Annotated in this window: 60 protein-coding genes and 2 tRNA genes (2 of these 62 running past the window's edge); 26 read left to right on the top strand and 36 right to left on the bottom strand. The window is 65.1% G+C overall.

Translation table 11 applies throughout. The annotated features are described in order from the left end of the window. The 6 genes in view from cyoB to OVY29_RS03075 are tightly spaced (at most 4 nt apart) and all read left to right on the top strand, a layout consistent with a single transcriptional unit that may run on beyond the window. A protein-coding gene (cyoB, locus tag OVY29_RS03050) for a cytochrome o ubiquinol oxidase subunit I (RefSeq protein ID WP_313910861.1) crosses the window boundary here: on the top strand, positions 1–1312 show its 3' portion. 698 nt of this gene lie to the left of the window's left edge; 1312 of the gene's 2010 nt are visible here — the last part of the coding sequence; its start codon lies off the left edge, out of view; it ends in the stop codon at positions 1310–1312. A 4-nt stretch (positions 1313–1316) separates the two neighbouring features. Next, a complete protein-coding gene (gene cyoC / locus OVY29_RS03055) occupies positions 1317–1943 on the top strand; it encodes a cytochrome o ubiquinol oxidase subunit III (protein WP_313910862.1) in 627 nt (208 codons plus the stop codon). Beyond that, positions 1940–2314, top strand: a complete 375-nt coding sequence (gene cyoD / locus OVY29_RS03060; RefSeq protein ID WP_037553520.1) for a cytochrome o ubiquinol oxidase subunit IV — start codon at positions 1940–1942, stop codon at positions 2312–2314. Before cyoC ends, cyoD begins: the two co-directional genes overlap by 4 nt. Next, positions 2311–3012, top strand: coding sequence for an SURF1 family protein (locus OVY29_RS03065; protein ID WP_313910863.1), 702 nt, complete (start codon positions 2311–2313; stop codon positions 3010–3012). The genes cyoD and OVY29_RS03065 overlap by 4 nt, the downstream gene beginning before the upstream one ends. Then, the gene (locus OVY29_RS03070) at positions 3012–4319 is read left to right on the top strand and encodes an ATP-binding protein (protein ID WP_313912037.1); all 1308 of its coding nucleotides are present in this window, start codon (positions 3012–3014) and stop codon (positions 4317–4319) included. Before OVY29_RS03065 ends, OVY29_RS03070 begins: the two co-directional genes overlap by 1 nt. Next, entirely contained in the window at positions 4316–4861 is a 546-nt protein-coding gene (locus OVY29_RS03075; RefSeq protein WP_037553523.1) for a response regulator transcription factor, read from the top strand. The genes OVY29_RS03070 and OVY29_RS03075 overlap by 4 nt, the downstream gene beginning before the upstream one ends. A gap of 124 nt (positions 4862–4985) precedes the next feature. Here the strand turns inward: OVY29_RS03075 and OVY29_RS03080 are convergent, their stop codons facing one another. The 5 genes from OVY29_RS03080 to OVY29_RS03100 form a co-directional block, all read right to left on the bottom strand. Continuing rightward, positions 4986–7100 carry a prolyl oligopeptidase family serine peptidase gene (locus OVY29_RS03080; RefSeq protein WP_313910864.1) on the bottom strand — a complete coding sequence of 705 codons (2115 nt, stop codon included), beginning with the start codon at positions 7098–7100 and terminating at the stop codon, positions 4986–4988. Positions 7101–7174: 74 nt separating this feature from the next. Further along, positions 7175–7597 carry a DUF4112 domain-containing protein gene (locus OVY29_RS03085; RefSeq protein ID WP_313910865.1) on the bottom strand — a complete coding sequence of 141 codons (423 nt, stop codon included), beginning with the start codon at positions 7595–7597 and terminating at the stop codon, positions 7175–7177. A 42-nt stretch (positions 7598–7639) separates the two neighbouring features. Further along, positions 7640–9160: an ABC transporter substrate-binding protein gene (locus OVY29_RS03090; RefSeq protein ID WP_313910866.1), complete on the bottom strand. Its 1521-nt coding sequence runs from the start codon at positions 9158–9160 to the stop codon at positions 7640–7642. 88 nt (positions 9161–9248) lie between these two features. Next, positions 9249–10601 carry an alpha/beta hydrolase gene (locus OVY29_RS03095; RefSeq protein ID WP_313910867.1) on the bottom strand — a complete coding sequence of 451 codons (1353 nt, stop codon included), beginning with the start codon at positions 10599–10601 and terminating at the stop codon, positions 9249–9251. Positions 10602–10621: 20 nt separating this feature from the next. Beyond that, positions 10622–10707 (bottom strand) — tRNA-Leu (locus OVY29_RS03100). 88 nt (positions 10708–10795) lie between these two features. Here OVY29_RS03100 and OVY29_RS03105 point away from each other — a divergent pair. Then, on the top strand, positions 10796–11743 hold the full coding sequence (locus OVY29_RS03105) for an ABC transporter ATP-binding protein (RefSeq protein ID WP_313910868.1): 948 nt from the start codon (positions 10796–10798) through the stop codon (positions 11741–11743). After that, positions 11740–12507: an ABC transporter permease gene (locus tag OVY29_RS03110; RefSeq protein ID WP_313910869.1), complete on the top strand. Its 768-nt coding sequence runs from the start codon at positions 11740–11742 to the stop codon at positions 12505–12507. The genes OVY29_RS03105 and OVY29_RS03110 overlap by 4 nt, the downstream gene beginning before the upstream one ends. Positions 12508–12625: 118 nt before the next feature. Here the strand turns inward: OVY29_RS03110 and OVY29_RS03115 are convergent, their stop codons facing one another. The 4 genes from OVY29_RS03115 to aroA all read right to left on the bottom strand — a co-directional run bounded on the left by OVY29_RS03115 (position 12626) and on the right by aroA (position 17198). Then, positions 12626–12904 carry an integration host factor subunit beta gene (locus OVY29_RS03115; RefSeq protein WP_037553529.1) on the bottom strand — a complete coding sequence of 93 codons (279 nt, stop codon included), beginning with the start codon at positions 12902–12904 and terminating at the stop codon, positions 12626–12628. A gap of 205 nt (positions 12905–13109) precedes the next feature. Next, positions 13110–14822 (bottom strand): 30S ribosomal protein S1, encoded by a 1713-nt coding sequence (gene rpsA / locus OVY29_RS03120; RefSeq protein ID WP_037553530.1) that lies wholly within the window; start codon positions 14820–14822, stop codon positions 13110–13112. A 421-nt stretch (positions 14823–15243) separates the two neighbouring features. Then, entirely contained in the window at positions 15244–15873 is a 630-nt protein-coding gene (locus tag OVY29_RS03125) for a d(CMP) kinase (RefSeq protein WP_313910870.1), read from the bottom strand. Further along, positions 15870–17198 carry a 3-phosphoshikimate 1-carboxyvinyltransferase gene (aroA, locus tag OVY29_RS03130; RefSeq protein ID WP_313910871.1) on the bottom strand — a complete coding sequence of 443 codons (1329 nt, stop codon included), beginning with the start codon at positions 17196–17198 and terminating at the stop codon, positions 15870–15872. Before aroA ends, OVY29_RS03125 begins: the two co-directional genes overlap by 4 nt. A gap of 125 nt (positions 17199–17323) precedes the next feature. Here aroA and OVY29_RS03135 point away from each other — a divergent pair, with 125 nt between their 5' ends. Both OVY29_RS03135 and OVY29_RS03140 read left to right on the top strand, forming a co-directional pair. Further along, positions 17324–17647 (top strand): TIGR02300 family protein, encoded by a 324-nt coding sequence (locus tag OVY29_RS03135; RefSeq protein ID WP_037553534.1) that lies wholly within the window; start codon positions 17324–17326, stop codon positions 17645–17647. A gap of 143 nt (positions 17648–17790) precedes the next feature. After that, positions 17791–17866, top strand: a tRNA-Ala gene (locus OVY29_RS03140). Positions 17867–18152: 286 nt separating this feature from the next. On the opposite strand, the gene OVY29_RS03145 is transcribed toward OVY29_RS03140, so the two are convergent. Further along, positions 18153–18599 carry an RrF2 family transcriptional regulator gene (locus OVY29_RS03145; protein ID WP_037553535.1) on the bottom strand — a complete coding sequence of 149 codons (447 nt, stop codon included), beginning with the start codon at positions 18597–18599 and terminating at the stop codon, positions 18153–18155. Positions 18600–18751: 152 nt separating this feature from the next. On the opposite strand from OVY29_RS03145, the gene OVY29_RS03150 reads away from it, so the two are divergent. After that, a complete protein-coding gene (locus tag OVY29_RS03150) occupies positions 18752–19309 on the top strand; it encodes a hypothetical protein (protein WP_313910872.1) in 558 nt (185 codons plus the stop codon). Further along, entirely contained in the window at positions 19306–20013 is a 708-nt protein-coding gene (locus tag OVY29_RS03155; RefSeq protein ID WP_313910873.1) for a hypothetical protein, read from the top strand. Before OVY29_RS03150 ends, OVY29_RS03155 begins: the two co-directional genes overlap by 4 nt. Positions 20014–20016: 3 nt before the next feature. Here the strand turns inward: OVY29_RS03155 and OVY29_RS03160 are convergent, their stop codons facing one another. After that, positions 20017–20343 (bottom strand): hypothetical protein, encoded by a 327-nt coding sequence (locus OVY29_RS03160; RefSeq protein ID WP_313910874.1) that lies wholly within the window; start codon positions 20341–20343, stop codon positions 20017–20019. 248 nt (positions 20344–20591) lie between these two features. Here OVY29_RS03160 and OVY29_RS03165 point away from each other — a divergent pair, with 248 nt between their 5' ends. Further along, a complete protein-coding gene (locus tag OVY29_RS03165; RefSeq protein WP_313910875.1) occupies positions 20592–21194 on the top strand; it encodes an HD domain-containing protein in 603 nt (200 codons plus the stop codon). Between the two features lie 88 nt (positions 21195–21282). On the opposite strand, the gene OVY29_RS03170 is transcribed toward OVY29_RS03165, so the two are convergent. Beyond that, on the bottom strand, positions 21283–22086 hold the full coding sequence (locus tag OVY29_RS03170; protein WP_313910876.1) for an enoyl-CoA hydratase-related protein: 804 nt from the start codon (positions 22084–22086) through the stop codon (positions 21283–21285). A 191-nt stretch (positions 22087–22277) separates the two neighbouring features. Next, a complete protein-coding gene (locus OVY29_RS03175) occupies positions 22278–22925 on the bottom strand; it encodes a hypothetical protein (protein ID WP_313910877.1) in 648 nt (215 codons plus the stop codon). Between the two features lie 77 nt (positions 22926–23002). Between OVY29_RS03175 and OVY29_RS03180 the strand changes: the two genes are divergently transcribed. Further along, positions 23003–24595 (top strand): peptide chain release factor 3, encoded by a 1593-nt coding sequence (locus OVY29_RS03180; protein ID WP_313910878.1) that lies wholly within the window; start codon positions 23003–23005, stop codon positions 24593–24595. 56 nt (positions 24596–24651) lie between these two features. After that, positions 24652–25110, top strand: coding sequence for a hypothetical protein (locus OVY29_RS03185; protein WP_313910879.1), 459 nt, complete (start codon positions 24652–24654; stop codon positions 25108–25110). Here the strand turns inward: OVY29_RS03185 and dinB are convergent. From dinB to OVY29_RS03210, 5 genes are all read right to left on the bottom strand, one after another. After that, complete coding sequence (gene dinB / locus OVY29_RS03190) at positions 25103–26215, bottom strand: DNA polymerase IV (RefSeq protein WP_313910880.1); 1113 nt, start codon at positions 26213–26215, stop codon at positions 25103–25105. The two genes, OVY29_RS03185 and dinB, sit on opposite strands and share 8 nt — an antisense overlap. A 95-nt stretch (positions 26216–26310) precedes the next feature. Then, entirely contained in the window at positions 26311–26745 is a 435-nt protein-coding gene (locus tag OVY29_RS03195; protein ID WP_313910881.1) for a GFA family protein, read from the bottom strand. Beyond that, positions 26739–27551: an exodeoxyribonuclease III gene (gene xth / locus OVY29_RS03200; protein WP_313910882.1), complete on the bottom strand. Its 813-nt coding sequence runs from the start codon at positions 27549–27551 to the stop codon at positions 26739–26741. Before xth ends, OVY29_RS03195 begins: the two co-directional genes overlap by 7 nt. Beyond that, complete coding sequence (locus OVY29_RS03205) at positions 27548–28108, bottom strand: alpha-ketoglutarate-dependent dioxygenase AlkB (RefSeq protein ID WP_313910883.1); 561 nt, start codon at positions 28106–28108, stop codon at positions 27548–27550. Before OVY29_RS03205 ends, xth begins: the two co-directional genes overlap by 4 nt. Then, positions 28105–28857, bottom strand: coding sequence for a DUF72 domain-containing protein (locus OVY29_RS03210; RefSeq protein WP_313910884.1), 753 nt, complete (start codon positions 28855–28857; stop codon positions 28105–28107). Before OVY29_RS03210 ends, OVY29_RS03205 begins: the two co-directional genes overlap by 4 nt. Positions 28858–29057: 200 nt before the next feature. On the opposite strand from OVY29_RS03210, the gene OVY29_RS03215 reads away from it, so the two are divergent. After that, complete coding sequence (locus tag OVY29_RS03215) at positions 29058–29387, top strand: hypothetical protein (protein ID WP_313910885.1); 330 nt, start codon at positions 29058–29060, stop codon at positions 29385–29387. Positions 29388–29521: 134 nt separating this feature from the next. Here the strand turns inward: OVY29_RS03215 and OVY29_RS03220 are convergent, their stop codons facing one another. The 3 genes from OVY29_RS03220 to OVY29_RS03230 all read right to left on the bottom strand — a co-directional run bounded on the left by OVY29_RS03220 (position 29522) and on the right by OVY29_RS03230 (position 33592). After that, positions 29522–30307: a ZIP family metal transporter gene (locus OVY29_RS03220; protein WP_313910886.1), complete on the bottom strand. Its 786-nt coding sequence runs from the start codon at positions 30305–30307 to the stop codon at positions 29522–29524. Further along, positions 30304–31284: a manganese catalase family protein gene (locus tag OVY29_RS03225; RefSeq protein ID WP_313910887.1), complete on the bottom strand. Its 981-nt coding sequence runs from the start codon at positions 31282–31284 to the stop codon at positions 30304–30306. Before OVY29_RS03225 ends, OVY29_RS03220 begins: the two co-directional genes overlap by 4 nt. A gap of 85 nt (positions 31285–31369) precedes the next feature. Continuing rightward, positions 31370–33592 (bottom strand): hypothetical protein, encoded by a 2223-nt coding sequence (locus tag OVY29_RS03230; protein WP_313910888.1) that lies wholly within the window; start codon positions 33590–33592, stop codon positions 31370–31372. A 217-nt stretch (positions 33593–33809) separates the two neighbouring features. Here OVY29_RS03230 and OVY29_RS03235 point away from each other — a divergent pair, with 217 nt between their 5' ends. Beyond that, a complete protein-coding gene (locus OVY29_RS03235) occupies positions 33810–33989 on the top strand; it encodes a DUF3606 domain-containing protein (protein WP_313910889.1) in 180 nt (59 codons plus the stop codon). Between the two features lie 6 nt (positions 33990–33995). Next, positions 33996–34406, top strand: a complete 411-nt coding sequence (locus OVY29_RS03240; RefSeq protein ID WP_313910890.1) for a low affinity iron permease family protein — start codon at positions 33996–33998, stop codon at positions 34404–34406. On the opposite strand, the gene OVY29_RS03245 is transcribed toward OVY29_RS03240, so the two are convergent. From OVY29_RS03245 to OVY29_RS03265, 5 genes are all read right to left on the bottom strand, one after another. Continuing rightward, positions 34400–35929 carry an FAD-dependent oxidoreductase gene (locus tag OVY29_RS03245; protein ID WP_313910891.1) on the bottom strand — a complete coding sequence of 510 codons (1530 nt, stop codon included), beginning with the start codon at positions 35927–35929 and terminating at the stop codon, positions 34400–34402. The genes OVY29_RS03240 and OVY29_RS03245 overlap by 7 nt on opposite strands. Next, positions 35926–36444: a hypothetical protein gene (locus tag OVY29_RS03250; protein WP_313910892.1), complete on the bottom strand. Its 519-nt coding sequence runs from the start codon at positions 36442–36444 to the stop codon at positions 35926–35928. The genes OVY29_RS03245 and OVY29_RS03250 overlap by 4 nt, the downstream gene beginning before the upstream one ends. 103 nt (positions 36445–36547) lie before the next feature. Beyond that, on the bottom strand, positions 36548–38056 hold the full coding sequence (locus tag OVY29_RS03255; RefSeq protein ID WP_313910893.1) for an MFS transporter: 1509 nt from the start codon (positions 38054–38056) through the stop codon (positions 36548–36550). A gap of 189 nt (positions 38057–38245) precedes the next feature. Continuing rightward, entirely contained in the window at positions 38246–38794 is a 549-nt protein-coding gene (locus OVY29_RS03260; RefSeq protein ID WP_313910894.1) for a DUF892 family protein, read from the bottom strand. A 114-nt stretch (positions 38795–38908) separates the two neighbouring features. Continuing rightward, positions 38909–39313: a DUF6766 family protein gene (locus OVY29_RS03265; protein WP_313910895.1), complete on the bottom strand. Its 405-nt coding sequence runs from the start codon at positions 39311–39313 to the stop codon at positions 38909–38911. A gap of 187 nt (positions 39314–39500) precedes the next feature. On the opposite strand from OVY29_RS03265, the gene OVY29_RS03270 reads away from it, so the two are divergent. After that, on the top strand, positions 39501–40181 hold the full coding sequence (locus OVY29_RS03270) for a Crp/Fnr family transcriptional regulator (RefSeq protein ID WP_313910896.1): 681 nt from the start codon (positions 39501–39503) through the stop codon (positions 40179–40181). 1 nt (position 40182) lies between these two features. Here OVY29_RS03270 and OVY29_RS03275 read toward each other — a convergent pair whose 3' ends face one another. The 8 genes from OVY29_RS03275 to gntA all read right to left on the bottom strand — a co-directional run bounded on the left by OVY29_RS03275 (position 40183) and on the right by gntA (position 48318). Next, on the bottom strand, positions 40183–41007 hold the full coding sequence (locus tag OVY29_RS03275; RefSeq protein WP_313910897.1) for a Crp/Fnr family transcriptional regulator: 825 nt from the start codon (positions 41005–41007) through the stop codon (positions 40183–40185). A gap of 57 nt (positions 41008–41064) precedes the next feature. Next, a complete protein-coding gene (locus OVY29_RS03280) occupies positions 41065–43386 on the bottom strand; it encodes a glycosyltransferase family 4 protein (RefSeq protein WP_313910898.1) in 2322 nt (773 codons plus the stop codon). Between the two features lie 206 nt (positions 43387–43592). Beyond that, entirely contained in the window at positions 43593–43958 is a 366-nt protein-coding gene (locus tag OVY29_RS03285) for a response regulator (RefSeq protein WP_313910899.1), read from the bottom strand. 10 nt (positions 43959–43968) lie between these two features. Then, entirely contained in the window at positions 43969–45015 is a 1047-nt protein-coding gene (locus OVY29_RS03290; RefSeq protein ID WP_313910900.1) for a sensor histidine kinase, read from the bottom strand. A gap of 65 nt (positions 45016–45080) precedes the next feature. Beyond that, entirely contained in the window at positions 45081–45848 is a 768-nt protein-coding gene (locus tag OVY29_RS03295; protein WP_313910901.1) for a Crp/Fnr family transcriptional regulator, read from the bottom strand. Positions 45849–46019: 171 nt separating this feature from the next. Then, positions 46020–47042 (bottom strand): glycosyltransferase family 2 protein, encoded by a 1023-nt coding sequence (locus OVY29_RS03300; protein ID WP_313910902.1) that lies wholly within the window; start codon positions 47040–47042, stop codon positions 46020–46022. Beyond that, positions 47039–47629, bottom strand: coding sequence for an urea carboxylase-associated family protein (locus OVY29_RS03305; protein ID WP_313910903.1), 591 nt, complete (start codon positions 47627–47629; stop codon positions 47039–47041). Before OVY29_RS03305 ends, OVY29_RS03300 begins: the two co-directional genes overlap by 4 nt. Then, positions 47626–48318 (bottom strand): guanitoxin biosynthesis heme-dependent pre-guanitoxin N-hydroxylase GntA, encoded by a 693-nt coding sequence (gene gntA / locus OVY29_RS03310; RefSeq protein WP_313910904.1) that lies wholly within the window; start codon positions 48316–48318, stop codon positions 47626–47628. The genes OVY29_RS03305 and gntA overlap by 4 nt, the downstream gene beginning before the upstream one ends. Before the next feature lie 125 nt (positions 48319–48443). Here gntA and OVY29_RS03315 point away from each other — a divergent pair, with 125 nt between their 5' ends. Then, positions 48444–48731 carry a KTSC domain-containing protein gene (locus OVY29_RS03315; protein WP_235211595.1) on the top strand — a complete coding sequence of 96 codons (288 nt, stop codon included), beginning with the start codon at positions 48444–48446 and terminating at the stop codon, positions 48729–48731. Here OVY29_RS03315 and OVY29_RS03320 read toward each other — a convergent pair. Both OVY29_RS03320 and OVY29_RS03325 read right to left on the bottom strand, forming a co-directional pair. Further along, complete coding sequence (locus OVY29_RS03320) at positions 48715–49596, bottom strand: NAD(P)H-hydrate dehydratase (protein ID WP_313910905.1); 882 nt, start codon at positions 49594–49596, stop codon at positions 48715–48717. The two genes, OVY29_RS03315 and OVY29_RS03320, sit on opposite strands and share 17 nt — an antisense overlap. Beyond that, on the bottom strand, positions 49589–50350 hold the full coding sequence (locus OVY29_RS03325; protein WP_037557125.1) for a histidine phosphatase family protein: 762 nt from the start codon (positions 50348–50350) through the stop codon (positions 49589–49591). Before OVY29_RS03325 ends, OVY29_RS03320 begins: the two co-directional genes overlap by 8 nt. A gap of 307 nt (positions 50351–50657) precedes the next feature. On the opposite strand from OVY29_RS03325, the gene OVY29_RS03330 reads away from it, so the two are divergent. The 6 genes from OVY29_RS03330 to OVY29_RS03355 all read left to right on the top strand — a co-directional run. Then, positions 50658–50918, top strand: a complete 261-nt coding sequence (locus OVY29_RS03330) for a hypothetical protein (protein ID WP_152567681.1) — start codon at positions 50658–50660, stop codon at positions 50916–50918. A gap of 149 nt (positions 50919–51067) precedes the next feature. Beyond that, positions 51068–51826 (top strand): SDR family oxidoreductase, encoded by a 759-nt coding sequence (locus OVY29_RS03335; RefSeq protein ID WP_313910906.1) that lies wholly within the window; start codon positions 51068–51070, stop codon positions 51824–51826. Positions 51827–51968: 142 nt separating this feature from the next. Further along, complete coding sequence (locus tag OVY29_RS03340; RefSeq protein ID WP_052182435.1) at positions 51969–52553, top strand: DUF4142 domain-containing protein; 585 nt, start codon at positions 51969–51971, stop codon at positions 52551–52553. Further along, positions 52543–52911 (top strand): hypothetical protein, encoded by a 369-nt coding sequence (locus OVY29_RS03345; protein ID WP_313910907.1) that lies wholly within the window; start codon positions 52543–52545, stop codon positions 52909–52911. The genes OVY29_RS03340 and OVY29_RS03345 overlap by 11 nt, the downstream gene beginning before the upstream one ends. 174 nt (positions 52912–53085) lie before the next feature. Then, on the top strand, positions 53086–53751 hold the full coding sequence (locus OVY29_RS03350; RefSeq protein ID WP_313910908.1) for an SRPBCC family protein: 666 nt from the start codon (positions 53086–53088) through the stop codon (positions 53749–53751). Between the two features lie 10 nt (positions 53752–53761). Further along, a protein-coding gene (locus OVY29_RS03355; RefSeq protein WP_313910909.1) for a zinc-dependent alcohol dehydrogenase crosses the window boundary here: on the top strand, positions 53762–54020 show its start. Its footprint extends 959 nt past the window's final position; only the first 259 of its 1218 coding nucleotides appear in the window; it begins with the start codon at positions 53762–53764; its stop codon lies beyond the right edge, outside the window.

Here is a 54020-nt window from a genome sequence, read left to right on the forward strand (position 1 = left end):
GCTGATGAAGATGCCCGTCTTCACCTGGACCTCGCTCTGCTCGAACATCCTGATCGTCGCCTCCTTCCCGATCCTGACCGCGACGCTCGTTCTGCTCAGCCTCGATCGCTATGTCGGCACGAACTTCTTCACCAACGATCTCGGCGGGTCGCCGATGATGTATGTGAACCTGATCTGGATCTGGGGGCATCCCGAGGTCTATATCCTCGTGCTGCCGCTGTTCGGCGTCTTCTCCGAAGTCACCTCGACCTTCTCGGGCAAAAGGCTCTTCGGCTATACGTCGATGGTCTATGCGACGGTGTGCATCACGATCCTGTCGTACATCGTGTGGCTGCACCATTTCTTCACCATGGGATCGGGGGCGAGCGTCAACAGCTTCTTCGGCATCACGACGATGGTGATCTCGATCCCGACGGGGGCGAAGCTCTTCAACTGGCTGTTCACCATGTACCGCGGCCGGATCCGTTTCGAACTGCCGATGATGTGGACGGTCGCCTTCATGCTGACCTTCGTCATCGGCGGCATGACCGGCGTGCTGCTCGCGGTGCCGCCCGCCGACTTCGTGCTGCACAACTCGCTGTTCCTGATCGCGCATTTCCACAATGTGATCATCGGCGGCGTCCTGTTCGGCCTGTTCGCGGCGATCAACTACTGGTGGCCCAAAGCCTTCGGCTTCAAGCTCGACGTCTTCTGGGGCAAGATCAGCTTCTGGTGCTGGGTGGTCGGCTTCTGGGTCGCTTTCACGCCGCTCTATGTCCTCGGCCTGATGGGCGTGACGCGGCGCATGCGCGTGTTCGACGACCCGAGCCTGCAGATCTGGTTCGTGATCGCCGGCATCGGTGCGGCGATCATCGCCGCGGGCATCGGCGCGATGCTGGTCCAGTTCGCGGTGAGCATCTGGCGCCGCAAGGAGCTACGCGAGGAAAGCGGCGATCCGTGGGACGGCCGCACGCTCGAATGGGCGACCAGCTCGCCGCCGCCGGACTACAACTTTGCCTTCACGCCGGTGATCCACGACCTCGACGCCTGGTACGACATGAAAAAGCGCGGGCACCAGCGGCCGGTGGACGGCTATCGCGACATCCATATGCCGTCGAACACTGGCGCGGGGATGATCCTGTCGGGTATCTGCCTGGTGATGGGTTTCGCGCTCGTCTGGCATATCTGGTGGCTCGTCGCGGCGAGTTTCGTCGCGGTGATCGCCGCCGCGATCATCCACACTTTCAACTACAAGCGCGATTTCGACATTCCGGCGGCGACGGTCACCGCGGTCGAGGAAGCGCGCACCCGCCAGCTGGCGGCCGGAGCCTGACCCGATGAGCGCCAAGACAATCACCGCGAACGAGCCCGTCGCCTTCTACGACCTCGACGAGCATGCGCATCCCGAGGGGCACAGCACGATGCTGGGCTTCTGGATCTATCTGATGAGCGATTGCCTCATCTTCGCGATCCTCTTCGCCTGCTACGCCGTGCTCGGCGGCAGCTATGCCGCGGGGCCCGCGCCGAAGGATCTGTTCGACCTCAAGCTCATCGCGCTCAACACCGCGATGCTGCTCTTCTCGTCGATCACCTATGGTTTTGCCGTGCTCCAGATGCAGCAGGGCAGGGTGAAGGGCGTCCAGCTCTGGCTCGCGGTCACCGGGCTGTTCGGGCTCGCCTTCCTCGGGATCGAGCTTTACGAATTCCACCATCTGATCGAGATCGGGGCGGGGCCGCAGCGCAGCGCTTTCCTGTCGAGCTTCTTCACGCTCGTCGGCACGCACGGGCTGCATGTCACCTTCGGCATCGTCTGGCTCGTGACGCTGATGGTCCAGCTCTCGAAGCATGGGCTGATCGCCGCGAACAAGCGCCGCGTGATGTGCCTTTCGATGTTCTGGCACTTCCTCGACGTCGTGTGGATCGGCGTCTTCACCTTTGTCTATCTGATGGGAGTGCTGCGATGAGTGCCGATCCCCACGCCCAGCACGGTCATAACGAGATCGAGATGCCGCACGCGTCGATGCGCGACTATGTCATCGGCTTCGTCCTCTCGGTGATCCTGACCGCCATCCCCTTCTGGCTGGTGATGACGATGCCGCTCAGCGCAGGCGCGACCGGCGCGATCATCATGGGCTTCGCGGTGGTGCAGATCGTGGTCCACATGATCTTCTTCCTCCACATGACGCCCAAGGCCGAGGGCGGCTGGTCGCTGACCTCGCTCGTCTTTACCGTCATCGTCGTCGGGATCATGCTCGCGGGGTCGCTGTGGGTGATGCACCACCTCAACACCAACATGATGCCGATGCCGCACGAACCGACGAGTCAGGTGCTTTGACACCGGCCCGCCGCGCGGCCTTTGCCGCGGCGGCGCTGATCGCGGCGATCGGCCTCGCGGCGCTCGGCGTCTGGCAGATCGAAAGGCGCGCTTGGAAGCATGAGCTGATCGCGGCGGTCGATGCGCGCATTCATGCGCCGCCGGTTGCGGCACCGGGGCCGGATGGCTGGAATGCGGTCAACGCCAGGGACGACGCCTATCGGCGCGTCACCGCGACCGGAGTTTTCCAGCACGATCGCGAGACGCTGGTGCAGGCCGTGACCGAACGCGGGGCGGGATATTGGGTGGTCACCCCGCTCGAAACCCCCGATTTTACGCTGCTGATCAATCGCGGCTTCGTTCCCAAGGAGCGGCGCGATGCGAAGACGCGGGCGGCCGGCCATGTCTCGGGCCCGGTGACGGTGACCGGGCTGCTGCGCGTTTCCGAGCCTGGCGGCGGCTTTCTCCGCTCGAACGATCCGGCGACCGGCCGCTGGTTCTCGCGCGATGTCGCGGGAATCGCGAAGGCGAGGAGGCTCGGCAGGACCGCGCCCTATTTCGTCGATGCCGATGCCGCGCCGAACCCCGGCGGCTATCCGGTCGGGGGGCTGACGGTGGTGCGTTTTCGCGACCATCATCTGGTCTATACGCTGACCTGGTTCGCGCTTTGTGCGCTCAGCCTCTTTTTCGCGTGGCGGCTGTGGCGTATTCGCGAATGATGACCGACCCGACGATCCTGCCGGCCGCGCCCGCCCGGGCTCCCGCGGGCCGCCGCAATATGACGCTGCTGATCCAGTTGCGCTGGCTCGCGGTCGGCGGGCAGCTCGCGACGATCGGGGTGGTCAGCGGGCCGATGGGGATTTCGCTGCCGCGTGCGCCTTTGCTCGCCGCGATCCTCGTGCTGATCGCGATCAACTTCGCGAGCGCCGCCTTGCTCCGCCGCGGTCGCGGCGTGACCAATGCCGAACTCACCGCGGCGCTGCTGTTCGACGTCGCGGCGCTCGGCTGGCAGCTTCACCATAGCGGCGGGCTCGCCAATCCCTTCGCCTCGCTCTTCCTGCTCCAGATCGTGATCGGCGCGATCCTGCTCACGCCGCGCTCGTCATGGGCGATCGTTGTCGCGGCATTGGCAGCGCTTGCGGCGCTGCGTGTCGATCCGACGCCGCTCGTCCTGCCGCCCGCCTATGCGGACGATCCGATGGGGCTTTATCTGCAGGGCAGCTTCGTCTGCTTCCTGCTGATCGCGGTGCTGCTCGTCGCCTTCGTCACGCGGATCAGCCGCAACTTGCGCGACAGCGACGCCGCGCTCGCCGCCAGTCGCCAGCGCGCGGCGGAGGAGGATCATATCGTGCGCATGGGCCTGCTCGCGTCGGGCGCGGCGCACGAACTCGGCACGCCGCTGTCGACGCTGTCGGTGCTGATCGGCGACTGGCAGGCGGCGCCGCGGCTGAAAGACGACCGCGAGTTGCAGGAAGACCTCACCGACATGGATGCGGCGGTGCAGCGGTGCAAGGCGATCGTCAGCGGCATATTGATGTCGGCGGGCGAGGCGCGCGGCGAAGCGCCGCAGCTGACCACGATGCGCGCCGCATTTAACGAGATCGTCGCGCACACGCGTGCGGTGCGTCGCCCCGGCACGGTCGAATTCAACGACCGCTTCGGCGCCGACGTCGCGATCGTGTCGGATCCCGCGTTGCGGCAGGTGATCGGCAACGTTCTCGACAACGCAGCCGAAGTGTCGCCCGACTGGACCAGCTTCACCACGTCGCGCGACGGCGACATGCTGGTGATCGAGATCGCCGATCGCGGGCCCGGCTTCAGTGCCGAGATGCTCGAGAATTTCGGCCAGCCCTACCGATCGACCAAGGGGCGCCCCGGCGGCGGGCTCGGCCTGTTCCTGCTGGTCAATGTGCTGCGCAAGCTCGGCGGCGGCGCCAGCGTCGCCAATCGCGATGCGGGCGGCGCGCTGGTGCGGATGTTCCTGCCGATTTCGGCGCTCGCCCCGCCCGGTGGAGAGAAGGCATGACCCACACCCCAGGCGGCCCGCGCCAATTGCTGATCGTCGAGGATGACGACGCCTTCGCCCGCACGCTGAAACGCTCGTTCGAGCGGCGCGGCTATGCGGTAGAGGCCGCGCACAGCCCCGAGGAGATGGACGCGCTGCTCGCGACGTTCCGGCCGGGCTATGCGGTGGTCGACCTCAAGCTCGGCGGCGCGTCGGGGCTTGCGTGCGTGCAGACGCTGCGTGCGCTCGATCCGACGATGAAGATCGTCGTGCTCACCGGCTTTGCGAGCATCGCGACCGCGGTCGAGGCGATCAAGCTCGGCGCCTCCTATTATCTCGCCAAGCCGTCGAACACCGACGATATCGAAGCGGCATTTGAACGATCGGAGGGCAATGCCGAAACGCCGCTCAATGCGCGTCCCTCGTCGATCAAGACGGTCGAGTGGGAGCATATCCACCAGACGCTGGTCGAGACCGATTTCAACATTTCGGAAACCGCGCGCCGGCTGGGGATGCACCGGCGCACCTTGGCGCGAAAGCTGGAGAAAAGGCAGATTCGCTAGGCCAGGGCAATGCCAACCTCATCCGTCATCCCGGCGAAGGCCGGGATCTCACCGTATCGGCCTGACGCGAGGGCGAGATCCCGGCCTTCGCCGGGATGACGGATGAGAGGGGATGGTCTTGCGCCTACTTCTTCTCCACCAGTTCGCGCTGCAGGAAGCCGTGGAGCATCGCGGCGCGCACCGCATCCTCGGCATGGTCGGCGCCGACCGAATGGCCGCCCTCGATATATTCGTGATAATAGACGCGGCTGCCGTTCTCCATCAGCCGCGCGGCGAATTTGCGCGCGTGGCCGGGGTGGACGCGGTCGTCCTTGGTCGACAGGTAGAGGAAGATCGGCGGGTATTTCATGCCCTTGCGGATGTTGTGATAGGGCGAATATTTCGACAGGTACGCCCAATCCTCGGGCACGTCGGGATCGCCATATTCAGCGACCCACGAGGCGCCGGCCAGCATCTTGTCGTAACGCCACATATCCTTGATCGGTGAGCCCGAGATCACCGCGCCATAAAGGTCGGGGCGCTGCGTCATCGCCGCGCCGACGAGCACGCCGCCGTTCGAGCGGCCCGAGATCGCGATCTTGCCTTTGGCGCTGACGCCGGTCTTGACCAAATCCTCGGCGACCGCGTGCAGGTCGTCGAAGCTGTCCTGGCGTTTTTCGCGCAGCGCCGCCTGATGCCAGGCGGGGCCATATTCGCCGCCGCCGCGAATATTGGCGAGGATATAGGCATTGCCGTCCTCGACCCAGAACAGTCCAAGCGGACCGGCGCGATAGGGCTGGCCGGTGAGATAGCCCGGCGTCTGCGCGGCGCGAAAGCCGCCATAGGCGTGAATGAGCGCGGGGACCGGCGTTTCGCCGTCCGATTTCCTGCGGACGAGGAAATAGGGGATTTGGGTACCGTCTTTCGAGGTCGCGAACCGCTTTTCGACCAGCATGTCCTTGGCGTCGAAGGTCGCGGGCAAGCTCTGCACCGCTTGCGGCTCGCCGGTTTCGGCGGCGGCGTAGAGCGTCGGCGGCATCAGCATCGTCTCGGCGGTCGCGAGCACGATGTCGCGCTTGCCGATCGTCCCGGCGATCGTCACGGTCGCCTTGTCGGCGAGCGGAACCTCCTTCTGGCTCCATTTACCGGTCGCGGGGTCGCGGCGCAGCGCGAAGAGCTTGCCCTCGACATCGTCGAGCGCCTTGACCCACAGGATATTGTCGGTCGCCGCGACATTTTCGATTGCCTGTGCTTTCGTCGGGGTCATCGCGGTGACGATCGGCACCTTGCGGTCGGCCGACATGTCCTCGATCGAGAGCGAAACGAGCGAGCCTGCCGGGATGTTCGCCCAGTCCCGGTTGAGGAAGATGATCAGCTGTCCGTCGACGATGTCGCGGACGCTCGCGGTATCGGGGATAATCGTCGAGATATAGCGCGAGGCGTCGATGTTCGGCAGTTTGATGTCGGCGGTATAGAAGGTCTTGCCGCGGCTGATCATCGGCCAGCGCTTGTCGCCGTCGACGAGCGCGAAGACGTTCATCCCGACATCCTCATGCTCGCCCTCGGCCAACGTTTCGGCGGCCGAAAGCGGGGTGCCGCGTTTCCAGCGCTTGACGATGCGCGGATAGCCCGACGTGGTCATGCTGCCCTCGCCATAGTCGGTCGCGACGAGCAGCGTGTCGACGTTCTCCCACGTCACGCTGCTCTTCGCCTGCGGCAGGTTGAAGCCGCCGTCGACGAAGCTTTTTGTCGTGCGGTCCCATTCGCGGACGATGTCGGCGTCGGTGCCGCCGGGGCTCAGCGACACGAGGCAGCGCTTATATTCGGGGGCAAGGCAGTCGGCGCCATGCCAGACCCAGCTCTGCTTCTCGGCCTTGCCGAGCGCGTCGACGTCGATCAGCGTCGTCCAGACGGGTTTCCCGGCAAGATAGGCGTCGAGCGGGCTCTGCCGCCACAGCCCGCGCGGATTGCTCTCGTCGCGCCAGAAATTAGTGATCGTCTGGCCCATCACCTCGCCCGGCATCGCGATCTGGCGATCGTCATCGAGGATGGCGCGCGCGCGCTTGCGATCGGCCTCGAAGCCGGGGCGTGTGACGATCAGCTTGTCGGTTGCCGCATTTTCCTTTTTGACCCAGTCCAGCGCCTTCGCGCCCTCGATATTCTCGAGCCACAGGTAAGGGTCGTCGTCCTGCGGCGCGGCCGCTGCGACGGCGGCGAGGGAACAGCTGAGGGCAAGCGCGGCAAGGCTGGCGCGGATCATTCGATTATCTCCCCTGGGGCATGGTGCCGCTGTGCTAGCAGCATTACACACCCCGAGGGAAGATGGCGAAGCGGCTATTGGTCAATGATGATCGTGCCCGGATGATGCTTGTCGAGATGCTTCTTGATGATCTTGAGGTTCCGCGTGTTCGAGCGGAAGAAGAAGTCGAAAACGTCGCCGACGAGCGGCACCGCGCCGAGCGCGGTATCGACGCCGAGATTGCCGATCATCCGCCAGATTTTCCATTTCGGCATGCCGAGGTTGCGCGCTTCCCAGATGAGGTAGGCGCCCATCGTCGCCGCGATGACGTCGCCGACGACGGGGACGAGGCCGACGATCGCGTCGAGCCCGACGGGGCGGTTGATGCCGGGGATGACGAAGCTGCGTTCGAGCAGAATTTCGAGCGTCTCGACGCGCTTGCGCAGCGCGGCCGGGTCGGTCCGGTTCGCGATCAGCGCGTCGAAGATCGCGTCGGGGTTGGGGGGCGAAGGGGCCATCGGGGTCCTTTCAAAAGCGCCCGAACTTGAAGCGCCACTGTATTAGTTAGGTAAGTCGATCAGATGATTCAATGGGTGCTGCGCGCGGCCGTTGGCGCGCAGCCCGGTCAGGCGCTGCGACGCGACCGACCAGCGCAGCGGCGTCGCGATCGGAATGAAGGGCGCGTAACGCGCGAGCACCTTCTCGGCGTCGCTGATCTGCTGGCGGCGCTGGCCGATGTCGATGTTGGCGGTCGCCAGCGCGATCAGGTCCTGCGCCTCGCGATTGCACAGCGTGTCGCGCCGGCACGACAGGCGGCGCAGCGCCCAGATCGGATCGTCGTTCGGCGCAACCTCGTCGATCAGGCGCAGGTCGGCTTTCGACGCCATCGCGACGCGGCGGCTCGGCACGCCGATCGCGTTGAAGTCGGCGGCGACATAGGCGAACAATATGCGCCCGCCCGGGGTGTCGGGAACCGCGATGCGCAGCGGTTCGATCTCGCGTCCCGCGGCGCGCCACGCATCGACCACGCGCTTCGCTTGGGCAAGGCGCGAGGCTTCGTCGAATTCGGCCCAGGCGGGAACCAGCGGCACCGGGCCGCCATCGCGCGCGTAGAGCGCGGGGCGCAGCGTGACCTGCTGCTGCCACTCGGCGAGACCAAAGGCTTCGATCAGCCGCTCGCGTCGCACCGCGCGGACGAGCGCGTCGCGGTTGACGTCGGTCGCGAGGAAGCCCTCGGCGCGCACGAAAGACAGACCGAACAGCCCGGGCACGGGATCGACGACGAGGCGCGAGCGGCCGATGTTCGACGCCACAAAATAGGGCAGGGTCGAAAAGCGGCCGCCGATCACCCCGTCGGCATAGCCATTTTTGAACCGCGCGACCGCGCCCTCGGGCGAGGTGCCGACGAGTTCGATCGCGGCGGCGGGGTCGTTCGCCGCCGCCTCGGCGGCCTCCGGATCTTCGGCGAGCGGGTCGGGAACGGGCGAGAGTCGCACCGCATTTCCGATCTTGCGCGCGCGCATCGGGCCCCAGCCCATGCCCTTGTTGACGATCGCCATCGACGGCTGGGCGAGCAGTTCGAGGAGCGCGGGTTGCGGCACCGAGAGGCGGATTTCGATCACAGCGTCGGTCATCGCCTTGATCGTCTCGACCTCCGGAAAATCGTCCTTTAGGATGTGGCGGCTGGAGGGCGCGAGGTGGGAGCGCAGGATCTCGGCGACATCCTCGGCCGTCACCTTGCGCCCGTTGGTCCATTTGGCTTCGCGGAGGCGGAAAATATAGCTGCGCCCGTCGGTGGTGACGGTCCAGCGATCGGCGAGGCCGGTGTCGATCTGACCCTCGCCGTCATAGCTGACGAGCCCCTGCGAGGTCGCGTCGAGCAGCGCGGCGTTGGCAGCCGACAATTCGCCGGAAAGCGGCGTCGCGGCGAGGTTGAGCGTCCCGATCGCGGCGATCTTGACGGGGCCGCGCTCGCCGAACAGGTCGCAACCGGCGAGGCTCAAGGCGATCAGGATGGTGAGGCCGATATCGTGGCCGTGGCGCGTCTTTCTCCTGGCCGGGTGATCGTCTTGGTGCGGCATGGCAGGCATCATAATGATAAGCGGTAAAACCGGAAGCGGTCATCCGGACCGCAGCATAAGTTGCTGGAAAAGTTCGAGCCTCCAGGTGTCATTTCGTCGTTGCCGGGCGCATTATTTCGGCATCGCCATATGCGGACGCGAGCTGCACCCCCTTGGCATAGTCGATCAGCAACCGGAAATAGCCCGGCGTGAAGCGGGTCGACACGCGCGATCCATCGGGCGCGGTTTCGAATTCGGTCATGCCATGTTCGGCCTTGGGGAAGACAGCGAGGGTGATCGGCTGGCCTGCGGCGATCAGCCCTTTGATCCGCCGGGCGGTTTCACCCGCCGGCGCGTCAATATCCTGCCCGCCGAGCGCCCAGAGCTGCGGCACGTCGACCGCGCGGAGCGTCGGCATCGGGTCGTAGTGGATCGGCGTGCCGAACCGATAGACCTGCCCCTTGGTCCTGATCTCTTCGGCGGCCATGCCAAGGATGAGGTGGGTGTAGTTGCCGTAGACATCCTTGTACCACGGGGCATTGCGATAGCGCGCCCGGACCGCGTCGAGCTCCTCGATCCCGTCGCTCATGCCGCTTGCGAAGATGCGGGTTGTCGCGGCGCCGATTTCCTGCGCCTTGGCGATCACGTCGGGGCCATAGCCCTTGAGCCCCATCTGAAACGCGATGGCTTCGCGATCCTCGTCGGCGACCGACACCGCGAGGCCGAAGCTGACGATCAGGAAGTCGACCTGCGTGCGCGTCGCCGCGAGTGGTGCGATCCAGCCGCCTTGGCTCGGCCCCTGAAAACCGAAGCGCGTCCCGCGCGCACCCGCCATCCGCCGCGTCTCGGCGAGCGCGGCGACGGCGTCGTCGGCGAGCAGCGAGAAGACCTGCGTATATTTGTCGCCCGACGCGCCGGTGCCGCGCTTGTCATAGACGAAGGCGCCGACACCCGCGGCGGGAAGCATGCGCTGCAGCGAATTGGTATCGCGCGCCGATGCGAATTCCGCGCCGTGGAGCAGCACGACGATCGGGACGGGGCCGTTGCCGGGCGGCATCACCAGCCGTCCGACGAGGCGGGTGCCGTGGCTGGTGAAGCTGGTCTCGCGCGTTTCGAGCGCGATCCGCTGCCCGCTGCGCTCGCCGAACTGCATCGTTTCCGCCGCGCAGTCGAAACGGACCGTCAGCCCGTCGGGGCGCCCCGTCCAGCCGGTGGTGCCCGCCCAGTGATCGCCATCGCGTTTCAACTCGCCGCTCGCCCCGTCGAGACCGCGCCAGCGCAGCGCGCCTTCGCTCGCCGCGGCGACGTCGATGATGGCGCCGCCGGACAGGCGATATGCACCCTGTGCGCAGTCGGTTTCCGCCGCGATGGCCGGGGCTGCGACGAGCAAGGCGGCGATCAGGGCAGCCAGATGCCGTGAAATGGCGTCGTTGCCGCGAAGCGTGGATTTGGCTGTCAGCATGAGGCCTCGTGCGTGAAACATGGTGCGGACGGCGGGACTTGAACCCGCATGACACTAGGCCGGCAGATTTTAAGTCTGCTGCGTCTACCGATTTCGCCACGTCCGCGCCGGGGCTTGGTCAAGCCGATGGGCCGGGTGAGGTCAAGCGATGTTTGGCGCTTCACGCGATGCGGCGGCTGGGCTAAACGCATGGCATGACAGTGGTTCTCCAGATTTCCGGCCTCGGAAAAACATATAAGAGTGGTCATAAAGCGCTGAGCGATGTCGACCTTTCGATCAACAAAGGCGAGATTTTCGCGCTGCTCGGGCCGAACGGCGCGGGCAAGACGACTATGATCAGCATCGTCTGCGGCATCGTCACGCCCAGCGCGGGGACGATCACCGTCGGCGGACATGATCACGCCCGCGACTATCGCGCCGCGCGCGCGATGATCGGGCTGGTGCCGCAGGAGCTCCATACCGATGCGTTCGAAAGCGTGATGGCGACGGTCAGCTTCTCGCGCGGATTGTTCGGTAGGCCCAAGGACACGGCGTTCGTCGAGCAACTGCTCAAGGATCTGTCGCTGTGGGACAAGCGCGATTCCAAGATTATGGAATTGTCGGGTGGGATGAAGCGCCGCGTGATGATCGCCAAGGCGCTCTCCCACGAACCCGAAATCCTGTTTCTCGACGAACCCACCGCGGGCGTCGATGTCGAGCTGCGCCGCGACATGTGGAACATGGTGCGCGGTTTGCGCGAGCGCGGGGTCACGATCATCCTCACCACCCACTATATCGAGGAGGCCGAGGAAATGGCCGACCGCGTCGGGGTGATCACCGGCGGGCGGCTGATTCTGGTCGAGCAGAAGGACGAGTTGATCAAGAAGCTCGGGCGCAAGACGCTGACGCTCAACCTCGCCGAACCGCTCGCGGCGATTCCCGACGAGCTGGCGCAATGGAAGCTCGAACTTGCGGGCGAGGGCAATGAGTTGGTCTATGAGTTCGACAGCCGCGCCGAGGCCACCGGGGTGCCGTCGCTGCTGCGGCGGATGACCGACATCGGCGTAGCGTTCAAGGATCTGCACACAAGGCAAAGCTCGCTCGAGGATATTTTCGTCGGGCTGGTTCACGAATCGAACGGTACGAAGGGAGAAGCCGCATGACCGCGAACTGGCGCGGCGTGCGCGCGATCTACGCTTTCGAAATGGCCCGATTCGGGCGCACCTTCTGGACCAGCCTGATGCTGCCGGTGATCACCACGGCGCTCTATTTCGTCGTCTTCGGATCGGCGATCGGCAGCCGGATGGCCGAGGTCAGCGACGTGCCCTATGGTGCCTTCATCGTCCCCGGACTGATGATGCTGACGATGTTCACCGAAAGTATCAGCAACGCGTCGTTCGGCATCTATATGCCCAAATGGACGGGCACGATCTACGAGATGCTGTCGGCGCCGCTGTCGCCTCTGGAAACGGTGATCGCCTATGTCGGTGCCGCCGCGACCAAGTCGGTCGTGATCGGGTCGATCATTTTCGCGACCGCGCACCTGTTCGTCGACGTGCAGGTCGCGCACCCGCTGCTGATGGCCGCCTTCATGATCCTGATGGCGGTGACATTCTGCCTGTTCGGCTTCATCATCGGCATCTGGGCGCAGAGCTTCGAACAGCTTCAGGTCATCCCGATGCTGGTCGTCTATCCGCTGACCTTTCTGGGCGGCGCCTTCTATTCGCTCGACATGCTGCCCGCGGCGTGGCGGACGGTGACTTTGTTCAATCCCGTCGTCTATCTGATCAGCGGGTTCCGCTGGACCTTCTTCGGCAAGGGTGACGTCGGGATCGAGGTGAGCATGGGCGCGGTGGCGCTGTTCCTGGCGCTGTGCCTCGGCGTGATTTTCTGGATGTTCCGCACCGGATACCGGCTCAAGAACTGAGGCAATGCCGACCACAAGCAGCGTGTCATTCCGGCGAAGGCCGGAATCTCGACGTGGCGTCCCGGGGTTGCGGTGAGATCCCGGCCTTCGCCGGGATGACGAGAAAAAGGTCGGTTGCTCAGCTGTTCAAACGCTCGCGCATTTCCTTGCCGGGTTTGAAATAGGGCACGTTTTTCGCCTTTACATCGACGGCGGCTCCGGTGCGGGGATTGCGACCGGTGCGCGATTCGCGCGCGCGCGTCGAGAAGGCGCCGAAGCCGCGGAGTTCGACGCGGCCGCCCGCCGCGAGCTGATCGACAATGGAATCGAAAAAGGCATCGACGATACGCTCGACTTCCTCGAGCCGCAAATCGCTGTTTTCGTTCGCGATCTTTTGAACCAGTTCTGACCGGATCATGTGCTTCCCCTAATATATACAGCCACGCATTTCCCGCCGAGGCGGGTTCCGGTCGTTGCCGGCCCCTAGTGCGTGAGACCCCTCCCAACGCACTGCGAAGGTATCACGAATCACTGTCCGGTCAACAAAAATATATCACGACAAGAAAAAGGCCCGCAGAGGGACACTCTGCGGGCCTTTGCTGTGCCTGACGGCGGAAGGAGGATCAGTCCTTCTTGCCGGCCTTCAGCGCTTCGCCGAGGATGTCGCCGAGCGACGCACCCGAGTCCGACGAGCCGTACTGCGCGACGGCTTCCTTCTCTTCGGCGATCTGCATCGCCTTGACCGAGAAGTTCGGCTTTTTCGAACGGTCGAAACCGATGACCATCGCGTCGAACTTCTGACCGACCTGATAGCGTTCGGCGCGCTGTTCGTCGCGGTCGCGGCCAAGGTCGGCGCGCTTGATGAAGCCGGTGGCGCCATCTTCGCCGGCCTGCACTTCGAGGCCGTTGTCGCGGACTTCGAGGACCGAGACAGTGACGATGTCGTTTTTCTTCAGCGAACCCGCTGCGGCAACGCCGCCGCCAACGGCCGGGGCGCCCTTTTCAAGCTGCTTGATGCCGAGGCTGATGCGTTCCTTCTCGACATCGACGTCGAGAACGACGACCTGCACGGCCTCGCCCTTGCGGTGGAGGTGCAGCGCTTCTTCGCCCGAGATGCCCCACGCGATGTCCGACATGTGGACCATGCCGTCGACGTCGCCCGGCAGGCCGACGAACAGACCGAATTCGGTCGCGTTCTTGACTTCGCCTTCGACGACCGAGCCGACCGGGTGGGCTTCCGCAAAGGCGCCCCACGGATTCGACTGGGCCTGCTTGAGGCCGAGCGAGATGCGGCGCTTGTCGCTGTCGACTTCGAGGACGATGACGTCGACTTCCTGGCTCGTCGAAACGATTTTGCCGGGGTGGACGTTCTTCTTGACCCACGACATTTCGCTGACGTGGACCAGGCCTTCGATGCCGGCTTCGAGTTCGACGAACGCGCCGTAATCGGTGATGTTCGTGACCGTGCCGGTGAGCTTGGCGCCGACCGGATATTTGGCGGCGACGCCTTCCCACGGATCGCTTTCGAGCTGCTTCATGCCGAGGCTGATGCGCTGCGTGTCGCGGTTGATGCGGATGATCTGGACGCGGACGGTGTCACCGATGTTGATGACTTCGCTCGGGTGGTTGACGCGCTTGTAGCTCATGTCGGTGACATGGAGCAGGCCGTCGATGCCGCCGAGGTCGACGAACGCACCATAATCGGTGATGTTCTTGACCGCGCCTTCGATGATCTGGCCCTCTTCGAGGTTCTGGATCAGGCCCGAACGCTGTTCGGCGCGCGTTTCCTCGAGGATGGCGCGGCGCGACACGACGATATTGCCGCGGCGGCGATCCATCTTGAGGATCTGGAAGGGCTGCGGCAGGTCCATGAGCGGGCCGACGTCGCGCACGGGGCGGATGTCGACTTGCGAACCCGGAAGGAACGCCACGGCGCCGCCGAGGTCGACGGTGAAGCCGCCCTTGACGCGGCCGAAGATGACGCCTTCGACGCGGGCTTCCTTGTTGAATTCTTCTTCGAGGCGGTCCCACGCGGCTTCGCGGCGAGCACGGTCGCGCGACAGCATGGTTTCGCCATTGGCGTTTTCGACGCGGTCGACATAGACTTCGACTTCGTCGCCGACGTTGAGATCGGCCTTCTGGCCCGGCATCGCGAATTCGCGAAGCGGCACGCGGCCTTCGCTCTTCAGGCCGATGTCGATCACTGCCAGGTCGTTCTCGATCGCGGTCACGGTGCCCTTGACGACGCGGCCTTCAAAGCCGCCATCAGCACCACCCAGCGATTCGTCGAGCATCGCGGCGAAATCGTCGCGCGACGGAAAAGCCGTAGAGGCCATAGAGTGTTTTCCTTACTTCATTTGTTCCGGCCAAGCGGTTGGTTCCGCTGGTCTTGTGGCCGATCCGTCCTGCCCGCCGGATGCGGAGCATGACATCCTTCGAACCTTTCGCAGGGCAAGGCAGGGGCAAAGCAAAAGGGGCGCGATGGGTGAGCCCCGTCGCGCCCGACGCTCGAGTCTGGAGCGGCGGTTTGTCCGTGCCTCGACCGGCAAATAGCCCGTCGGACGGCGCGCATATAGTCCGCAGCCCTTGCAAAAGCAAGGCGGAAAGCCGGTTCTAGGCTGTATCGACATTCAGCCATGGCGGTCTGCAAATGGCGGCCTTCCGCGCTTCCGGTGCTCACGTGCAGAAAGCACGCTGCGCTCCGGGTCACGGAAAACCACCATTTTCGACTCGCCATCTTTTGAATGTCGATACAGCCTAGCCCCGTGCCTTGCGGCGCTCCTCGACGAAGGCGATCGCGGCGGCGATCGCGGCGTCGCGGTCCATCTCGCTATTGTCGAGCAGCATCGCGTCCTCGGCGCGAAGCAGCGGCGCGTCGGCGCGGCCGGTGTCGCGCGCGTCGCGCGCATGGACGTCGGCGAGCACCGCGTCGAAACTGACCTCGACGCCGCGCGCGGCCATCTCGGCATGGCGGCGGCGCGCGCGTTCCTCGGGCGAGGCGGTGACGAACAATTTGGCGTCGGCGTGCGGGGCGATCACCGTGCCGATGTCGCGCCCGTCGAGCACCGCGCCGCCCGGCTGGTTCGCGAAATCGACCTGGCGCTGGAGCAGCGCGGCGCGCACCGCGGGATGGACCGACGCGCGGCTGGCGAGGCTGCCCGTGCTTTCGAAACGCAGCGCCGGATCGTCCAACAGGCGGTTCGGAAAATCGCACGCGGCGAGCGCGTCGGCGGCATTGTCGGGATCGCCGTGGTTGAGCTGGGTCTGATAACCGACCGCGCGATAGAGGAGGCCCGTGTCGAGCACGGGGAGACCGAAATGCGCCGCGAGCGCCCGGGCGATCGTGCCCTTGCCCGACGCGGTGGGACCGTCGACCGCGATAATCATTGCTGCAAGCCCGCCAGCAGCGTTTCGAAATTGGGGAAGCTGGTCGCGACCGGCGCGATGTCGTCGATCGTCACCGGCGCTTTGCTGACAAGGCCCGCGACCGCGAAGCTCATGCAGATGCGGTGGTCGAGATGGCCGGCGATGGTCGCTCCGCCGGGCAGCGGGTCGCCGCCGGTGCCGTCGATGACGAGGCCGTCTTCGCTTTCCTCGACGCGCGCGCCGATCGCTTTCAGGCCGGCCGCCATCACGGCGAGGCGGTCGCTTTCCTTGACGCGGAGCTCGTCGAGCCCGGTCGTCACCGTGCGGCCCTCGGCGAGCGCGGCGGCGACGAACAGGATCGGGAATTCGTCGATCATGCTCGGCGCGACGGCGGGATCGACCGCGATGCCCTTGAGGTTGCTGTGGCGGACGCGCAGGTCGGCGACGGGCTCGCCGCCGACTTCGCGCGCATCGAGGAGGGTGATGTTGCCGCCCATCGCCTGCAGCACCTCGACAAGGCCCGCACGCGTCGGGTTCAGGCCGACATTGGCGATGGTGACGTCCGATCCGGGCACGACCAGCGCCGCGACGATGAAGAAGGCTGCGGACGAGGGGTCGCCGGGGACGACGATCGTCTGCGGTCGCAATTCGGCTTCGCCGCGAATGCGGATATGTCGCGTGCCGTCGCCATCGGTCTCGACGGTCAGCTCGGCGCCGAAACCGCGCAGCATGCGCTCGCTATGGTCGCGCGTTGGCACCGGCTCGATCACCTCGGTAATGCCGGGCGTGTTGAGCCCCGCAAGCAGCACCGCGCTCTTCACCTGCGCCGACGCCATCGGCAGGCGATAGGAAAGGGGGATGGCGGGAGCGAGGCCGCGGACCATCAGCGGCAGGAGGCCTCCCGGCGAGGCGCTGATGTCGGCGCCCATCTGCGCCAGCGGATCGATGACGCGGCCCATCGGGCGCCCCGACAGGCTGGCGTCGCCGACGAAGGTCGCGGTGATCGGGTGGCTCGCGACGAGGCCCATCAGCAGGCGGGTCGAGGTGCCGCTGTTGCCCATGTCGAGCGCTTCGCGCGGCTGGAGCAGTCCGCCGACCCCGACGCCGTGGATGCGCCATTCGCCGTCGTCCCGCCGTTCGATCGTCGCGCCCATCGCGCGCATCGCGGCTGCCGTCGCGAGGATATCATGCCCCTCAAGCAGACCGGCGACGCGGCTTTCGCCGACCGCAAGCGCCGACAGCATCAGCGAGCGGTGCGAGATGCTCTTGTCCCCCGGGATCGCGATCCTGCCTTTGAGCGGAACGGAAGCGGAAAAGCTGCGCGGCGTGGCGGTTTGATCGGTCATGGCGTGCGGCTTTTGACAGCGGCCTTGCAATCTGGCAAGGCGCACGCCGATTTGACGGATAGCTATTCAGGTGCCGTCGCTTTTCCGATATTTCTATCCTGTTTCCAAAGGATTATGAGGCGTTTATGATTAAGGCTGAATGGGGCACGAAGCGCAGCTGCCCGAAATGCGCCACCCGATTCTATGATTTGACCAAAGATGATCCGATCAGCTGCATCAATTGCGGCTATAGCTGGATCCCGGAATCGGTCCTGAAATCGAAGCAGCCGATGCCGTTCGAGGAAGCCGAGAAGCCCGGCAAGGTCGCGAAGGAAGAAAGCACCGACGAGGATCTGGATCTGGACGTCGATGTCGACGAGGACAGCGATTCGCCGGACAATGACGTCGATCTGGGCGGTGACGACGATCTGGGCGTGGCCACCGGCGACGACGAGGACGACGAAAGCTGATAATTCCCGGGTTTTGATTTCGGGGGGCTAAAAAAGCTTCGAAAGATGATTTGGCCCCTTGCATCACGCGGCGGCGCTGCTAAAGGCGGCGTCCCGGTCGCAGCAGCCAGCGATATTGGCGAGGGCGACACGCGAAATGGCACGGGGCCTTAGCTCAGCTGGGAGAGCGCCTGCATGGCATGCAGGAGGTCAGCGGTTCGATCCCGCTAGGCTCCACCATTACAAAAAGGCCCGCGAAAGCGGGCCTTTTTTGTGGTCTGCGGTCTGCCGTCGAACTGGATGGCGAGGTCTGCTTTGGGCTGGGGAGCTGCCCTAAGCTCCTCCCTGTCGCGCAGCGATGGGGAGGTTGCAGCAGCGGCGGAGCCGCTGACGGAGGGGCGTTAGCGCGACTTCGCGGCCCCTCCGCCACCGCTTCGCGGTGGTCCCCCTCCCCACGGCTTCGCCGCAGGGAGGATTTAACGTCCGCTCCTGGTCGCTACCGCCATTCCGCTGCATCGCGATACGGCTATTCGGCCGCTTCTTCCTTGTCGAACAGCGGTGCCAGTTCGATCGAGTCGGCGAGCGTGATGCGGTCGAGGATCGCCGCGGTGTCGTCGCGAACCCGGAGCATCAGGCTGCGCATCCGGCAATCCCGTTCGGGCAGGCAATTCTTGCAATGCTCATGCGCATTTCGGCTTGCGCAGGGGACGAGCGCGAGCGAACCGCGCGTCAGCCGGACGAGGTCGCCATAGCTGATGTCGATCGGCGGTAGGGCGAGCTGATAGCCGCCGTCGCGCCCGCGCTGCGAGATGAGCAGGCCTTCGCGCGCCATTTCGGACAGGATAACGGTCAGGAATTTGGGCGGGATGTTCTGGGCGTCCGCGATATCCGCAAGCTGCACCTGCCCTTTGCCCCAATGGTCGGCAAGGTGCTGGAACGCGCGGATCGTATAGCGGGTCTTCTGCGAGAGCATGGCGGCGTTACTGTGACATAATCGACCTTAATTCAACCTGTCTGGATGACAAATGTTGCACGGTTGATGAAAATCACAGCGGGTGGCATGAACCCGTCTATAAATGGTCGCATGGTGGCCCGGAACCGGGCGCGACAAGGGTGGATGAGATGATGCGGAAATTATTGGCGACTCCCGCCGTGCTGGCGGCCTGCCTGCTCGCGGTGGCGCCCGCGCAGGCGCAGTTCGGCAGCCTGCTTCGCAAGGTGACGACCCCGGCGCCCAAGCCGAGCGAAGACGACAATGGCGGCTGCCCCAAGGGCAAGAAGGGCAGCGGCATCGGCCGCAACATATTGGGCAATGTCATCAACGACGCGGTCGGCGACGTGGCGAGCAAGGCCGGCGTCTACTCCTATGTGCCGATCGCGGAGGTGAGCGGGACGCTCACCGACGCGATCGCCTGCCGCCTCGACCCCGCCGAGCAGGTGCAGGCAGCGGCTGCGACCGAGGAGGCGACGCGCGGCGAAGAGGTGGGCGCGACCGCCAACTGGACGAGCGAGACGCGCGCGAACGTCAGCGGGTCGTCGACCGTGGCTTCGATCAACGTCGAAAGCGGCGGGCGGCGCTGTATGAACGTCACCGACTTCATCATCGTTGAGGGCGAAGAAACGCGCGTGACCAAGCGGATGTGCAAGGAACCGGGACAAGCGCGATATGTGGTCGCGGCATGAAGCGGCTGGCCCGCCTTTCGATTGCTACCGCCGCGCTCCTCGCGCTCGGCGCCAAGCCGGCGATGGACCCGGTCAACCCGACCTGTCCGCTCGATCCGGGCTGGTCGACCAACCCGCAGATGCAATTCACCTATTTCGAAAAGGACGGATGGAAGATCATTAAGGGCGAGGGGCGTATCGACAAGGATGTCGTGCCCCGGCTCAAGGCCGTGCTCGCCAAGCATCCGGGGCTCGATGAAATATGGCTCAGTTCGCCCGGAGGCGATGCGCGCGCTGGCAATGAAGCGGGCCGCCTGATCCGCGACACGCTGGACGTCATCACGCGGATTCCTTCGGGTTGGGCCTGTTACAGCGCCTGTAACTTCATGTTCATGGGCGGGCGATCGCGCACGATCGATCCCGGCGGTCAGTTCATCGTCCATATGTTCACGCGGACCGGCGATCGCAGCACGATCGACTATAGCGTCGCCATGGGAACCGACGCGACCACCGAGCTGATCGGCGAAATCGAGCAGGATGCGGCGCAGCTTGCGAGCGAAGATAATGACTTTATGATCCGCATGTTCCTATCCCGCGAACTGCTCACCGATATCATGTACAAGCAGAAAGCGGTGAAAGGCAGCGGTGCCGACAAGTCGACCCGCCGCTGCCTTACCATGGATGAAGCGCTCAAATATGGCGTCGTGAACGCCACATTTGATTAGGTATTAACCTTCGCCCACATTGGGTGGGGTTTCGAAGCCTCCACCGCCTTCCATCCAATACCGTTCTAGCAGCTCCGCAACGTAATCCGATAGGGAGGTAACCTCTAGAGAATTGAAGTCGTCGTAGATCGTGATACTTCCGTCATCGACCCAGCTGACTTGGCCGGTCGTATCGGGGCCGATCTGGCCGATCTCTTCATATCTAGGATTTACACTTCCGTCCTCGTTTTTAGTTTTGGCGAGCACGATGAAAGCGGTGTATTCTTCACCGTTAATCATCTGAGGAAATGGCGAAAGTATGATTGTTTCGATGATAACCTCTTGCGTCATTTATTTCTCTTTCATTATTAAGAATTTACATGGCGAAGGGGGTAGGGCATTCGATAGCTCACGCATATCTCTCAGCTCATCAAATCGTCTCGCCCCCCCCCCCGTAAGAGAACATATATAGAACAAAAGGTTCATAATGTCAATAATAATAACCATATAGGTGAGTTTCTTTTTTGCGTTTGTTGTTGACGCTGGTGTTGCGCCCGGCGACCGAATCCATCAAACTGCGAGATAAGGGAGAGGCTGCCATGAACGACATGACGCACGATCACGCCACATTCCGCTCGATGATCGACGGGACGCAGGAGGATTGGGACATTATCGCGCGCGAGCAGAAGGAGTTCGCGCCAAACAATGGCAAGCGCATCCTCGAACATCTGAAGCTGCTCGGCGGCGATTATGGCGGCTTTCCGGTCGACCGGCTCGAACATTGCCTGCAGACCGCGACGCGCGCGCACCGGGATGGCCGCGACGAGGAATATGTCGTGATGGCTTTGCTCCACGACATCGGCGACACCCTCGGCGCGTTCAACCATCCCGACGTCGCGGCGGCGATCCTCAAACCCTTTCTGTCAGAAGAAAATCTCTGGATCGTCCAGCATCACGGCATCTTCCAGGGCCATTATTTCTTCCACTATCTCGGGCTCGACCGCGACATGCGCGACCAGTTCCGCGATCATCCCTATTATGCCGCGTGCGCCGAATTCTGCGAGAAGTACGACGCGCCGGCCTTCGATCCCGATTATGCTAGCGAGTCCCTCGAATTTTTCGAGCCGATGGTGATGCGGCTTTGCTCCTATCCGCGCACGAGCATCTACAAGAAGGTGATGGTCGAGGAAGCGGCGGAGTAGATCTGCCGTCGCTCCCGCGAAGGCGGGGTCCGCTATCGGTAGGCGCGAGGCGGCCAGCGGCCCCCGCCTTCGCGGGGGCGACGCTTACTTATCGACCCTTGAACGCGGTCTTGCGCTTCTGCTGGAATGCCATGATGCCTTCCATCGCGTCGGCGCTGTTGCCCGCGATATACTGTCCCTTGGCTTCGGCATCGAGCGTTTCCGAATAGCTTTGCGACAATCCTTCGCGCAGCACACGGCGCATCGTGCCGAGCGACACCGTCGGGCCGTTCGCGAGCCGCGCCGCGAGCGCCTTCGCCTCGGCCATCAGCTCGGCGTCCTCGACGCATTTATAGATCAGGCCCCAGTCGGCGGCCTGTTCGGCGCCGATCTTTTCGCCCAGCATCATCATCTGCGTCGCGCGCGGCAGGCCGATCAGGCGCGGCAGCAACCACGACGAACCGCCGTCGGGAACCAGCCCGATGTTGACGAACGCCTGCAGGAAATAGGCGCTCTTGCCCGCGATCGTGAAATCGCCCGACAGGCCGAAGCTGCACCCGACCCCCGCCGCAGGACCGTTGACCGCGACGACCACCGGAACCTCGACATTGGCGAGCGCCAGCAGCATCGGGTTATAATGGTTGCGCAGCGCCTTGCGGCTGTTGGCGCCGCCGCCGACCGCTGACCCGCTGCGGTCGCCCGCAAGGTCCGCACCCGAACAGAAACCGCGTCCCTCGCCGGTGATCAGCAGCGCGCGCGCGCGTAGAATGGGTAGGTAATCGAGCGCCGTGCGAATGTCGTCGGCCATCGCGGGCGGCATCGAATTGAGCCGGTCGGGGCGATTGAGGGTGATCGTCGCGACATGGTCGGCGACGTCGAACTTGATCGTGTCGAAGCTGGGAACATCGGTCATGGGGAAGAATCCTCTCGCGGGTACTTTACCTTTACGTTCACGTAAAGATGTGACGTATTTGGAAGGGGAGTGCAAGGGGGAAGGGGGATGATGGGTTTCGACCGGTTGCTGCCATTGAGAGAAGAAGGCCCCTCCCCTTCAGGGGAGGGGCTAAATTGCCGCAACGGCAGCTCCCCACCCAAAAGCCGATCTCATTCTCCGCCCAGCCGCGCGAACCGCATATCGCCCTCAGCGCGGTGGAGCGTCAGGCCGCGCTCGGTCTTCTCCGCGCACGCGCCGTCGAAATCGACCACACCGATATCATTGGGCACGATGATCACGTGCAGCTTGCCGCCGTCGGCTTCGGTGAGCTCGTAGCGCGGCGCGGTGATGCCATAGATCGGCTCGCGCAGCTCGACCCAGCGCGGTATGCGCTTGTCGTCGTCGGGCATCGTCCAGCCATAATATTGGGTATAATCCTCGGTAGGATCGCCGCTGTCGAAGCCGATCGTGAAATCGACTCCGGGTACGCCTTCGCCGTCCGGCCAGGTGACGAGCAGCGTGGGGACGGCGCCCTCGACCTCGATCAGCTGACCCTTCTCCATCGCCGGCGGCACCGGCTTGGGATCGGTGGTGAGGCAGATGGCCTCGCCGCGGATCTCCCACCGGCCCTCGGCGCGTTCGTCGAGCGCGCCCGCAGCGAGCATATATTGAAAGCGACCGTCGTTCCGGATGAGGAGGCCGCCGCCGACATCGGGCCCTTCGGCGAGGCCATACTCGCCTACCCATGGCGATTCCTGTGCGGCGGCGGGAATGGCGGGCGCAGCGAGCAGGGCGGCGGCGAGGAGCAGGGTTCGCATGGCGCGATCATGCGTCCGCCGCGAGCCCGGCGCCAGCCCCTTTCCACATCTCGCGCCACCTGCTAGGCGCCCGCGCCATGTCCAAGCACCCCGATCGCCGTACCTTCGCCATCATCTCGCATCCCGACGCGGGCAAGACGACGCTGACCGAGAAATTGCTCGTCGCGGGCGGCGCGATTCATATCGCGGGCGAGGTCAAGGCGCGCGGCGCCGCCCGGCGCGCCCGCTCCGACTGGATGAAGATCGAGCAGCAGCGCGGGATTTCGGTGACCTCGTCGGTGATGACCTTCGAACATGCGGGGCTGATCTTCAACCTGCTCGACACCCCGGGGCACGAGGATTTCAGCGAAGACACCTATCGCACGCTCACGGCGGTCGACAGCGCGGTGATGGTGATCGACGCCGCGAAGGGCATCGAACCCCAGACGCTGAAGCTGTTCGAGGTATGCCGCCTGCGTTCGGTGCCGATCATTACCTTTATCAATAAGGTCGACCGTGAGGGGCAGACGCCGTTCGAGCTGCTCGACGAGGTTGCCGACCGGCTCGCGCTCGATGTCTGCCCGATGAACTGGCCGGCGGGCATGGGCGGGCAGTTCGAGGGTATTTACGACCTCGTCGACCCGGCGCTGATGGTGCCCGGCGGCGACGCGTCGCGCATGTATGAGGGCGACCGGATCGTGGTCGAGGGTCTCGAAGACCCGCGACTTGCCGCGAAGCTCAGCGCGCCGGCGCTCGCCTTGCTCAAGGAAGAGACCGAGCTGGCATCGGCCTGCTACGCGCCCTTCGACGGTGCGGCCTACCGCAATGGCGACCTGACCCCGGTCTTTTTCGGTTCGGCGCTCAAGGAATTCGGCGTCGTCGACCTGCTCGCGGGGCTTGCGAGCCACGCGCCCGGGCCGCAGCCGCAGCCCGCCGAACCCGCGCCGGTCCGGCCCGATGACGATGCCGTCACCGGCTTCGTATTCAAGGTGCAGGCCAATATGAACCCCGCGCACCGCGACCGCATCGCCTTCATGCGCCTCTGCTCGGGCAAGTTCGAGCGCGGGATGCGGCTGATGCAGGGCGGCACGGGCAAGGCGATCGCGATCAGCCGCCCGATGCTTTTCCTCGCGCAGGATCGCGAGATGGCCGAAGAGGCCTTCCCCGGCGACATCATTGGCATTCCGAACCACGGCACGCTGCGCGTCGGCGACACGCTGTCCGAACGCAGCGACATCATGATCACCGGGCTGCCGAATTTCGCGCCCGAAATCCTGCGCCGCGTCGCGCTGGTCGATCCGACCAAGACCAAGCAGCTGAGGAAAGCGCTCGACGACATGGCCGAGGAGGGGATCATCCAGGTCTTCTATCCCGAAATCGGCGCGAACATGATCGTCGGTGTCGTCGGGCAGCTGCAATTGGACGTGCTGATCAGCCGATTGGAGGCCGAATATAAGGTCGAGGCGAAGCTCGAGCAGTCGCCGTGGGACACCGCGCGCTGGATCGCGAGCGACGATGCCGCGGCGCTGAAGGCGTTCCAGGCCGACAATCGCGGCGCCGCGGCGACCGACCGCGACGGCGCGCCGGTGTTCATGGCGAAGGACGCGTGGGAGGTCGGCTATGTGACCCAGCGCAACCCGTCGATCCGCTTTACAGCGACGAAGGAGCGCGTGTTCGCCGACGCGGGTTGATCGAACCGCGCATCTGCTTCACCATGGCTGCCGGCTCGATGATTGTGGGGGTATCGATGCGCACATGGATTTTGGCGCTTGCGGCGATGGCGAGCAGCGTACCGGCGGCAGCACAGACGATTGCGATGCCGATCGACAGCGGCTTCTGGACGAACGACACCGAGAAATGCGCGACCGTTCATCACGGTTACGTCTTTGACGGCAAACGCTGGGGCGCCCTCTATTATTACGGGCCGGGCGGCAATATGGGACCGGCCGCCGAACTCGAGCCGATCACGCAAACGCGCGCGGTCGATGACGGCTTTACCCAGATGCAGTTCGGCGGCTACGACGGCGCGGGTTATTTCCGGGTGAAATCGGCGGGGACCGACCGCGCCCTCTACCGCGTCGGCGCGCCGTTCCGCGAAGAGATGCAGGTCTCCGACGAGCCGCTGATCCGCTGCGATTTCAAGACGCTGTCGCCGAAAATGCAGGCGGCGCTGCGGCGTCATGCGCCGGGGCTGGCGGTTAGATAAGGCTGAGCAGGTCGGCGGGCGGCGCGGCGCCCTCTTCGTCTTCATCCTCTTCGCCTTCGAACTTGCTCAGCGTCACGCCGAGCAAGCGGATGCCCTGTTCGGTAGGAAGCAGGGGGGCCAGGATCGCCTCGCCCACGGCGAGCAGCGAATTGCCGTCGAGGATGGGTGCGGTGACCGATCTGGCGCGCGTGATCGTGCGGAAATCGGCGTAGCGGAGCTTGAGCGTCACCGTACGCCCGCGCGCGCCCTTCTTCGCGGCGCGGTCCCAGACGACGGTGCAGACATGCGCGAGCGCCTCGCGGATTTCGGTGTCGGTGATCAGGTCGTTGAAGAAGGTGCGCTCGCCGCCCAAGGACTTCAGCGGCCGGTTCGACTTGACGCGGCGATGGTCGATTCCGCGCGCTAGATTATAGAGCCATTCGGCGCTATTGCCGAAATTCTCGGCGAGCCACATCGGATCTTTGGCGGCGAGATCGGCGCCCGAGAAGATGCCGAGCCCTTCCATCTTCGCCGCGGTCACCGGACCGATGCCGTGAAAGCGGCGGATCGACAGCGTCTGGACGAAGGCGGCGCCCTTGCCCGGAGGGATGATGGTGAGGCCATCGGGCTTGTTTTGGTCCGACGCGAGCTTGGCGATAAACTTGTTATAGGAAACGCCGGCGGAAGCCGTGAGGCCGGTTTCGGCGCGAATGCGCTGACGGATCAACTTCGCCGCCGCGGTCGCGCTGCCCAGCCCCGCCTTGTCAGCGCTGACGTCGAGATAGGCCTCGTCGAGCGACAGCGGCTCGACCTCGTCGGCGTAGTCGCGGAAGATCGCGCGGATCTGGTGCGAAATGTCGCGATAGACCTCGAAGCGCGGCGGCACGAAGATAAGGGCGGGACACTGGCGCTTCGCGGTGACGCTCGGCATCGCCGAGCGGACGCCGAACTTGCGCGCCTCATAGCTTGCTGCTGCGACCACCCCGCGCCGCGATGAGCCGCCGACCGCGACGGGTTTTCCACGCAAGCCCGGGTCGTCGCGCTGTTCGACCGAAGCGTAGAAGGCATCCATGTCGACATGGATGATCTTGCGGCCCACCGGCGTCGTATCGGGATCCACGGACAATCGCTTACCTCTGGGTCGAGATTAGCCGAGGATCGCGCGCAGCGCCAGCGAGAAGAAGAACAAACGGAGAATTTGCGTCGCTGCAAAATCGCCGCTCAAGCCTCGGTCTGGCCGGGCGCGAGACCGCGAGTTGTCGGACGCAGCGCAGCATATCGGGGCAGTCCGTCGATCGGAATCGCCCATTTGGGGGCCAAGTCCGCGTAAAGGTGAAAAGCCGGGGCGATCGCGTCAGGATCGTCGAGCGAGGCCGCGGCGATGTCGATTTCGCCGGGCTGATGCCGGACATGGATGGTGAGCGGCGAGCCGCAGTCGCGGCAATAGCCGCGTTCGCCGAACGGCGTCGATGCGAATTTCCCCAGACGCTCCTCGCCCTGTTCGATATGGAAGTGACGGAGTGCCGCCGTGGTGAACACCATGCCGCCCGATCCCGACACCCGCTGGCAGATCCGGCAATGGCACCAGCCGGTGTCATAGGGTTCGGCGTCGATCCGGTAGCGGATCGTCCCGCATGCACAACTGCCCGTCAACATCGTCGCGTCCTTTCGGTTTTGCCCTTCGGCCTTTCGTCCGCCAGTTCGATCCATGCGGGCGCATGGTCGCTACTCTTTTCCCAGCCGCGCGGCCGCGTGTCGACTCCCGCCGCCTTCAGGCGTTTGGCGGCGGCCTTGTTGAGCAGCAGATGGTCGATGCGGATGCCCGCGTTGCGCTCATACGAGCGGCGCCAATAATCCCAGAAGCTGTAGATGCGCTCATCGGGATGGAGATGGCGGATCGCGTCGGTCCAGCCTTGGTCGAGGATGCCCTGAAAGGCGGCGCGGGCCTCGGGCGAAAACAGCGCGTCATCCTTCCAATTTTCGGGCTTGTAGACATCGAGGTCGGTCGGGATGACGTTATAATCGCCGCACGCCACGACGGGCGCTTTCAGGTCGAACAGCGTTTCGAGATGCGTGTCGAGACGCGCCATCCATTGGAGCTTGTAATCATATTTGGGGCCCGGCCACGGGTTGCCATTGGGCAGATAGAGACCGGCGACGAGGATGCCGCCGACCGCCGCCTCGATATAGCGGCTTTGTTCGTCGCGCGGATCGCCGGGAAGGCCGCGGCGCGTTTCGTGGAGTTCGCCGATGCGGCTGAGCATCGCGACGCCGTTCCAGCGGCTCTGGCCGTGCCAGATGACGTCGTAGCCCGCGTCGCGGATCGGGGTTTCCGGAAATTTCTCTTGCGGCGCCTTGAGTTCCTGGAGGCAGACGATGTCGGGCTGCGCGAGCGCGAGCCATTTGAGCAGCACAGGCAAGCGGCCGTTGATGCCGTTCACATTATAAGTCGCGATCTTCACCGCAGGCTCCGGAAGGTGATCGACCAGCGCGCGGTTTCCATCGGCGCGATGCTATGCTCCCATTCGTGCCGGACTTCGCCCGTAAGATGATAGATCGAACGCGGCGCGAGTGGGAGCGCCGCGCGCTCGAACTTGGGGCCGGCGCGGCGGCGCAGGCGCAGCGTTGCGGGTGCGCCGAGCGACAGGCCGATCACATGGTCGAAGACCGGACGGTCGCGGTGCCAGCCGATCCCGGCGCCCGGCGCATAGGCGATGAGGAGCGCCTGGACGAGCTGTTCGCCCGCGATGCCGGCGAACTGTGCGGCCCGCTCGCGGCACCCGGTCAGCCACGCGGGGATGGGATCGGCCGGGGCGAAGCGGCCGGTGGTGAAATCATAGGTCCAGCCGAAGGAGCGCGTCCGGCGCTTGCCCGTCCACTGCTGGAAGCGGAAGGGCGCGAGGTCGGTTTGGCCGATATGGTGGATTAGGCGTTCTTCTTCCCCAAGCCCGATCGCGTCCTCGGCATAGGCAAGCCCCGGCGGAAGCAAGGGGCCGAATAGGTTCGGCTGCCCGGTCAATGCGCGACCCCCGGCAGAATCTGGCGGATCATCGCCTTCAACGTCAGTGCGTCGTCGATCGCGGCCGCCTCGGTATCGTTGTTGAAATAGGCCCAGACCGACCGTCCTGCGCGGGCTTGCTCCGCGATCCAGCCGGTCCAGTCCTGCAGCCGCTTTTCGGAATAGCGGCCGACATATTTGCCGGTGCCGCCGTGGAAGCGGATATAGACGATGCCGCCCGAAACCCAGCGGGGCGAAGCTTTTTTGGGGAAATCATGCGTGACGAAGCCGGCGCCGAAACGGTCGAGCAGGTCGAGCGTCGCGTCGATATACCAGCTGGTGTCGCGAAATTCGAAGACGTGCAACAGGTCATCGGGCAACAGCTTCAGAAAGGCTTCGAGCCGGTCGAGGTTCAGGTGCAGAGATGGAGGCAATTGATAGAGGATCGGCCCGAGCACCGGTCGCAGGTGGCGGGTCGGCGCGATCATGCGCGCGAGCGGCTCTTCACAATCCTTGAGCTTCTTCGCCTGCGTGATGAAGCGGTTGGCCTTGACAGCATAGCAGAAACCGGCGCGCGCCTGCTCGCGCCACGCGTCGAAGGTTTCGGGCTTGGGCAGGCGATAGAAGCTGTTGTTGATCTCCACCGTGTCGAATTGTTCGGCATAAAAGGCGAACCAACGTTTCGCCGGCAGGTCTTCGGGATAGAAGGCGCCGCGCCAGTCGCGATAGTTCCAGCCGGAACAGCCGATATGGACGCGGGAGAGGGACATATTTTTGGTCATGGGATCATGCAGAGCAACGCGCGGGCCGGGTCTTTGCTGCATAATCATTCCCGTCGTGGCCTCGGTATCCTTTGCCGGGGCGCCGATTTCCTATCCTGCGTCAATTTTCAGGCCATTCCATCAAACGCCGGTGGAACATCCGGACCTGTCTGGCGTCAGCTGGGGACAGTCCATGATGGAGATGTCCCATGTCGCGTCTTTCCTTGCCGATATTTCCCGCCGTCTTTCTGCTGGCCGCCTGTAGCTCGCCAAACGACGGGACGAGCCAGTCCGAAAGCGCCACCGTGCCTGCCGACGATGGCGCGATGACAGCGCCCGACATGTCGTCGAACACCGACAACAACAATTCCGGCGCTATGACCGGACCGGCTGCCGACGTCAGCATGACGGGCCCGACCGATGGCTCGCCCCCAACCGGCTCCGACGGCACGACCGATCCGCAACGCGGCAGCGGTCCCGACACCATGAGCTCGACCACCGGCGAACAGACCGGCACCACCCCACCCCCGGGCCAATAGAGTGTCGAGCGGCTGCGTCCAGGCCGCCCCTCGCACCCACGCCTGCACCAGCCCTCCCCTGAAAGCAGGCGAGGAACGCCCCGGGCCGCAGTCTTCTGGCAAGCCCGCCGCCCCGGGGCGTTCCGTCCTGTGCCTCAGCCGAGCGTCGTGTCGAGGAAGAGCATCGCGACGAGGCCGACCATCAGCCCCGTCGTCGCCTTGCGGCCATCGACCCGGCTGTGCGTATCGGGAATGATTTCCGACGCGACGACCCAGATCATCGCGCCCGCGGCGAAGCCGAGGCCCCAAGGCAGGAGCGGCAACGCTATCGAAACGACCGCAGCGCCGAACAGCCCCGCAACCGGTTCGACCATGCCCGAGGCGAGCGCCGCGCCGATCGCGGTGCGCCGCGAATAGCCGAGGCTGGCGAGCGAGCCCGCGACCGCGAGTCCTTCGGGCATATTCTGCAACCCGATGCCGAGCGCAGTCGCGGTGCCGGCGGCCATGTCGCCGCCGCCGAAGCTGACGCCGACGGCCAGCCCCTCGGGGAAGTTGTGCAAGGTGATCGCGGCGACGAACAGCCAGATGCGCCGCAAGCGCACGTCAGCGATCGCTTCGGGACCAAGGCCGAGACGGTCGAGCGGCGGGACGATGGCGTTGAGCTGCGCGAGGAACGCCCCGCCGATCAATATGGCGACGACGACGGTCGCCGATGCGACCCAGCGGCTGGCGCCCTGCGCCTCGGCCTGCTCGATGCCGGGGATGATCAGCGAGAAGAAGGAAGCGGCGAGCATGACGCCCGCCGCGAAACCGAGCATCAGATTCTGCTGCGCTTCGGTCGGACGCCCGATCGACAGGATCGGCAGCGCGCCGACGACGGTCGCCAAGCCCGCGAGGAGGCTGGCGACGAAGCCGGTGAGGACGATCGAGTCGGCGATCATCCGGGGGTTTTGGTGGCGACGATCGCTTCGGCCTGGGCCCTGCCCATGGCCTTAGCTTCCGCCATGTCGGCGGCGCCGCCCATATCTTCGTCGCTCGTCCTGCCGGCGCCCGGCCCGGCGCCCAGATCGGCGCCCGTCGTCGGGTTCACGTCGGGGCGCGACTGAAGCCGCGCCATCATCGTTTCATAGGCTTTCATCTGCGCGCCACTGATTTCGACGGTGGGCGTACCGTCGCCGCCATCAAGGGGAAGGTTGGCGGCGACATCATCGAGCCGCTCCCATTGCTCGCCTTCGTTCCACGGGCCGGTCGCGTCCCCTTCGCCCTGCGACGTGTTGACATACATGTCGGCATAGGCCGCGAGCCCCGGCAGCTTGCCCGAGGGGAAATTGTCGGTGATCGAATAGAGCGCCTTTTCGAAGCTCTTCTGGTGTGCGACTTCGCGCGTCATCAGAAAGCCGAGCGCATCCTTGATCCCCGGATCGTCGGTAATGTTGATCAACCGTTCATAGATGATCTTGGCGCGGCTTTCGGCGGCGATATTCGAGCGGAGGTCGCAGGTCGGGTCGCCGCGGCTGTCGATATAGGCGGCGGACCAGGGCACGCCCGAGCTGTTGGTCAGCGACGGCCCGCCGCCATAGAGCAAGGACTGAGTGTGGCTGTTGCCGCCGGCGTTGAGCGACATGTAGAGATCGGCCTCTTCGAGCGCGGCTTCGGAGAGTTCGGACTTCACGCCCTTGTTGAGCATCGCGACGATCGAGCCGATCACCTCGAGATGGCTGAGTTCCTCGGTCGCGATGTCGAGCAGCATATCCTTGCGGCCGGGATCGTCCTCGGCGAGCCCCTGGGTGAAATAGCGCATCGCCGCGGCAAGCTCGCCGTCGGGGCCGCCGAACTGTTCGAGGAGGAGCGATGCCAGCGCCGGATTGGGCTCGGCCACGCGGACGGTATATTGCAGGCGTTTGTTGTGCATGAACATGATGGGGTCTCCTTTGGAACAGAAGGAGAGCGCCCGACACCATGGCCATGTTCCTGCGCTTGCCTCAGGTTAAGGAAAGCGCCGGTCAGTCCCAGTTGAGGATGACGCGGTCGTTCGCAGGGACATGATAGTCGATCCGGTCGGGGCTTTCGGCGCGCGGCCGGATGCCGTCGCCGTCGATCGCCATCGCGCGCGTCGCCGTCAGCTTGCGCCGTTTCCGCCGGACAAGGCTGAGCAGCGCGGTACAGGCTTCGCCGCCGCCCAGCGTGACGACGAGCATGCGCGCGTCGGTCAGCTCGATCGCGCGGATGAAATGGTCGCAGTAAAGCAGGAAGGGCGCATCCTCGACCTCGTGAAAGGCGCGCGTCGCGAAGATGAAGGCGGCGCCGGCGCCATAGATTTCCTGTCCGACCTGTCCTGCCGGCTGGCCGTCGGGGTAGAGATCCTCGAGCGGGAAAGAGAGCTTGCGGTCGACATGGCCGTTATTCTCGCGCTGCTCGTCGGCGATCGCCTCGGGCGGCAGTTCGTCGGGATAATAATGGATCGCGCGATGCAGCGTATATTTGCAATATTCGGAGATCAGCATCCGCGCCGCCGGTTCGAGGTCGGGGCCGCTGTCGCCCAGATAATGTTCGAATGCCGAAAAGCTGTCGAAACATTCGTAGATCGCCATGTAGGGCGCATCCTGCAGGCAGGTTGCGCCCATGAAATTATGATAGTGCACCGCGTGGCCGAGGCGGCTTTCCCATATCTCGCAATTGTGGAAGAAGCTCGCGAGATAGACGTAGCTTTGTTCGAGATAGACGTCGCGGTCGGTGATCCGCCACAGCCGCATGCACGCCGCGGCGCCCCAAGCGGTCAGGTTCGCCTGATAGTTGATCGCGAAGCCGAGCCCGATCGCGGCGTCGATCGCGGCGCGCGCTTCGTCTAGGAAACGCTTGTTGTCGGTAAGCTCGAACGCTTGCAGCATCACCCAGGCATAGACGCCGCCGACATCGGTCTGTCCGCGCCCGTCGGCCTCCGCGGTTTCAGTGATCACCGAGAAGTCGGTGACGTCATATTGGACGGGCCATTTATACTCGAAATGATGCGCCGCGCGGATGCCGTAATCGATCGATTTCAGGAACAGCTGCTTCGCCCGGCCGTTTCCGGCGAGCGCGAGCTTTCCAAGGTTGAGCAGCGGGTGATAGAGATACCAGCTGTCGACCGCGTCGGCATTTTTGTCGTCGCCGACATTGGGGAGATAGCGGCGAAGCGTCTTCAGCTTGGGGTCGTAGAAGCGTCCCATTCCCGCGAGGAATTCGGCTTCGAGCGGATGGGCCGCACCCTGCCAGACGCCCCAGTCGTGCAGCGCCGCGACGATCGACATCTGGACCATCGCATCGGGATATTCGGCGGCGGTATAGGGGTGGATATAGCGATGCCCATAATGGCGGATCGTCGCTTCGGGCGCCTTGTCCAGATCGCGGAGCGTCCGCTTGGCGCGCGCCATCCAGTCGCGATATTCGACCGGCGGCAGGTCGAGCGTCTGATAGGCGGCGCCGAGCATCTGAAGGAAATGGCGCGCGCTGTCGCGCTCGTCGCTCGGAAGGTCGGGACGCAGTACGAGGATCGCATCCGACAGGATGACCTCCTCGCCGGCCGCGAGCGGCTTCGGATCGGGCCGCCCGCGCTGCGACGGAGTCGGCAGCAGGAAACCGATTTCGGGCCATATCCCGCCGACGACCGCGTCGGGCTTGGTGTCGGTCGCGCGGAAATAGTCGCCGAGCGCGGTCAGATTCTGGAGATAGAAGATGTTGCCGAAGGCGGGCCGCTCGATCTGGAAATAGAGCAGGCCGGCGTTGAGCCTGCGCTGCGACGCCTCGATCTTTCCCTCGGCGCGGAGCGGATCGTCGCCGGGGCCGAGTGGGTAGAGGTCGCGCGGAACGAAAGACAGCGCGGTCGCGGCGGAGGGGGTGAAACTCGTCAGGATGCGAATCGAGGTCAGCGCGATGGTGCGGCCTTGCAAAATGACGCTATGCGCGCCAAGCGCACTCACCGCCTTGATCCGTGCGGTCTCCCCCGGTTCGGCGGTGAGCCGGTCGGTGCGCGCGTCTCCGGCAATCGTCGCCGCGCGTATCGCGAGACCGCCTTTGCCCGCTCGCCGGATCACCGCCCAAAGCGCGTCGCTTCCGGTCCTCAATTCGATCGAGAGATCGCCGGTTTCGAAGAGGTCGAGACGCTTTCCGTTGGAGCCGAGCGCTTCGCCGAGCGCGAGAAGCGTCGGCGTGACGGGCGGGTCCTGATTGCAATCGGACTTCGTTGCCATGAGGTGCCTTTCGAAAGGGTCGCAAGCGGCGGTCTTTTGACGACGCCTGCGGCGAGCGCTCGTTCCCTTGGCCCACTCGCGCGACGCGCCCCGGGCGCGGGGCGTTGACACAGGTTAACGAAACAAATCGGGCGTGCTTGCGCCGGGCCGCAACCATGGCTTCGGACTTTCGTTGAATTGCTCGACCGGGTCGAAGGACGCTCCGAGGAGAATGACGATGGCAGATGACAAGAAGCATGTCGGCGCACCGGATCGGGACCGCATAAGCCTCAGCGAAGATTATGAAATCCGCGACTGGACCGAGGCGCTGGGCGTCAGCGAGGCGCAACTTCGCGAGGCGGTCGATGCCGTCGGCAATTCGGCCGGGAAGGTGCGCGAATATCTGAAGCTCGGCTGACCGCCCGTGGACAAATTTTTCACAAGGGTCGCGTCGAAAAGCGCGCGCGTCCTGGGCCGGCCGCTGGCCTTCATCATCTCGGTCCTGTTCGTCGTCCTCTGGGCGGCGAGCGGGCCACTGTTGTCCTATTCCGATACCTGGCAACTGATCGTCAACACCGCCACCACCGTGATGACCTTTCTTGCGGTCTTCCTGATCCAGAACAGCCAAAATCGCGACGGCGCCGCAATGCAGGCGAAGCTCGACGAAATACTCCGTGCGCTCGACAATGCGCGCGAGGAATTCGTCGGAATCGAACATCTGACCGACGATCAGATCGAAGCGATCCGCGAAGCGCTCGAAAATGATATCCAGAACGGAGGCGGCAAGGCGAGCACCGTGACGCCGACAGTCGAGCGGCTGCTCGACCGCTATTGATCGGCCGCCGCCAGCGGGCACACCGCGGGACCGTTGAGCACTTCGCCCTCGGCGCCGAACTGCGACCCGTGGCATGGGCAGTCCCAGCATAGTTCGAGCGGGTTCCAGTGGACGATGCAGCCCGCGTGGGTGCAGACCGCCGACCGGCGCGACACGGCGCCGTCGGCGCGGCGATAGACGGCGAGCTTGCGCGCGCCGTCGCGCAGGATCGCGCCGCATCCGGGCTCCAGCTCTTCTTCGGAAGCGATTTCGCCGGGGGTCGCATATTCGGCGAAATTTTTGACCGCACCGACCTGCCCCTCGATGAAATTGGCGAGTGACGGGCGCGCGGTGAAGGGCTTGCGGCCAGGATCGAACAGTTCGGCATAACGCGTCGGCATATCGGCGATGAGCGGCGCGATGGTCAGCGCGCCGGCGACGCCGTTGGTGATGCCTTGTCCGGAATCGCCGCTGTGGATGAAGATGCGCCGGTTGCCGGGATTGCGGCCGCTGAACGGCATGAAGTCCATCGGTTCGAGCACCTGTCCGGACCAGCGATAGGTCGGCTTGGCAAAGGCGGGAAAACGTTCGCACGTCCAGTCGACCAGCGCGGCGATGCGCGCTTCCATGTTCTTCGCCGTGCCGCTCCGATGGTCCTCGCCGCCGACGATCAGCAGGTCTGCTTCCTCGTCGAGCGGCTGGAGCCGGACATAATGATAGGCTTCGAGGCTGTCCCAGAGCAGCGCATCGGGAACCGAGCGGGCGGGGACTGGGCCCGCGATCGCATAGGTGCGCATCGGAAGCTGCTTGGTGTGGATGGCGATGCGGTCGTTGACCGGCGAATTGGTGGCGAAGACCGCCGCCTTGGCGCGGATGACATGCCCGGTGCCGGTCTCGATCTCGACTCCCTCGACATTTTCGCGGTCGGCGACATAGGCGGTGTCGCGGTGGATGCGCCCGCCGGCGCGGCGCACCGCGCGGGCGAGGCCGGCGAGATAGCGCATCGGGTGGACGCGGCCCTGACCCGCGAAGCGCAGCGCGCGGCCGGTGTCGCGGCCCGTGATCGGCGCGCGGTCGGCCCATTCGGCGGCGATGCCGAGCGTGCAGCACATGTCGTGCTCGGCCTCGATATCGGCGACATCCTCGGGGCGCGCCGCGAAAAGATAGCCGTCGACGCGGGCGAAATCGGCGTCGGCGACGTCGGCCTGGCAGATCGCTTCGATCCGGTCGATGGCGCCGACCTGGCTTTCGTAATAGCGGCGCGCCGCGTCTTCGCCGTGGATGGCGGCGAGTTCGGAATAATAATCGTCGAGCGCCGAGGCGAGGTGCGCGGTGGTGCGCGCGGTCATCCCGCCGCCGATCGCGCCGCGGTCGATCAGCAGGACCTGCTGCCCCAGCCCCGCCAGTTCATAGGCGGTCGACAGGCCCGCGATGCCGGTTCCGACGATCACCACATCGGCCGTCGCATCGCCGGTGAGCGGCCCATCATCGTCGATTGTCACGTCCATCCAGCACGACCGGCTTCGTTCGTCGCGTGCGTTCATTGATCGTCTCCTGTCGATGGAAGCTGATCCGGTGCATCGGCGACCGGGCCGTCGCGAAATACGGTGCGGCGGGCGGTGACCAGTTCGCGGTAGCTGGCGGCGGTGACCGCGCCCCACACGAGATGCGCCGTGATCATCAGCGCGTTGCGCGCGGGCGGATGGCGGTGCGCGGGGCTGAGCAGGCCCATCGCCGGGATCCAGCCGAAATAGCTTGCTGCCCACACGGCGACGCCCGCGCCGCTGCCCAAGCGCGCGGTCATCGCGGGCTGCGCGGCGGCGAGCAGCGCGCCCGTGACAGCGCCATAGCCATGGTGCGCGGCGGTGGCGGCGTCCTTGATGTCGTCGTCGTCCTCGATCCCAACGATGCGCTTGGTGATCTCGCGCGGCGGCAGCGGATATTGGTCGGATCGGGGCAGGCGGGGATGCAGCCGGTTCATCGCGGCGGTCATCGCGACCGTCCCCGCGACCCCGGCGATCGCGCCGAGCAGCAGACGGGTGGTGAGGCGGGTGGTCATGGAACGGATATGTCCTTGCCGGATGGGTGATGCGTGCCGAGTTTCAAAGGGATCGCGACTTGGACCCGTTCCTCCGGCGCGCGCTAATATTGACGCAGGTTAGTCATTTCGCCGCCGTCGCGGCGTTCGTCCGCATCCGGAAGAAGCGTTGCCGGACGCGGATTTCGCGCGCCAGCCCGGCGGGGAAGTCGGTCAGCGCCTTGAGCCCGGTCACCGTCGACAAATTATGGATCGATCCGCGCGTTTCCTTGGCCAGATGGCGCAGCGCCTCCTCGCGGCTCACTTCGCCGGTTTCGTGGACATGGCCAAGACGGTGGAGCGCATAGACGCCGAGCAGCGCCGACAGCAGGAAATAGAAGCCCCAATTGCTGAGGTTGAGCGATAGATAGGTGAAGACGCCATCGGGGCTCATCCAGCGCCCGACGAGTTCGAGCTGGCGGACCGCGAAAAAATCGGCGAGCGCGCCGCCGAGGATCGGCGCGCTTCCCGCCGCGACGGCGGTCACCACCGCACTCGCCGCGAGATAGGAGGCCGCCTCGCCGCGCGGCGACAGCTTGAGCGCGATGTTCGCCGTCGCGAGCGTCACGCCCGCCACCGCCGCGCCCATCAAGATATGCAGCGCGCCGAGCCAGGCGAGGCGAAAGTCTGTGTGGTCGATCTGCGACGCGCCCGCCATCGCGGCGATGCAGAGGATATAGGCGGGCGCCGCCACCAGCAGCACCGACTTGTTGGCGAAGCGGTCGGCGAGCGCCCCCCAGCTTTGAAGCGCGAGCGCATTGGCCAATTGGCTGGCGATCGACAACCCCATGACGATCGTCATGTCATAGCCCAGTTGGCGCACCAGATAGACAGTGAAGAAGGGTGTCGCGAAATTGACCGCGAATTGCCAGGTGCCGAGAAAGACGATCAGCCGCGCGAAATTGTGGTCGCGAAAGGGCGAGCGCAATCGCTCGATCAGGCCGATCGCCTTGGCGGGCGGGGCGGGAAGCTGTGGCTCGGGGAGCCGCGCGACGATCCAGGCGCTGATCAGCCCGGCGATGCAGCCGACCGCGTAAAGCGCCGCGAAGCTCCAGTCGCGCGCGCCGCCGCCCTCGGGCGTCGCTTCGAGCGCGACCGCCGCGGCGATGCCGGCAACGAGCGTCGTGACCGTCGCATAGACGGTTCGCCGCGCGAAAATGCGGCCCATCCGGTCTTCGGGCGCGAGGTCGCGAATCCAGCTGTTCCACGCGCAGCCGCCGATCGCGCCCATCGCGCAGAGGATGATCGTCGCGACGATCATGATCGGCAGTCCCAGCGCCCCCGCGAAGGGCGCGAGCGCCATCACGCCGAGCATCGTCCGTCCGAAGGCGCTCGAAAGCACTGCGATGCGCTTTCGCTCGCGGACCCGCTCGACCAATGCGATGGCGGGTATCTGCGCGAGCTGGGTGAGGAAGGGGATGGCGGCGAGCAGGCCGATCGTCGCATTGTTGGCGCCGAGGTGCAGCGCGAAGGCGGTCAGAACGACGCCCGTGGTCAGCGCGGCGGTGGTGTTGGAGAATAAGGCTTCGACGACGAGGCGCTTGAGCCCGGTTTCGAGCTCTGCGGGCTCGATCGTCGCCTGTGGGGATAACATCTGTACGGTTTCTCCTGCGGACCTTCAAAAGTCGGCGCATCGACGCATATGAAGGCGCAGGCGTTCCGGCTTTTCGCGGCCGCGCCCGGCCTCGACCACCTGAAAAGGTGGGGATCGCCCCCGAGGGGGGAAGAGGGACGATCCCCGAGGAGGAGAGGCGTGGGCCCCTTACTCAAACCGCCGCCCGGCTCAGGCGACCGTGGGCGCCTGCGGACGGTTGGGTTCGGCCATGGCGCCGTTCTCGCTGGTGCCGCTCGTCTCGCGGGCGAGATATTGCGCGGTCAGCGACGGCAGCATCGCCTCGAGATCGTCCGCAAAGCGTTCGTTCTCATCGGCCATCGCGCCGCAGAGCCGCTCGGTCTCGGTCTGACCTTCCTCGCCGGCACCGGCTGCGAGAACCCGGCCCGAACTGGCGAGCATGCGGGCGAAGGTCGTGGTCGCGAGCGCCGCCTTGACGACCTCGTCGCTGACGACGAGCCCGCTGAGGCTCTGGCCCCATGCGGTTGCCTGGCCGGTCGCATCCTTGACGAGCGAGGTGCTCGATCCGCGATCGGCGAGGCATTGGTCGATCGCGCGGGCGTGATTGTCGCAAAGCCCGGCCTGTTCGTTGAGGCGGCGGCTGAATTCGGGATAGTCGTCGTTGCGGCTGGCGGTGCCGCGCATCATCGTCGCGGCCTGCGCTTCGGCCGCATGCGCATCGCGCAGCCATTCGTCGATCCGCTGAGTCGTCGTGTCCATGATTTTGCTCCTTCGTGATTTACCTGAAGGAAGGCGCATGGCGTCCCATCGTTCCGGCGATCACTCGGTCTTTGACGCAGGTTAAAGCTTTCATGTCCGAAGGCGCGGCGATCATCATTCGTAACCGAGATTCTCATGCCCGTGCGGCTTCGCATGGCCCGCCTTGCGCAGATAGCGACGGTCGATCTCCTCGATCAGCGCGTCTGCGCGATCGCTGCCCGTGATGCGGATGAGTTCGTCGACCTTGGCCTCGAGCCGGTCGTCATTTTCCTTCGACGAAGGCGAGCCGACGTAGAGAAAATAGGCGAGGCCGACGACCTGCCACAACAGCTGGAGGAATTCCGATTGCCAGTTTTCGAGCGTATCGCGGCCCATCTCGATCAGATAGGAAGTGACCTCGGGCGTGCTTCCGTGCTGCTGCGTCTCGTCCACATAGGCAAACCGGCCGAAAATCCAGTGGCCGACGATTGAAACGAAAAAGAAGAGGCCCGTGATCCAGGCATAGGCATAACGTTTCATGGGAAGTCTCCTCAAGGTGCAGCGGGACAACGCGCGGGAGACAGAAATGCCGAAACCCTTTTACTGATCGAAATCAAGTTCGGGGTAAAATAGCGCTGCCATTATGATTATTATGCAAACCTGGTATAGTGCGCCGGGGGCTTCAGCCTGCCATCAACGAACATCTGGGGGGACGAAGGATCACCCAATGTCCGCCGATGCCGACCTGTTGCAATCGCTTTCCGATCTCATCGCCCGCGATGGCGAACCCGTCCGCCTCCGGCGCAGTCAATATATCGTTCGCCGCGGCGAGCGGCCGCATTCGCTGTTTTTGATCCATGAGGGCTGGGCGGCGCGCTACCGGATCTTGCGCGACGGACGTCGGCATATTTCGCAATTCTACACCCCCGGCGACGTGTGCGATAGCAGCTGGCTTCTGTCGGGCGAGGCGGGGCATTCGGTGCTGGCGCTCACCCCGCTGCGCGCGGTGGCGCTGGACCGCGAGGCCGCCGAGTTGCGCTTCGGCCGCGATGCCGAATTTTCGCGCCGCGTCGCGAGCGAGTCGCTGTCACGGCTCGAGGCGCAGGCCGAATGGATGGTGACGCTCGGCTGCAAGTCGGCGCGCGAGCGATTGGGGCAGCTGATCCTCGAACTTTACCTCCGCCTCGACCGCGCCGGCCGCGCCGCCGATTGGCGCTGCGAATTTCCCCTGTCGCAGCAGCACCTCGCCGATTTTACCGGGATGACGGCGGTCCATGTCTGCCGGACGCTGCGCGGCCTCAGACGCGAGCAACTCGCCCACGTTCACGGCCGCAAGCTGTCGATCCTCGACTTTCCGGCGCTCGCCCGCGCCTCGTCGTTCGAAAGCGGTTATCTGGCCTGCGCCTGAATCAGCGCGCGAGGCGGCTGCCGATCGCTCGGAGGCGGCGGTTCGGCGCACCGAGCGGCAGGGAGCGGGCAGGGGCGGTCACCTTCTTGTCGAAAAGCGCCGACGCCCGCGCGAGAAGCTGTTCGGCTTCACCGCCGTGCAGATAGCGCGCGTCGAAGGCGGCGACCCGCGCCAGCGCCTCGAAATCGGGAACGAACAGTCGCCGGTTGGCGATCTCGACGCATTGGCCGCGGCGCAGCTCGTGGAGCATCCGGTTGACATGCACGGGCGTCAGGCCGACCGCTTCGGCGATCTGCGCTTGCGTAGGCGGAAAGTCGCATTTTTGTCCCCGAACCCGGCCGCGCAGGCGTTCGCGTTCGAAAATCTCGCACAAAAGATGCGCCACCCGCTCGATCGCGACGCGCTGGCCGAGGCTCAGGACCCACTCATGCTGCCGCGATTTGGCGATGATTTCGCCGAGGCAGAGTATTTGGGCGAGATGGGGACAATCGACCAGGAGCCGTTCGATCTCGTCCCGGTCGATTTCGGCGACGGTCACCGTGCGAACGGCTCCGATCGAATGATCGGTGCGCAGCAGCGTGAAGAGATCGAGGTTGCAGACTTCGCCGGGCAGGATGAAGCCGAGAATTTGCCGCCGCCCGTCTTCAAGCTGCTTGTAGCGCTGCGCCCAGCCGGCCAGCACGACATGCAGCTTTTCCGGAACGGCGCCCTCGCGGACGAGATCGTCGTTTCGCGCATAATCGCGCGCATGGCGGACGAGGCTGGCTTCCCACCGCATGCGCTCGGCGGGCGGCGCCAGCCCGTTCAGCAGCTCGAAAAAAGGCATGGGCCTCTCCTCCGCGCGAAGCGGGTCCGCATGGCGTCCCGGGCCGTGATGTTTGCCTCAAACGGCAAGGGCCGGAGCTTTCGCTGTTCGAAGAAGCGGTGCCGTGCCGGCGACCCAAAAGGTTTCGGTCATCGCCTGATGGGCCAGATGAAAGGCAAGGATCGACTCGGCGCCGCAGTTGAGGTTGACGCCGCGCGGCGTAAGGCCGTCGAGGCAGCGTCCGCTCCGGACATCGCCGAGCGCGAGGCCGCGATCATTGTCGCCGAGAAACCAGCGCCACGCGATCTCGGCGCGCGCGCGCCAGACGGACAGACCGCTGAAGGCAAAGGCCGTCGCGCATGCGGCGACCGTCGCCCACGCCTCGATCGGTTGCTGATCGAAAGGCAGATATTCGCCCTGGCGCCCGAAACCTTCCGATCCCATCGGCCGGAAATGCCCGGCGGCCGCGGTCTGCTTGGCGCACAGCCAGTCGAGCGCGGCGAGCCCCGCCTCTTCGTGCGGAAGCGAGGGGAGGCGGCGGCCGGCGCGGATCAATGCTTCGGCCAGCCGGGCATTGTCATAGGCGAGCCCGGTCTCGAACCAGTCCCAGTCGGCGCGGCGGGCACTTTTCCAGAGTGCGGAAAGGAAGGCAGCGCCGCGCTCGACGATCGCGCGCGCCGCGGCGTTCCCGGGATCGCTTTCGAGCAGATGATCGGCGCCCAGCAGTGCGAAGGCGATGGCGCGCGGGCTCTTGAATTTCTGCGCCATCGGGGCGGCGCGCTCGAACCATCCGGCGGCCCAGCGGCGGAAATTGGCGTCGTGCGCCTTGGCCGCGCTGTGCCCGAGCGCCCACAGCGTGCGCCCGTTGCTGTCCTCTGAGCCCGCCTCTTCGAGCCAGCGGCGGTCATAACCCATGAAATTGCGAAAGCAGCCGTGCTCGGGGTTCCACGCATGCTGAACGAAGCTCGCAAAGGTCAGCATCCGCTGCTCGGCTTCGCCGCCGCCGACGCGCAGACCGTGCACGAACATCAGCGCGCGGGCATTATCGTCGATGCAATAGCCGTGATTGCGGTCGGGCACGATCTCGATGCCGTGCTGGAGGATGCCGACGTCGTCGCACATCGCCCACAGTCCGGCGAGCGCCGGTCCGCGGCGCGTCGCCGGGACGGCCGAAGTCCGAGCGATCGTCTCTGAAATGAGCGCGGCGAAGCGGTCGGCGACGACGCTCCAAGTGGTCTGCCGGCCCCGCGCATAGGCCCGCTGTTGCAGCGCACGTCGTTCCTCGGGGACGGCGAGAAGCAGCAGCACCGCTTCGGCGATCGCGTTGCTGTCGCAGCCGGGCAGGAGGATGCCGACATCGCTCTGGAGAAGTTCGCGGGCGTGGACGAACGGCGTCGAAACGACCGCGCGGCCGAGCGCAACCGCATAAGCCAGCGTGCCCGAGGTGATCTGCTGAAGATTGGGATAGGGCGCGAGGTAGATGTCGCAAAGCTCGATCTGGTCGAGCAGGTCGCCGCTGCCGAGGAAACGGTTGTCCCATGCGATATTTCCGGTAACGCCAAGCTCCTCGGCCAGCGCTTTCAGGCTGTCGCGATACGCTTCGCCCTCGGCGGCGATCAGATTGGGATGCGTCGCGCCGACGATGCGGTAGAGGATGTCGGGATATTGGGCGGCGATCGCGGGCAGCGCGCGGATGGCGGTTTCCAGTCCCTTGCCTGGCCCGATCAGCCCGAACGTCGACAATATCGGCCGGTCGCCGATCTTCAGCGTATCGCGTAGCGGCGACCGCGGGACGAACGGACGATCGGGCGTGCCATGCTCGATGACTTCGATCTGGGCGGCCTCGGCGCCATAAATGTCCATCAGCGCTCCGCGCCCGAATTCGCTCATCACGACCAGCTTCGACGCGCGAGCGACTAGCCGCGCCATCACGGCCCGCTGGTCGGCGCCGGGTTCTTCCAGCACCGTGTGAAGCGTGACGATCAGCGGCGCCGCGATCCGTTCGACGAGCTCGAGGATCATGTCGCCGGCCGGGCCGCCGAAAATGCCGAACTCGTGCTGCAACCAGACCGCGTCCGCTCCGCTTTCGTTGATGGCCTCGGCGGCGGCGCGATAGTTGGCGGCGTCCTGCTCGTCGATCGCCAGCCGCACATCGGGGTCGTCGGCGTCGCCGGCGCGGCCGCGCATCGCATAAATGTCGATGGCAAGGCCGGGCGTAGCGGTGCGAAGATGATCGAAGCTGTCGGCGGTGAACGTCGCGATGCCGCATTGGCGAGGGCGGAAGCAGCCGATCAGCGCCAGACGCCGCGCTTGAGGGGGCGTCTGGGTTTCGGCGGGAGGGGGAGGGATATCTTCTTCGGAAAGCTGGAAGAAAAACCGGTCTTCGCTGTCGTGCTTCATCGTCGATCCTTTAGTTACGTGCACGTCCGCTTGCTCGCACGGGTGCCCCGCGCGACCGGTTGGAGCCGAAAATCTGATCTTCACTTAGTCTTGCCAACGCGGACCGATGGCGCGAGTTGCCCGCCGCGCGTGTCCAGCAGCTCAAAATTCATCCAGGGTTAACCTAGGTTGCGAAATCGGCGCTCGCGCTTATTATTCAATCGAAGCTAGTCTACGACGAGCTGCCCGATTTCCCGCAGAACGGCGCCGGTGCTGAACGGTTTCGTCAGCCGAGGTACCGAACGAAAGCGTTCGGGCAGCGTGGCGCGATCGTAGCCGGTGAGGAAGAGGAAGGGCACGGCCCGATCCTTGAGCAGCTCGGCAACGGAATAGCAGTGTTCGCCGTTGAGATTGACGTCGAGCAGGGCGAGGTCGATGTGGTTTTCGCGCGCGGCTTTCATCGCCAGGACCAGATCGCAGAACGGACCCAATATCGTCGCACCCTCGGCTTCGAGCGCGCGGGCGAGATCGGCCGCGATGAAATATTCGTCCTCGACGATCAGAATATATTGTCCGACTAGCGAGCGCCCCATTGAACGACTTTCATCCCGCTGACGCCGCTCCGTCCTGCTCCCGTAGCGGTAAGGAAACAGAACAGCGCATCCCGCCGCCCAGAAATTCGACCTGGGTCTCTGCCCCTAGTCGATAGGGCAGCGCATCCATGATCAATTCCATTCCGAACCCGCGATAGGCGGGCCGAACGGGAACGGCGGGAACGCCCCGTTCGGTCCATGTAAGGTCGAGCAGGCGATCGCCGCTATAACCTATGTTGGTGGTCCAGCTTATGTTCAAATGGCCGCCCTGAACGCGAAGCGCCCCAAATTTGAGGGAATTCGTCGTGAGCTCGTGAAAGGCGAGCGCGAGCAATTCCGCCTGGACCGGGGTGAGCCCCACATCGGGGCCCTCGATCGAAAGCAGCGGGCCGTCCTGCACGCCGGCGCTGAGCAATTCGTCGCGGATCAGATTCTGCAGGTCGATCGACCCCGCGGAATGCTGCGTTAGGATCACCTGCGCGCGCGCCAGCGAGTCGAGCCGTCCGCGGAAATGTTCGGCGATTTCCTCGATCGGGCGCTCGCCTTCGACGGTTCGGGAGAAGACCGACCGTACCACCGTCAATATATTGCGCGCGCGGTGCTTCAGTTCGCCCACGAGCGTCCGCAATTGCGCCTCGCTTTCGCGTAGCGCTTGCTCGGCCTTCTTCCGCACCTCGATGTCCATGCTCATGCCGGTCCAGTTGCGGATGCTTCCATCCGCGGCGTGGAGCGGCACGGCGTACAGACGGCTCCAACGATATTCGCCTCCGTCGACCTGGAGACGCGCTTCGATGTCGATGCTGGATCCGCGCGCTACGGCGGCGCGCCACTGGCGCCGGACATCGCGGCGCTGGTCGGGATGGATCGCCCCGACCCACCCATGCTCCAGAAATTCCGCCAGCGATTGACCGGTGTGGCGGCGCCAGGCGGGGCTGTCGGAAACGACGATGCCGCGCGCATCGGTCTCCCACACGGCCCGCGCGATCCCGTCGACCAGCGCCTTCGCGGCGGCGGCCGATTTGCAAGCCATGTCGCGATCGAAAGCATGTTCGGTCATGATCGCATAACCCGTTTCCAGAATAATATCGCGAACACCATGGGAGCGGGCTTTGTCGGTCGCGGCTAGGCGCCTGTCCTTGCGCCGCGATCGTGCATTACGGCATCCTGAGAGTGAAGATAGAGGTCGCTGAAGTCGGCGAGATCGCGAAGACGGTCGAGATTGCCGATGCGAATGCGCCGCCCCGACCGTGCGACGGCCCCCGCGCGCTCCAATTCCTTCAGCGTTCGGTTGATATGCACGGGGGTGAGGCCGAGCAGGTCGGCGAGTTGTTCCTGCGTGACCGGAAGGTCGCTTTCGACCAGATTCGTGGCGCTGATCGCAAGGCGGTAATGGATTTCGCAGATGAGGTGGGCGAGCCGGGCGAGCGCGTTGCGCCGTCCGATGTTGAGCAACCATTCGCGGCCGATCGACGCTTCGACCAATATGTCGGTGACGATCGCCCGCGAGAGCGACGGACGCACCACGATCAACCGCTCGATCTCCCGGTTGGGAACGACCGCCAGTTCGACCGGGTTGAGCGCCTGAACCGTGTGGTCGGCCTGGGTGAGAAAAAGCGACTGGAAATCTAGCGGGTCGCCCGGAAGCTTGAGCGCGACGATCTGCCGGCCGCCGTCGCCGGTCATCTTGTGCCGATAGGCGAAACCCGACAGGAGGATCGGGCAAATGTCGCATCGCTCGCCTTCGCGAATGATGAAGCCGCCCGCGTCAAAACGGCGCAGCGTGAAGGGAAGCGCGGCGATCGCATTCTGATCGTCGGTCGACAGAAGGCTGTGGCTTAAAAGCTTCCTCAGCAGGAGGTCGAGGGCGCGGGGGGCAAGTTCGGGCGGCATCACAGAATCCCGGCTCGCAGGCCGGAGGGGTTGCTTAAGGCTTCGCTGCCCGATCGATGGCTTCTCATGATGTGTCCTTCGCGCGTTACAGCCAAAGGACGCACGCGCTCGCGCGAGAGTTGCGGTGGACAGACGGGGGCGGCCGACTTTTTCGGCCGCGCTTATCCCAGATCATATTCCAGCGGCTTTCGCAGCAGACCCGGCCGCCATGATCGCCGCGACCTTCTTTCGCAGCGCTCGTTCGGATGTCGCTGCGCTCCACAGGCGGCCATTCCGGTAGCGCACTCCGCCCCGCAGGAGCCGCTGCCCGAGCGCGATCCACGCCGTGACGGCGCGCTCCGCAACCCAGAGCGGCGCCCAGAGCGAAGCGCCGGGGGCGAAATATTTTCGGCCGCCACTCCTTCGCCGACCGATTTCAGCGGCCACGATCGCCGCAGCGGCCAGCGCGAATGCCAGCGGAATGCCGCAGATGACCAGCGCTGGCGCGATGGCGAGCTGCGCTGCGAAGCGCCGAGCGCGCGCCCATTCGTCATAGGCCTGACGAACGCGCTGCGAAAGAAAATGGCGGGCGTCTGGCGGACGGCGCGTGATGAACAGGCCGAGCGGCACCGCCTCTTGACCCTCCGCGGCCCTCACAGTGCGCACCAGTTCGAGATTTTCGAAAAGCACATCGCCCGAATAGCCGCCCGCGCTTCGCAGGACCGAGCGCCGGACGCCGAGCGTGCCCGGCCAGTCCCCCCCGGCGACGCGGCTGAGCAGGCTGCGCGCTGTGTCCCACTGCGCGTGCCAGGGCAGGGGACGGAAGTAGTTTTGCGGGCGCACGACGGCATGATCGTCGAGGAGGTCGAGCATCTGCTTCAGCTCAGCGCGGCGGTAGCGGACATCGTCGTCGGCAATGATGACCCGTTCGTGGGCCGCTTCATCGACGCCCGTCATCACGCCGCCGACCTTTCCGTTCGGCGTTCGCGCGGCGGGCGGGATGTGGCGGACGAAATCGCCCCATGCGCGGGCATGATCGGCAAAGACCTGCGGCGGCGAGCCGTCGACGACGATGACCTCATCGATCGTGCGTGACATGCGGGCGAGATAGCCGGCAAGAGCGCGCGCCTGCGACGTCTCGGCGGCGATCGGCAGAACATAACTGCCCGGTAGACCGGCGTCGCGAAGCGCGAAGGCGCGCGCAGCCGCGCTCATGGTTCAGCAGCCTCGATGGCGTAGTGGATCGGCTTGAACGTCCCGCCGCAACTGTCATAGGCCGAGCAGGCGGTGAGGCCGACGATCAGATCGGCGAGCGCGCGCAGCCGAATGAAATCCCCCGGCGCCGTCGTCGGCGGGTCCACCTTGATCCGGCCGTCGGCGCCGACGGGCACATTCATGAAGATATTGAACGCGGTCGGGATCGCGTCGGGCGCGATGCCATGCGGCATCAAGGCTTCGACCAGATTGCCGTGGCAGCCCCGATGAACGGGCTTTTCGGGATAGAAGTGGCGAAAGGTCGCCTCGCTGCACGGCGTCAGCAGGAAGTCGTGTACGCCCACGCTGTCCTCCACGATTTCGAGCATCGGACGCGAGCGGTTCGACCAGAGGCGATGGCCCGCGGTCAGCCGGATCGTCTCCTCATAATCGAAGGTCCGGCCGTTCGACAGCGCCTCGCGCGGGTCGGCGGCCATGAAGGCGACCATGTCGCTGACCTGGCCGCCTTTGGGGTCGATGACCTTCAGAATGTCGCCGTGGCGCATGGTCAGCGCGGCACCGCTGCGCGGAGGAATTTCGACCGTCATGGCTCGGCCCTTGGATCGCGGAACGGGCATGTCCAGCCCTCTTCGACCATGCGGCCGCTATATTGCGCGGCTTCGCTCGCCTCGCCATGACGCGCGAGCATCGGATTGATGCTGCCCGCCAGTTCGAGGTCGCGGGCAAGGATGCGCTCCCGCATCCGTTCATACCGTCCTTCGGCCCGCAGCTTCTCGAACTGGTTGTGCAGATTGAAGACGAGCGCCGGCCTGTCGAAGCGGCGGGCGGGTCGCGACGCCCGCGGGTGGAGGCCGATGACGAAAAAGGCCTCGCCACCGAAACTCAGCGAAAAATGGGCGTTGTCAGGCTCCGCGCAAACGCGCGAGTCATAGGGCATCCCCTTCCAGGCATCCTTGTCCGCCAGACTCTGAATCCGGGCCCATAGCGCCTCCTCGAAGGCCAGTTCGTCGAGGCGGCCGGGTTCGCGAAAGACGACCACGAGGCTTCGCAGCCCCGTGGGGTCGGCCTTGTAGGCGCGAGCCCAGCCCAGCAGCTCGCGGTGGATCTCCAGATCATCCCATCCGCTCGTAAGATCGCGAGCCTCCACCACCCGCAACATGTCGTTCGCGAGCGCCGACTTCGCGCCCACGCAGGGGAAACCGCGATCGCCAATGAATCGCTGAAGCTGGTCGCGGAGGGAGATAGAAGATCCGGTTTCGGGTAGCGTACTGACCATAGGCGAGCGAACGCGCGCGCTTTCACAATCGCTCCGTGGCGATTTCGCGGAAACTCATGTGCATCAATATTTCGGAATGTTTTCCGCTCTCCTGGTCGTCGATGGGGCGCTCGGGGATGCGGTCGATGGTCGGAACTTCCGAAGGCGCGGGGCGCTTGTCGCACATGCAGGTCTGCCGTTTCGACACCTCCTCGATCATCGACCGCGCCGGCTATGACGATGAGACGCGTCTTTTGTGCCTGCGCTTCCTCGATACCGGCTGCTATTTCTATTTCGAAGTTCCGCGCAGCCTGTTCGACGCGCTGTGCGCGGCGGACTCGGCCGGGCAGTTTTTCAACGAACATATCAAGGGGCGCTTCCGCTTCGAACGCGACCCGGACCAAAAGCGCTTCGGCCCTAGACGCCGCGCATGAGCCCAGGCACGAGCGGAGGAAGCTCGCGCGCGAGAAAGCCGATCGGGCCCATCATCTCCGACAGGCGGCGACCCGCTTCGCCGTGCAGCCAGATGCCCCAGGCGGCGGCTTGAAGCGGCGGCAGGCCCTGCGCGCCGAGCGAGGCGATCAGCCCTGCGAGAATATCGCCCGAGCCGCTAACCGCGAGGCCGAGACCGCCCCCGGCATAGCCGAGGCGCGTATCGCCCGCCATCAGATGGCTGGTCGCGCCCTTGACCATCACCGTGCAGCCGAAGCGCTCCACGGCGACCGCAAGGGCGCTCGCGGGGTCGCGGGCGACCTCCTCGCGGTCGAGGCCGAGGAGCCCCGCCAGTTCGCCTTCGTGCGGGGTGAGCACGACATGATCGCCGCGCGCGCGAATCGCCTCGGCATGATCAGCGGCGGCGCGTAGCGCAAAGGCGTCGAGCAGCAGAAACATCTCCGGGGGCAGAGACGGTAGCATCGCCGCGAGCAACTCGCGGACGATTTGCTGGTCGATCATTGCGGGACCGAAGAGGATCGCGTCGTGGTCCGCCATTTCATCAAGGATCAACTCGGCGCTCGCGGGCGAAATCTCGCCGCCCGGCGTTTCGGGAAGCGCAAGGACCGCGCAGGCCGGAAAGGCGACGCCGATCGGAATCGCGGCGGACTCGATCGTTGCGATGGTCACCTTGCCCGCGCCGGCGCGGAACGCGGCTTCGGCGGTCAGCAACATGCCGCCGGGCACGCGCCGGCATCCGCCGATAACCAGCACGCGGCCGCGGCCATTCTTGTCGACATGGTCGTGATGACCGGGTAGCGGGTTCGCCTTCAGCCAGGCGCTGTCGAGCGGAACGGTTTCAGCCACGCGCGGCGACCATCGCATCGGGCTCGCGCGTTACCGGAACGTCGTCCTTCATCGGCGCGGTGACGTTATAGCGCGAGAGGACGAGATTGCCGTCGCGGCCCGCCTCGGGATCGAAACGATATTCGGTGATCGCGCAGTTGGCGACGTCGGCTTCGCGGTCGATCGCCAATATTTCGGATTCGTCCAGATTCTCGATGATCGTGCGCAGACACAGGACGACAACCTGATGCGCGACGATCATCACGCGCCGTCCGCCATAGTGAAGTGAAACGGTGTCGAGCAGCGAACGCAGGCGGAGGATCACGTCGCACCAGCTCTCGCCGCCCGGCGGGCGGTGGTAGAATTTGCCGAGCAGCTTGCGGAACTCGGCCTGTTCGGGATGCGCGGCCTCGATGCCGAAACGGGTCAGGCCGTCGAGGATGCCGAACTCCTTTTCGCGAAGCCGCTCGTCGATGCAGATGCGCTCATCGGCGTCGCAGCCGCCCGCGGCCCGAAAGATTCTGGCGGTCTCCACCGCGCGAACATAGGGCGAAGCGAGCATGATCTGGGGGCGACCATGCTCTTGCCCCTCTGCAAACCATTCGCCGAGCGCGCGCGCCTGTTCGCGGCCAAGATTTGACAGCGGGACATCGACGTCGCGGTGGTCGAGCGCGATGCGAAGGTCGCGCGCGGCGTCGGCCGCATCGCGGGCGACGTTGCCGGCGCTTTGTCCATGGCGGACGATCCAGAGCGTCGAGGGCCAGCGCGGGGTCATGATCCGCTAACGCAACGGGGGCGCGGCGGGTTGCTTCGACCGTGCGGGCCCGGTGCAATCGGTGCAAATATATAGGACGACATAATCAGTGACTTGCCCGCCGCCGCGGACTTTCCTTCGCGATTCATGACCTAGGTTAGGGCATTGTTCCGGAGACCATATATGATGACAATCGACATCTGCGGTTCCACCCAGATCGGCTTTCCTGGCTCCGGCACTAGCCGCAGTTTCCCGTTGTTACGGCCGGCCGATCGATGACATGCCGAGAGCCGGGTCGCACCTGCTCCCGACAATGAGGAGCAGAGCCATGCGTCCTTTTCATATGATTTTGCAGGATGCGGGCGGTGCCGAACTGCGGCGGATCGATTTCAACGCCGAGGGCCCCGATCACGCCTTCCAAATCGCCCGCAACGAGGGTGAGGGCGTTCATGTCGAACTGTGGCAGGGGGCGACCCTGCTGGCGCGGATGACCAAATCGGGCGCCAATATCTGGAAGCTGTTGCCGACCGTGGACGTGCTCGTCGGAAACGACCGGGCCGCGCCTCCGGGCGCACGCGTGGGCCTGTGAGGCGGGGACGTTTCCTAACCTGCATCAGATAATCGCGAAAAAGCCCGGCGCCGCTCGATCGGCGGGGAACTTCGCATCATTCCGGACGTCGCCGATGAGGGGGGCATAACCCCGCGTGGCGTGTGCCGGCGGGCAATAGGGAGCCCGAAATGATCGACGAACAGGATGCCCATACCGAACGGCCGAACCTCGACGGCCGCAAAGCGATCGTCACCGGCGGCACGACGGGCATCGGGCGCGCGATCGCAGTGCTTCTGGCAAGCTATGGCGTCCGCGTCTTCGTCTGCGGCCGGACGCCCGAACATCTGGACGATGCGCTCAAGCGCATCGACGAGGTCGGCGAGGGCGACGGCATCAATGTCGACCTGTCACTCGCCGAGGATGTCGACCGCTTTTTCGAAGCCGCGAGGGCCTATCTCGGCGAGATCGACATCGCGATCATCAACGCCGCGATTCCGGCCTCGGCCTTAGCCGACAGCGGCGAGAGCGAGGCGCGCTACCAGCTCGACACCGACCTCACCGCCTATCTGATCTGCGCGCAGGAAGCCGCGCGCTGCATGTCGGCCGGAAGCGACATCATCTTCATTGGATCGATGTCGGCGGTATCGAAAGGGCCGGGCAGCTCGATCTATGTCGCGGCTAAATCGGGCATCCAAGGGTTCGTGCCGTCCTTTCGCAAGGAACTCGCCGAGCAGGACATCAAGGTCGGGCTGATCGAACCCGGATTTACCGGCGCCGATTTCCAGTATCCCGAATTTCCACCCGAAAAGCAGCGCGAACTGATCAACGCGCACAAGATGCTGCGCGCCGAGGACATCGCGGTCGCCACGCATTTCATGCTCACCCAGCCGCGCCGCACGGCGGTGTCGCTGATGCGCGTCGAGACGCGGCTGGAGCATCCGGAATGATGCGCATGGCCCCGACCGGCGCAAATACTGATCTATGTTTGCTTCCCGATAAATCCGCGCCGGGGCTGCGCCGAGCCGCGGAACTTTGGATAGGGGACCTCGTTGCTTGGTCGAGCGGGCGGGCAGGATTGGGAGACGTTCGTTGAAAAAAATCATTCTTCTGGCCGCCACCGCCATGCTTTCGGCTTGCGGCACCGGCGACACCGAGGCGCCCCCGGCCGATACCACCACGACCGACACCACGATGGCAACCCCCGCACCCGCGGTTGCGGCCGCAACGCCGACCGACGCGGCCGGCTATGTCGCCAAGGCGGGTGCGGGCGATATGTGGGAGATCGAATCCTCGAAGGCGTTGCGCGCCAAATCGCAGCGCGACGATGTGAAGGCCTTTGCGCAGATGATGATTGACAATCATGGCGAGTCGACGGCCAAGGTGAAGGCGGCGGCGGATGCCGCCTCGATCACCGTGCCGCCTCCCGCGCTCGATCCCGAACAGCAAAGGATGCTCGACGAGATCAAGGCGGCCGATGCGGCGAGTATCGATGCCGTCTATATTCGTAACCAGCAGGCGGCGCATGACGCGGCCCTCGCGCTGCATCGCGCCTATGCCACCGGCGGCGACACGCCCGGCCTGAAGGCGGCGGCCGGCGAGATCGTGCCGGTGATCGAAAAGCATATCGCCGAGCTGCAGAAGCTGGCGCAAGCGGAGCCGGACGATGCCGGGTGACGCGACCCCGCGTGGCCCGCTCGGTGATGCGCGCCCGGATGCTCAGGAGCGCCCGGCCGCGCCAACGCCGGGGTCGCTGAAACCCGAGAAGGTCGAAGACCGCGACAATGTCGGCATGGTCAGCCCCGAGGATTATCCCGAGGATCAGCGCGCCAAGCTCGATGAAGGCCAAGCGAACCGCGGCCATCGGCCGGGCAAGGGAAGCGGGCCCGTCACCGGAAGCGGTGCGGGTGCGGGCGGAAAGGGCAATCCCGAGGATTTCGATGCCGACCCGCAGGGCGGCGGCGGCCACGCGCCGATCCGCACCGACCGCGGTCCGAAGGAGGGCGCGGATGCGCCCATCGGCGGCAGTCGGTAGCGGCGTTTCGTCTCGCGCTTGGCTCGCCCTGTGCGGCCAGCGCGGAACGATCGAAGTTCGGGCACGTCGGTGACGCAATAGGGTCGGCATGATTGACGCGCCCGATTCCTAAGCGAGCGGCCCGATATGAGCGGCCATCAACGACGTCCGGCGCTCGCCGGGCGGGAGGAAGTCATGACTTATTTCAATGATCGATCGAACCCGGACCCGTTTCTGCTCGCCGCGGCGGGCGTCGGGCTGGCAGCGGCCGGAATCGGCCTCGCGCTTTGGCAGCGGCACCGGAATGCGGAAAAGTCCGCCTTTCCGACCGACGCGCCGCACTGGACGAAGGAGCGAAAGTCCGACCGCGCGCTTTTCGGCAAATCTTTGCTCGTCAACCGCCCGCGCGAAGAGCTGTTCGCCGCGTGGAATGTGAGGCGCTTCCCCGAGTTCATGGAGAATGTCGTCGCGGTCGAAGAAGCGGGCGACGGCGTTTCCAGATGGACGATCAAGGGACCCGCGGGACGCGAAGTCACGCTCGTTAACCGGATTACCGAGAAGGTGCCGGGCGAATCGATCTACTGGCAAAGCACTCCCGATTCCGACATCGCCAACAGCGGCGAGGTGCGCTTTGCCGACGCCGCCAACGGGCGGGGGACCTATGTCAGCCTGATCCTCGCCTATGAGCCGCCGGGCGGAACGCTCGGCCGTCTCGGTACGAAATTGCTCCAGCGCGAGCCCGAGGTGCAGGCGCGGCGCGACCTCCACCGCTTCAAGCAGCTCATGGAAACGGGCGAGGTGACGAGCAACGCGTCGCCTTCGGCCCGCTCGTCCGAAAATCCTACACAGCCTCATATCTAAGGAGAAGGCCATGCGCGCCGTAACCTGGCAGGGACGCCACAAGATCAGCGTCGAAACCGTCCCCGATCCCGAAATCGTCAACCCGCGCGACGCGATCCTGCGCGTCACCTCGACCGCGATCTGCGGTTCGGACCTCCATCTCTACGACGGCTATATTCCGGGCATGCGTGCGGGCGATATCGTCGGGCACGAATTCATGGGCGAGGTTGTCGAAACCGGCGCCGGGTCGACATTGAAGAAAGGGCAACGCGTCGTCGTTCCCTTCACGA

The sequence above is a fragment of the Sphingopyxis sp. SE2 genome (assembly GCF_032227185.1).
Lineage (GTDB): Bacteria > Pseudomonadota > Alphaproteobacteria > Sphingomonadales > Sphingomonadaceae > Sphingopyxis.

Coding starts and splice junctions, on each gene's coding strand:
- OVY29_RS03165 (WP_313910875.1), top strand. CDS start 20,592: ATGAACGACATGACGCACGATCACGCCACATTCCGCTCGATGATCGAC.
- OVY29_RS03175 (WP_313910877.1), bottom strand. CDS start 22,925: ATGCGAACCCTGCTCCTCGCCGCCGCCCTGCTCGCTGCGCCCGCCATT.
- aroA (WP_313910871.1), bottom strand. CDS start 17,198: ATGACCGATCAAACCGCCACGCCGCGCAGCTTTTCCGCTTCCGTTCCG.
- OVY29_RS03255 (WP_313910893.1), bottom strand. CDS start 38,056: ATGTTATCCCCACAGGCGACGATCGAGCCCGCAGAGCTCGAAACCGGG.
- OVY29_RS03290 (WP_313910900.1), bottom strand. CDS start 45,015: ATGACCGAACATGCTTTCGATCGCGACATGGCTTGCAAATCGGCCGCC.
- OVY29_RS03250 (WP_313910892.1), bottom strand. CDS start 36,444: ATGACCACCCGCCTCACCACCCGTCTGCTGCTCGGCGCGATCGCCGGG.
- OVY29_RS03300 (WP_313910902.1), bottom strand. CDS start 47,042: ATGAGCGCGGCTGCGCGCGCCTTCGCGCTTCGCGACGCCGGTCTACCG.
- OVY29_RS03110 (WP_313910869.1), top strand. CDS start 11,740: ATGACCGCGAACTGGCGCGGCGTGCGCGCGATCTACGCTTTCGAAATG.
- OVY29_RS03315 (WP_235211595.1), top strand. CDS start 48,444: ATGGTCGGAACTTCCGAAGGCGCGGGGCGCTTGTCGCACATGCAGGTC.
- OVY29_RS03145 (WP_037553535.1), bottom strand. CDS start 18,599: ATGCTCTCGCAGAAGACCCGCTATACGATCCGCGCGTTCCAGCACCTT.
- OVY29_RS03275 (WP_313910897.1), bottom strand. CDS start 41,007: ATGCCTTTTTTCGAGCTGCTGAACGGGCTGGCGCCGCCCGCCGAGCGC.
- OVY29_RS03150 (WP_313910872.1), top strand. CDS start 18,752: ATGCGGAAATTATTGGCGACTCCCGCCGTGCTGGCGGCCTGCCTGCTC.
- OVY29_RS03285 (WP_313910899.1), bottom strand. CDS start 43,958: ATGGGGCGCTCGCTAGTCGGACAATATATTCTGATCGTCGAGGACGAA.
- OVY29_RS03115 (WP_037553529.1), bottom strand. CDS start 12,904: ATGATCCGGTCAGAACTGGTTCAAAAGATCGCGAACGAAAACAGCGAT.
- OVY29_RS03270 (WP_313910896.1), top strand. CDS start 39,501: ATGTCCGCCGATGCCGACCTGTTGCAATCGCTTTCCGATCTCATCGCC.
- OVY29_RS03335 (WP_313910906.1), top strand. CDS start 51,068: ATGATCGACGAACAGGATGCCCATACCGAACGGCCGAACCTCGACGGC.
- OVY29_RS03330 (WP_152567681.1), top strand. CDS start 50,658: ATGCGTCCTTTTCATATGATTTTGCAGGATGCGGGCGGTGCCGAACTG.
- OVY29_RS03185 (WP_313910879.1), top strand. CDS start 24,652: ATGCGCACATGGATTTTGGCGCTTGCGGCGATGGCGAGCAGCGTACCG.
- OVY29_RS03350 (WP_313910908.1), top strand. CDS start 53,086: ATGACTTATTTCAATGATCGATCGAACCCGGACCCGTTTCTGCTCGCC.
- OVY29_RS03215 (WP_313910885.1), top strand. CDS start 29,058: ATGTCGCGTCTTTCCTTGCCGATATTTCCCGCCGTCTTTCTGCTGGCC.
- OVY29_RS03220 (WP_313910886.1), bottom strand. CDS start 30,307: ATGATCGCCGACTCGATCGTCCTCACCGGCTTCGTCGCCAGCCTCCTC.
- OVY29_RS03160 (WP_313910874.1), bottom strand. CDS start 20,343: ATGACGCAAGAGGTTATCATCGAAACAATCATACTTTCGCCATTTCCT.
- OVY29_RS03195 (WP_313910881.1), bottom strand. CDS start 26,745: ATGTTGACGGGCAGTTGTGCATGCGGGACGATCCGCTACCGGATCGAC.
- OVY29_RS03180 (WP_313910878.1), top strand. CDS start 23,003: ATGTCCAAGCACCCCGATCGCCGTACCTTCGCCATCATCTCGCATCCC.
- OVY29_RS03305 (WP_313910903.1), bottom strand. CDS start 47,629: ATGACGGTCGAAATTCCTCCGCGCAGCGGTGCCGCGCTGACCATGCGC.
- OVY29_RS03210 (WP_313910884.1), bottom strand. CDS start 28,857: ATGTCCCTCTCCCGCGTCCATATCGGCTGTTCCGGCTGGAACTATCGC.
- OVY29_RS03090 (WP_313910866.1), bottom strand. CDS start 9,160: ATGCCGCACCAAGACGATCACCCGGCCAGGAGAAAGACGCGCCACGGC.
- OVY29_RS03265 (WP_313910895.1), bottom strand. CDS start 39,313: ATGAAACGTTATGCCTATGCCTGGATCACGGGCCTCTTCTTTTTCGTT.
- OVY29_RS03085 (WP_313910865.1), bottom strand. CDS start 7,597: ATGGCCCCTTCGCCCCCCAACCCCGACGCGATCTTCGACGCGCTGATC.
- OVY29_RS03235 (WP_313910889.1), top strand. CDS start 33,810: ATGGCAGATGACAAGAAGCATGTCGGCGCACCGGATCGGGACCGCATA.
- rpsA (WP_037553530.1), bottom strand. CDS start 14,822: ATGGCCTCTACGGCTTTTCCGTCGCGCGACGATTTCGCCGCGATGCTC.
- cyoC (WP_313910862.1), top strand. CDS start 1,317: ATGAGCGCCAAGACAATCACCGCGAACGAGCCCGTCGCCTTCTACGAC.
- OVY29_RS03325 (WP_037557125.1), bottom strand. CDS start 50,350: ATGACCCCGCGCTGGCCCTCGACGCTCTGGATCGTCCGCCATGGACAA.
- OVY29_RS03095 (WP_313910867.1), bottom strand. CDS start 10,601: ATGCTGACAGCCAAATCCACGCTTCGCGGCAACGACGCCATTTCACGG.
- gntA (WP_313910904.1), bottom strand. CDS start 48,318: ATGGTCAGTACGCTACCCGAAACCGGATCTTCTATCTCCCTCCGCGAC.
- OVY29_RS03080 (WP_313910864.1), bottom strand. CDS start 7,100: ATGATCCGCGCCAGCCTTGCCGCGCTTGCCCTCAGCTGTTCCCTCGCC.
- OVY29_RS03125 (WP_313910870.1), bottom strand. CDS start 15,873: ATGATTATCGCGGTCGACGGTCCCACCGCGTCGGGCAAGGGCACGATC.
- OVY29_RS03345 (WP_313910907.1), top strand. CDS start 52,543: ATGCCGGGTGACGCGACCCCGCGTGGCCCGCTCGGTGATGCGCGCCCG.
- OVY29_RS03105 (WP_313910868.1), top strand. CDS start 10,796: ATGACAGTGGTTCTCCAGATTTCCGGCCTCGGAAAAACATATAAGAGT.
- OVY29_RS03070 (WP_313912037.1), top strand. CDS start 3,012: ATGACCGACCCGACGATCCTGCCGGCCGCGCCCGCCCGGGCTCCCGCG.
- OVY29_RS03075 (WP_037553523.1), top strand. CDS start 4,316: ATGACCCACACCCCAGGCGGCCCGCGCCAATTGCTGATCGTCGAGGAT.
- OVY29_RS03170 (WP_313910876.1), bottom strand. CDS start 22,086: ATGACCGATGTTCCCAGCTTCGACACGATCAAGTTCGACGTCGCCGAC.
- OVY29_RS03295 (WP_313910901.1), bottom strand. CDS start 45,848: ATGCCGCCCGAACTTGCCCCCCGCGCCCTCGACCTCCTGCTGAGGAAG.
- OVY29_RS03245 (WP_313910891.1), bottom strand. CDS start 35,929: ATGAACGCACGCGACGAACGAAGCCGGTCGTGCTGGATGGACGTGACA.
- OVY29_RS03135 (WP_037553534.1), top strand. CDS start 17,324: ATGATTAAGGCTGAATGGGGCACGAAGCGCAGCTGCCCGAAATGCGCC.
- OVY29_RS03280 (WP_313910898.1), bottom strand. CDS start 43,386: ATGAAGCACGACAGCGAAGACCGGTTTTTCTTCCAGCTTTCCGAAGAA.
- cyoD (WP_037553520.1), top strand. CDS start 1,940: ATGAGTGCCGATCCCCACGCCCAGCACGGTCATAACGAGATCGAGATG.
- OVY29_RS03225 (WP_313910887.1), bottom strand. CDS start 31,284: ATGTTCATGCACAACAAACGCCTGCAATATACCGTCCGCGTGGCCGAG.
- OVY29_RS03230 (WP_313910888.1), bottom strand. CDS start 33,592: ATGGCAACGAAGTCCGATTGCAATCAGGACCCGCCCGTCACGCCGACG.
- OVY29_RS03155 (WP_313910873.1), top strand. CDS start 19,306: ATGAAGCGGCTGGCCCGCCTTTCGATTGCTACCGCCGCGCTCCTCGCG.
- OVY29_RS03260 (WP_313910894.1), bottom strand. CDS start 38,794: ATGGACACGACGACTCAGCGGATCGACGAATGGCTGCGCGATGCGCAT.